We start from the raw sequence: 57230 nt of genomic DNA, 5'->3' as shown, positions 1-57230 counted from the left end.
TCATGAAAAAACTGCATGAGAAAATTGTAAATTTCTCTTTATGACCTAGATCAAATTCTGTAGAATGCGCGCTATTAGAGTGACGAAAACGTTTGCGTTAGGTCATTATTCAGTTTTTTTGCAACTTTCAGTACCAATCTGAGTCAGGAGATACAGATGCTTAAGCGTGATATGAACATCGCAGATTACGATGCGGAACTGTTCGCAGCTATCCAGGAAGAAACCCTTCGCCAGGAAGAACACATTGAACTTATCGCTTCTGAAAACTACACAAGTCCACGTGTAATGGAAGCGCAAGGTTCACAGCTAACGAATAAATACGCGGAAGGCTACCCAGGCAAGCGTTACTACGGCGGTTGTGAGTACGTAGATAAAGCTGAAGCACTCGCTATCGATCGTGCATGCCAACTGTTTGGTTGTGAGTACGCGAACGTACAGCCTCACTCAGGTTCTCAAGCAAACAGCGCAGTTTACATGGCGCTTTTAAACCCAGGTGATACCGTTCTAGGTATGAGCCTAGCACACGGTGGCCACCTAACTCACGGCTCTCCTGTTAACTTCTCTGGTAAGCACTACAATGTGATTCCTTACGGTATCGACGAAGCTGGTCAAATCAACTACGACGAGATGGAACAGTTAGCACTTGAGCACAAGCCTAAGATGATCATCGGTGGTTTCTCTGCTTACTCGCAAATCGTTGATTGGAAGCGCATGCGTGAAATCGCAGACAAAGTTGATGCTTACTTATTCGTAGACATGGCGCACGTTGCGGGTTTGATCGCTGCAGGCGAATACCCAACACCAGTTCCACACGCTCACGTAGTAACAACGACGACGCATAAAACGCTAGCAGGTCCTCGTGGTGGACTGATCCTGTCTAATGCGGGCGAAGACATGTACAAAAAGCTGAACTCAGCAGTATTCCCTGGTGGTCAAGGTGGCCCTCTAATGCACGTTATCGCTGGTAAAGCAGTAGCGTTTAAAGAAGCAATGGAGCCTGAGTTCAAAGCTTACCAAGCTCGCGTAGTGAAAAACGCAAAAGCAATGGTTGGCCAATTCCAAGAGCGTGGCTACAAGATCGTATCTAACGGCACAGAAAACCACCTATTCCTAGTTGACCTAATCGACAAGGATATTACAGGTAAAGATGCAGATGCAGCACTAGGTGCAGCAAACATCACAGTAAATAAGAACTCTGTACCAAACGATCCACGTAGCCCATTCGTAACGTCTGGTATCCGCGTAGGTACACCAGCAATCACTCGTCGCGGCTTCACTGAAGATGACGCGAAAGAGCTAGCAAACTGGATGTGTGACGTTCTAGATAACATCGGCAACGAGGAAGTTATCGAAGCGACGAAACAGAAAGTTCTGGAGATTTGTAAGCGTCTACCAGTTTACGCGTAACGTTTTTTGAAAATAACTCAGGCGAACTCGTTCTATTTCTGCGATTCGGTTTGATTATTTGATTGATGAAAGGTCCTCATTTGAGGGCCTTTTTGTTTTTCTAGCGTATGGAAATGTCAGCTTGGAGTGCGCTGAAATCAGATTCCTGATATCGCCTAGACTCTTCGGAATGACGTGTTTTGGTTTCTGAGAAATAGGGGAGGCTTGGTGAAGTGTTTTAGACTGTGTCTACTAGCCATGTACAAAAAAGGTTGGCACAGAGCCAACCTTTGGTATTCGTAAATGAACGTGAGCTTATTTTACTTCAATGCCTTGTGCTTGCATGTCGGCATGGTAAGAAGAGCGAACAAATGGGCCACACGCTGCGTGGGTGAAGCCAAGTTCTAGTGCGATCTCTTTTAGCTCATCAAACTCTGCTGGTGGAACGTAGCGCTCGACCGGCAGGTGGTGACGGCTTGGCGCAAGGTACTGACCCAGAGTCAGCATAGTGACACCGTGTGCGCGAAGGTCTTTTAGTACTTCTACGATCTCTTCTTTTGTTTCACCAAGACCCATCATCAGGCCTGATTTAGTCGGTACATTTGGATGCTGTTCTTTGAATTTTTGCAGCAATTGTAGCGACCACTTGTAGTTCGCCCCTGGGCGAGCTTTACGGTACAGACGAGGTGCCGTTTCTAGGTTGTGGTTGAAGACATCTGGCGGGTTGTCTTTCATGAGATCAAGCGCCACGTCCATGCGACCACGGAAGTCAGGAACCAGAGTTTCAATCTTGATGTGTGGGTTGAGTTCGCGGATTTCACGGTTACAGTTTGCAAAGTGCTCTGCACCACCATCACGCAAGTCATCACGGTCTACTGAAGTAATAACGACGTACTTCAGCTTCATATCTGCGATGGTTTTTGCTAGCTTTTTCGGTTCTTCAGCTTCAACAGGAAGCGGACGACCATGGGCAACGTCACAGAATGGACAGCGGCGAGTACAGATCGCACCTAGGATCATGAAAGTGGCCGTACCGTGGTTAAAACATTCAGCTAGGTTAGGGCAAGAGGCTTCTTCACACACAGAGTGAAGTTTGTTCTTACGCATTGCTGATTTGATGTCTTGAATACGTTGGCTGTCGGCTGGTAGCTTGATTCTCATCCAATCAGGCTTACGTAGCACTTCTTTCTGCTCTGTCGGCATGTTCTTTACGGGAATCAATGCCATCTTGTCGGCGTCGCGGTATTTAACGCCCTTTTCCATCTGGATTGGTTTGCTCATGCTTTATTACCTTGAGAAGGTGCTTCTGTGCTGAATTTTACTTGCTCATAATCAAGCAAAGTAACGAGTTCTTCTATTAATTGTTTTTCTACGGTTTCGATGTTTTCTGGTCCGCCAATTTGACTGACCTGAACCATCTCCATTCCCTCATAGCCACATGGATTAATACGTAGAAATGGCGTCAAATCCATATTTACGTTCAATGCCAGACCGTGGAATGAGCACCCTTTTCGAATACGAAGACCGAGAGAACATATTTTTTTATTGTCGACGTAGACGCCTGGAGCGTCTGGTCGTGCGGCAGACTCAATATTGTATGCCTTTAGGGTGTTGATCACGAGGTTCTCAATGTGAGTAACGAGATCTCGCACGCTTAATTTTTTACGACGAAGGTTGATCAAGAAGTAAGCAACCAATTGACCCGGTCCATGATAGGTTACTTGACCGCCTCTATCGCTTTGTACAACAGGAATATCCCCAGTGTTAAGCAGGTGTTCGGCTTTACCAGCTTGTCCTTGAGTAAATACTGGGTTGTGCTCTACCAACCAAACTTCATCTGGCGTGTCGTCTGCGCGTTGATCGGTAAATTCATGCATCGCCTTCCATACAGGCTCATAATCTTGGCGTCCAAGTCGTTTCACAACAAGTTGGTGTTGCATGGGAATTCCTGTCGCTAATATATAAAGTTTTTGGATTATAAACCGGATGCCTCTGATGCTCTACACTTGAGTAACAGATTTTTAACTGAAAGGTGAGGTGCTTTTAATTATCTGTATGATAAATAAAAAGAAAGCAGCCAAAGCTGCTTTCAAAAAAATTTAATTTATCAAAAAATTATAGAACCATACGTACGATGTCAATCTCACCCAGTTCTTTGTAAAGGGTTTCAACCTGCTCGATAGATGTCGCAGTGATATTGATCGACACCGAGTGGTAGTTGCCCTTAGCACTTGGTTTTACTGCTGGGCTGTAATCACCTGGAGCATGGCGCTGGATCACTTCAAGAACAAGTTCTGGAAGCTCAGGCTTTGCATGACCCATTACCTTGTAAGTAAATGAACAAGGGAACTCAAGCAGGTCTTTCAATTTTGCATCAGAGTTGATGGTTAGCATATCGGTAACTCCAGTTGGTATTCGTTGCGGTGCGAAATAGTACAGTCAAATTAGGGGGAACTCAAGATCATACCCAAGCATCTATACGTCGCTTGAGTACAGATAACAAAGCCGCCCTCGTTGGCGGCTTTGCTGACTTGTTTGTTGCTCAGAAGCGACGCTTAGAAGAAGCTCTTAAACAACAATACGATGTAGTCCCACATGCGGCTAAATAGGCTGCCTTGGTCGACTGTTTCTAGTGCCATTAGTGGGTACTCAGCAATATCTTCACCATCAATTTGGTAGTATAGCTTACCAACTACATCACCCTTGTTAATTGGGGCTTCTAGCTCTTTTTCAAGTACGAAACTTGCTTTTAGATTCTTTGCTTGGCCACGAGGTAGCGTTACGTAAGTATCTTCATCAAGACCTAGTGCAACAGTATCTTTGTTGCCCATCCATACTTTTTCTTCTACGAACGTTTCACCCGCTTTATGTGGTGCAACCGTTTCAAAGAAGCGGAAACCGTAGCTCAACAGTTTTTTACTTTCTGCTTTGCGAGCATTCGCATCTTTTGTGCCCATCACAACCGCAACTAGACGCATTTGGCCCTCAGTTGCTGAACTTACTAGGCTGTATCCTGCATTGCTTGTATGACCGGTTTTGATGCCGTCAACGTTCATGCTTTTATCCCACAGTAGGCCATTACGGTTGTACTGTGTGATGCCGTTGTATGTGAACTTTTTATCAGAGTAAATACGGTACTCATCTGGAACATCACGGATCAGAGCTTTGCCTAATAGCGCCATGTCGTATGGTGTTGAGTACAGATTCGGATTATCGAGGCCATGAACGTTAGCAAAATGCGTGTTCTTCATGCCGATGGTGTTTGCCCAAGCGTTCATCAGATCAACGAATGCATCTTCAGAACCAGCAATGTGCTCGGCCATTGCAACGCATGCATCATTACCAGATTGAATGATGATACCGCGGTTAAGGTCATGAACTTTAACGGTTGTACCCACTTCGATGAACATTTTTGAAGAGTCAGGGAAGTTTTTCGCCCATGCATTTTGGCTGATAGTAACATCGTCGTCTTCTGAAATGTTGCCACGAGCCAGTTCTTGTCCAATGACGTAGCTGGTCATCATTTTGGTTAAACTAGCTGGAGACAATTTTGTGTTCATCTCTTTCTCAGCAAGTACTTTACCTGAATGGTAATCCATCAGTACGTAGCCTTTTGCTGCGATTTGAGGCGCGTCTGGTACCACAATTGGTGATGCAAATGCAGATTGCGCGATGGTTGCAGATAGGGCAACCGAAGATACGAGAATAGTTCTCACAAGCTTATTTTTATTCATGGTAATTCAAATTTTTGGGTTAACTGCCGACATCTTAACAGAAACCGCTCTTATGTAAGAGAGGCTCTATATAGAAATTCATGACACCATTATTTGGCGTGGTATTTTTTGATAAACGCGGACGCATAACCGAGCAACTTTACTTTATCTAGCGTGGCTTGCGTCAGAGAGTAGTCAGTATATGGACCTAACAGTAGGCGATGGGTCTCTTGAGTGCTCTCTAAGAACGTATCAGTATCGAGCTTTTGACCAAGCTCTGACCCTAAAGTTCGTGCGCGATCTTCATATTTTGATGAAGCGACTTGAATGACGTATTTAGGATGAGCGGCCAGAGATTTTTCATCGGTCGGTTTATCAACCGTGATGACTTCAATTTCAACGTTTGCTGTCCCGGTTTTGACTATGTCAAGTTTATGCGCTGCTGCGTAGCTTAAATCAATAATACGACCTTCATGGAAAGGGCCGCGATCATTAACGCGTACGATTGTTGACTTGCCGTTGTCGGTGTTGGTGACTTTGACAAAGCTCGGTAAAGGCAAAGTTTTGTGCGCTGCCGTCATCGAATACATATCGTAGATTTCGCCGTTTGACGTGAGATGGCCTTGGAATTTTTTGCCATACCAGGATGCACGGCCTTTTTCCTTGAAACCTTTTGCGTCACGGACGATTTTGTAATCCTGACCTCTTAGATTGTAATCGCTGTTACCCCCTAAGCTGTAAGGTTCGTATTTTGGGTGTGCATCCTCAATGTGCTCGACCGATAGTGGCTTATCTGGAGCAACATCGGATTCAAGTTCATAACGGCCATCCTGTGTTTTTTGGTCGGTGGAAGAGCACCCTGCCAAAATCACAGCAGAAAAAACCAAGGAATATAGAGCGCGTTTTTGCATGGTCTAGGTCGCCTTAGAGAATGCTTTTCGGTGAGTGTGAATAGACATTAGAATGCCAAAGCCAGCCATTAGCGTCACCATTGAGGTGCCGCCGTAGCTGATGAGTGGTAAAGGTACGCCTACAACCGGTAGGATGCCACTTACCATGCCGATATTCACAAAAATATACACGAAGAAGCTAAGTACAATACTGCCTGCCATCATTCGACCAAACGCGGTTTGCGCTTGGCTTGCGAGATAAAGACCTCGTCCAATGATAAATAGATAGATGGCTAACAGGCAAAGGAAGCCAATCATACCCCATTCTTCAGCAATTACAGCAAAGATAAAGTCAGTATGACGCTCTGGAAGAAACTCTAGTTGGGATTGAGTGCCATGTAACCAGCCTTTGCCGGAAATACCACCAGAACCGATCGCGATTTTACTTTGGATGATGTGGTAACCCGCGCCTAGAGGGTCCGATTCAGGGTTGAACAGCGTGCGAACGCGAACTTTTTGATATTCACGCATCAGGAAGAACCAAAGAATTGGAATAAAACCACCTAGCCCTATTGCGGCTGCGGCGATAATTTTCCAACTGATCCCGGCAAGAAATATAACAAAGATGCCCGATGCGGCAATAAGAATCGACGTGCCTAAATCGGGTTGTTTTGCGATAAGGATAGTGGGTAAGCAGACCATGATCAGTGCAACGATCAAGGTTTTGAATGTTGGGGGAAGCGGTTGGCGACCAATGTAACGTGCCACCATCAAAGGGACTGCAAGTTTGAGTAATTCGGAGGGTTGGAATCGCACAAAACCGAGATTGAGCCAACGCTGAGCGCCTTTGGATGCTTCTCCAAAGAAGAGCACACCAAATAGTAAAACGACACCGCCAATGAACATGAGAGGCGCAAGGTTCTCGTAGGTTCTGGGGGACAGTTGGGCTAAAACCAACATAACGACTAAAGAAAGGACCATACGCATAGCTTGGCGATCCATCATCGCCAAGCTTTGGCCACTTGCGCTGTACATGATGACTAAGCCAAATGCCATCAGCGCAAGTATGCCGAGTAGGAGGGGCAAATCGATATGGAAGCGTTCAAACAGGGCGCGATTCTTGCCTGTAGAGGGATCCATTTTCATTATTGCATTGCCTCCTGTTTTGTATTTGCTTGCTCTTTATCTGGCTTGATCTCTTCTGGTCCAAGAATGACACGGTCAAATATTTTTCTTACTACTGGCGCACCGTTACTTGAACCACCACCGGCATTTTCAAGGACAACCGAAACCACGACTTGAGGATCATCAAAGGGAGCAAAACCGATAAAGAGCGCGTGATCTCGCAGATGTTCAGCGACCTCATCTGCGTTGTACTCTTCGTCTTCGCCCAAGCCAAAGACTTGCGCGGTACCGGACTTACCACCAGTTTGGTAGTTCATGTTGTAGAACGAGCGTCGTGCGGTACCTTTTGGACCATGGTTAACCAAACGCATCCCTTCTTTCGCCATGTCCCAGTATTTTTCAGGAACATTTTGAATCGGAGGGTAAGTCACGTATTCCGAGTTTTTTTGATGCTCAAAGTCACTGCCGTTATCAATGGTCGCTTTTAATAAGTGCGGTGCAGTAACGGCACCGTCATTGACGAGTACAGAAGTCGCTTTAGCCAACTGCATTGGTGTTGCAGTCCAATAGCCTTGCCCGATACCGACTGGAATGGTGTCACCTTTATACCAAGGTGTTTTATGACGTGCCATTTTCCAATCACGGGTCGGCATATTGGCTTTACTTTCTTCGTAAATATCAATACCTGTGTAGTCGCCAAAGCCGAACATCATCATCCAGTTCGATATGCGATCGATGCCCATATCATAAGCGATTTGATAGAAGAACGTATCGACGGACTCTTCAATGGACTTGATGATATCAACGCGGCCGTGTCCCCAGCGAAGCCAGTCTCGGAATGGACGCGTGTCGGAGTTAGGAATGCGCCAGTAGCCAGGGTCGTTTCGTGTTGTTTTAGGCGTGACTACCCCCTCTTCCAAAGCAGCGACCGCCATAAACGGTTTAATCGTCGAAGCTGGCGGGTAAATACCCAGCGTAGTTCGGTTTACCAGTGGACGATTCTTATCGTTCAATAGGGCACGGTAGGCTTTACCTGAAATGCCATGCACGAATGCATTTGGATCGTAAGATGGGCTTGAAACCATCGCGAGAACGCCATTGTCTCTCGGATCGAGAACTACCGCACTGCCTCGTCGCCCATCAAGTAGCTGATGCACGTAAAGTTGCAAGTTAATATCAAGGTTCAAGACAATGTCTTTTCCCGGGACCGGCGGAACGTATTTTAAGGTACGAATGACGCGACCACGGCTGTTAACTTCTACTTCTTGGTAACCCGCAGTACCATGTAACAAGTCTTCATAATACTTTTCGATACCTAATTTACCAATGTCACGTGTGGCTTGGTAGTTTGCGTCTTTATCTTCTCGAATAAGACGCTGCATATCGCGATCATTGATCCGAGACACATAGCCAATCACGTGAGTGAGTACTTCACTAAATGGATAGTAGCGTTTTAGTGTGGCGCTGATTTCTACCCCGGGAAAACGGTATTGATTAACAGAGAAGATAGCGACTTGCTTTTCATCTAGCTGAGTAAGTAGAGGTACCGATTTGAAGCGACGAGTGCGTTTACGCTCACGTTGGAATCGTTCAATCTGGTCTGGTGTAATATCAAGGATAGTTTGAAGCTCCTTGATCGTCCCATCAATATCTTTGATTTTTTCTGGGGTTAATTCCAAATTGAAGACGGGGCGGTTTTCAGCCAGCAGAACCCCGTTACGGTCATAGATAAGACCACGGTTTGGGGCAATAGGCACCACTTTAATGCGATTGTCATTTGAACGGGTTTTGTAATCTTGGAATTGGTTGACCTGGATGTTGTACATGTTGGCAACCAGCAGTCCCATTAAAACCACGATACCAAGAAATGCAACAATAGCGCGGCTGGCAAACAGGCGCGCTTCGGCTTGATAATCTCGGATCTGACTGCGGCGTTTACGGATCATTAACGCAAGTCTCTAAAGCTAGGCAACGATTATTCTCGGTGGTAAGGGTGGTTGGCAGTGATGCTCCACGCTCGGTATAAACTTTCCGCCATGACGATACGAACAAGCGGATGTGGTAGCGTCAATGCAGACAAAGACCAGCTTTGATCGGCTGCGGCTTTACATGCAGGGGCCAGTCCCTCAGGGCCGCCAATCAAGATGGAAACATCGCGACCATCTAGCTTCCAAGCCTCTAGCTGTTCAGCAAGTTGTGGGGTATCCCATTTTTTGCCTGGAATATCGAGGGTTACGATGCGGTTTCCTTTAGGCACAGCAGCAAGCATCGCCTCGCCTTCTTTTTGTAAGATACGAGCAATGTCTGCATTTTTGCCACGCTTACCTGCTGAAATTTCAATCAGCTCAAGTGGCATATCATGTGGGAAGCGACGACGGTATTCCTGGAAACCTTCCTCGACCCACTTTGGCATTTTTGTGCCAACAGCAATGAGTTGGATTTTCAAAAGATTAACCCCAAAGCTTTTCTAGTTGGTAGAGTGAGCGTTGTTCTTCTTGTAGGACGTGTAGCATTGCGTCACCCATATCTAGGACAACCCATTCACCGTCACTTTCGCCTTCCGTGCCAAGAGGTTCAAGGCCTGCCTTTTTTACTTCAGATGCGACATGGCCAGCAATTGATGAAACGTGGCGTTTAGACGTACCAGTGCAGATCACCATGAAATCAGTCACACTTGATTTGTCTTTCACGTCTAGAATGACAATATCTTCAGCTTTCATGTCGTCAGCTTTATCAGCTAAAAAGTCTTTAAGTTCTTCGCGAAGCACTCAATTTTCCTCGGGTTATTCTCTTAAATCTGTCATCGTTTTAATCATTCAAGTTAAAACGGGTGCGCACTATACCATGCTTTGAAATCTAAATTGCCAGCTTAATATCAGGAGAGCAGGTTTCTAAACTCAATTGATGGATCGTTGGCCACACTGAAATCTCATACTGCGTCTTCGCTTTGATTTCAGCATTGGTCAGTAGCGACAGTAACGCGTAAATTCGGTTTGCAGAAAGGCGGGTCAGTGCGGCATTGTAAAATGGGCGCTTATTTTGCCAAACGCGATGTTTTTCGAACACTTGAATCATGCTCATTTGAGTCAGATCTTGGTGCATTGTCAGCAGTTGGTTAAACTCTTTTTGTACGCTTCGGATCAAAATAATCGTTTCGACACCCTCAGCTTCCAACTGACGCAAGATTCTCTGTGCACGATTTGCTTTACCCGCAAGCAGGGCATCGATCCAATGGAAAGTCGTAAAATGGTTGTGTCGACTTAACGCTTCTTCTAAACGAACAACCGTTAATTCGCCATCTGGGTAGAGTAGAGCCAGTTTTTCTAAACTTTGGGCAAGCGCAAACAGGTTCCCCTCGTGCCATTGCGCCAACATTTGCAGTGATTGTTGGTCTGCTCTTAGCCCCAAAGTGCGGCAACGAGCTTGAATGAACATCGGTAGACGTTGAAGATCGGGCGTTAAACAACTGATCCAATCCCCTTTCGCACTCAGTGCTTTAAACCATTTTGCATTCTCTTGTGCTTTTGTTAGCTTGCTGCCGATGAGCACCAACATGATGTCATCGTGTAACATCTCACATAGGGCTTGAAGTTCTTTGCTTACGGTTGTGGTAACGCCACTTTCAGGTAACTCAAGCTCAATGATTTGGCGACTAGAAAATAGGCTCAACGCTTGGAAGCAGTCATACACTTGGTTCCAATCTAGGCTCGCATCTACCGCAAAACGGTGCTTTTCCTCGAACCCTTGCTGCTTCGCCATCTCTTGGATTGCTTGGCGACTCTCTTGAATAAGCAGAGGCTCGCTGCCGAAAATGAGGTAAACCGGTTTTAGGTGTTTCGCTAGTTGTTCAGCCAGCTTGTCGGCAAAAATTCGCATGTTATCTTACAAAGTTGTCTTTTTTGAGGCATTAACAGCCGTGTCTGCTTCGTATTCTGCGCGTACTCGACCAAGCTGACGCATAATTTGTGCCGCAGCTTGTTGACGCATTTCGTCTTCAATAACGTCACGCTCTACGGATTTAGCCAAGGCGGTTAGCGGGTTATCAAGGTAATTACGGGTGACCACAGTCATAAAATCCTTTGCACCAAGCTCTGGGATGGTGACTCGATATTTAACGACGTAGGTCAGCTCTTTCTCGGCAGCGCGGCTGTTTTGGTAAAGTGAAAGTGTACGCTCTTCTAATTCCGCGCTGACCAAATAAAGGTTTGGAATATTTTTGGATGGTGCGACTAAGTCTACTTTATTTAACTCTAACTGCGCATGTACCGAGCGGGTGAGTGGGCTGTACTCATCGTAGCTGTTGAATGACATGGTGTGCAGCTCTTCCGGAACGGAATACTCGCCACGAAGGTGAAAACCACAGGCAGAAAGAAGCCCCGATAATACCAATACTACTGGTAGTTTAATCAAAGAGAAAAAGCGCATTGATTGTATTCATCCTAAATTGAAGGGGTTATATACCAAAGCAACCTCTGGTTCTTAGCGCAGAGCTCAATATTGTTGAAGTCACTTGGGTATATTCACCTAAACCATTCACTATGAATGGATTGAGGCAAATAAACAGGGTGATGACTCACCCTGTTAATAGACTCATACCGAACGAGTTAGTTCGTTCTTGAGTAATTGCAAGCTACATTTCGCTTATCGCGATTGGCTAGTTTGCAACGATGTTTAGAAGTTTGCCAGGAACGTAAATGACTTTGCGGATCGTTAGGCCATCTAGGAACTTCTTCGCATTTTCATCGTTTAGACCAAGCTCGCGAACTTGCTCTTCTGTTGCGTCAGCAGCAACCGTTAGTTTCGCACGTAGCTTACCGTTGATCATAACAACGATAGTTTTCTCGTCTTCAACCAGTGCTTTTTCGTCAAATGTTGGCCAAGTTGTTGAATCAACATCAGACTCACCCAGTGCTACCCACATTTCGTAAGAGATGTGTGGAGTGATTGGGTAAAGCATACGAACAACGGCTTTCAGTGCTTCATCAAGGATTGCACGGTCTTGCACAGATTCTTGAGGTGCTTTCGCAAGCTTGTTCATCAGTTCCATGATCGCAGCGATTGCCGTGTTGAACGTTTGACGACGAGCGATATCGTCCGTTACTTTCGCGATAGTTTTATGAACATCACGACGAAGTGCTTTTTGGTCGCCAGAAAGTGCGCTTGCATCTACTGCTTCTGCTGCACCTTTTGAAGAGTGCGCATGAACCAGTTTCCAAACACGTTTCAGGAAGCGGTTCGCACCTTCTACGCCAGATTCTTGCCATTCAAGCGTCATGTCTGCTGGAGATGCGAACATCATGAATAGACGCACGGTGTCAGCGCCGTACTTGTCTACCATTTCTTGAGGGTCGATACCGTTGTTTTTCGACTTAGACATTTTGATCATGCCAGAGTGTGTTACATCACGGCCTTCTGTGTCTTTAGCAGAAGTGATGCGACCTTTACCGTCACGCTCAACAGCAACATCTGTTGGTGCAACCCATTCTTTACCGCCTTTCTCGTTCTCGAAGTAGAACGCGTCTGCTAGTACCATGCCTTGACACAGTAGTTGCTTGAACGGTTCGTCAGAGGTCACGTAGCCTGCATCACGTAGCAGTTTGTGGAAGAAGCGAGAGTACAGTAGGTGCATACAAGCGTGCTCGATACCACCGATGTACTGGTCTACTGGTAGCCAGTAGTTTGCTTTTTCTGGGTCTAGGATGTCGTCAGCCTGTGGTGAACAGTAACGTGCGTAGTACCAAGAAGATTCCATGAACGTATCGAACGTGTCAGTCTCACGTAGAGCTGGTTCACCGTTAAATGTTGTCTTCGCCCACTCTTTGTCAGCTTTGATTGGGCTAGTTACACCATCCATTACCACGTCTTCTGGAAGAATCACTGGCAGTTGGTCAGCAGGTACTGGGTGAACTTCACCATCTTCAGTCGTTACCATTGGGATTGGAGCACCCCAGTAACGTTGACGAGATACACCCCAGTCACGTAGACGGAAGTTAACGGTCTTAGTGCCTTTACCCTCAGCTTCTAGTTTCGCTGCGATTGCGTCGAACGCCGCTTGGAAGTCTAGGCTGTCGAATTCGCCAGAATCAAACAGTACACCCTTTTCAGTGTATGCCGCTTCAGATACGTCTAGCTCGCTACCATCAACAGGTTTGATGACAGGCACGATGTCTAGGCCGTACTTGGTTGCGAATTCGTAATCGCGTTGGTCGTGTGCAGGTACTGCCATTACCGCGCCTGTACCGTAATCCATCAGTACGAAGTTTGCGACGTAAACAGGGACTTCACGGCCGTTTAATGGGTGAATAGCAGTAAGGCCAGTCGCCATACCTTTCTTCTCCATTGTCGCAAGTTCCGCTTCCGCTACTTTGGTGTTTTTACACTCGTCGATGAATTTAGCTAGCTCTGGGTTGTTCGCTGCTGCAATAGTTGCAAGAGGGTGGCCTGCTGCAATACCCACGTACGTTACACCCATTAGGGTGTCAGGACGCGTTGTGTAGACTTCTAGGTCTTGCTGACCATTTACTGCAAATTTCAGTTCTACACCTTCAGAGCGACCAATCCAGTTGCGCTGCATGGTTTTAACCATTTCTGGCCACCCATCAAGCTTATCTAGATCATCAAGAAGCTCTTGTGCGTATTCAGTGATTTTAATGAACCACTGTGGGATTTCTTTTTGCTCTACAGGCGTGTCACAACGCCAGCAACAGCCGTCTTCAACCTGTTCGTTTGCAAGAACGGTTTGGTCGTTTGGACACCAGTTAACAGAAGACGTTTTCTTGTAAACCAGACCTTTTTCGTACAGTTTAGTGAAAAATTCTTGTTCCCAACGGTAGTACTCTGGAGTACACGTTGCGAATTCACGATTCCAGTCGTAACCAAAGCCAAGTAGCTTAAGCTGGTTCTTCATGTATTCGATATTTTCATAAGTCCAAGGAGCAGGCGCAGTGTTGTTTTTTACTGCTGCGTTTTCTGCAGGTAGACCAAACGCATCCCAACCGATAGGTTGCATCACGTTTTTGCCTTGTAGGCGTTGGAAACGAGATACTACGTCACCGATGGTGTAGTTGCGCACGTGACCCATGTGCAGTCGACCACTTGGGTATGGGAACATGGATAGACAGTAGAATTTTTCTTTATTTGGGTCTTCACTTACAACAAAGGTCTTGTTGTCATCCCAGTGCTTTTGAACTTTTTGCTCAAGGTCTTGTGGATTATATTGTTCTTGCATCGATGGTATCCGGTTATCTTGGAATTTGTGAGTTCGGTTAGAACAGACTTTAATAGATCATCATAGAATACCTAAAGCTAGGGATCACAACAATAGCCAATCTATACCCATGTACCTTGAATTGGTGCTGGCAGTAGAAAGATGGAGGTCAGTTATGCCTAAACGTAAAGCAGGTTATGAGGAAATGTTTGAGGATGTGATTGAAACCTTGAAACATAGTCCGGATGAAGTTAACAAAGTATTCGAAACGTCGGGTAAAGTCGTTGATGCTGCCAATGATATGACCAAAGATGAGCTCTCACTCATATCCGCTTATGTAAAAGCCGATTTGAAAGAGTTTTCGGACAGTTATGAAGAGGGGAAAAGTGGGCCTTTCTATCTCACGATCGCCGATTCAATCTGGCAGGGGCTGCTTGATATTACTGATCGAACCAAAGTTGAATGGGTCGAGTTATTTGATGATTTAGAACATCAAGGATTATATGAAGCGGGAGAGGTGATTGGCCTCGGTACTTTGGTCTGCGATGAGTGTGGCCATAAAACCACATACAATCACCCGACGGTAATAATTCCATGTATTAAGTGCAATCATACGGGCTTTAGTCGTCAATCATTAAAGCCGTAACGTACGTTAACCATCAATGAACAAAAAATGCACATAAAAAAAGAGGCGTTTGTCGCCTCTTTTTTCATTTTATTTATGATCTTTTTTTCTAGGTAACCACCAAGCCAGCAATAAACTCAGGGCTGTCCAAGCATACAGTGGCCAAGTACCAACGATACGGTAAGGGGTTTGCCCATCTGTTGGTGTTAACTCTGCACGCAGTACGGCGGTTTCAAATTGAGGGATTTGCTCAATGATTTTACCTTTATGATCGGTGACTGCCGTAAGTCCATTGTTAGTTGAACGGATCAACGGCTTACCCAACTCAAGTGCACGCATACGTGCGATTTCCATATGCTGAAGTGGACCAATAGAATGACCAAACCATGCATCGTTAGATAAGGTAAGAATAAAGTCAGTGTCTGCAGTGACGTTTTGACGTACCTGATCGCTAAAGATTATCTCATAGCATAGCGCCGGGTCCATGTGCTTACCATTCGCAACAATATTTGGCTGAATGAAATCGCCACGACTGAATGATGACATAGGCAAATTAAAGAACGGAGCCAATGGTCGTAAAATTGCTTCAAATGGGACAAACTCACCAAATGGCAGTAAGTGATGCTTGTGGTAGCGCTGGCTCATATCAAAGCTGTAGTCACCATATGGCGTGACACCTAGCGACAGAATGCTGTTATAGAACTGGCCGTCTTTGCCTTGATTGACGATACCAGTGATGATCGCGCTGTTATTCATCTTAGCGGCAGCATCAATATTTCTTAAGAAAGATGGCACTTCGATTTCAAATGCAGGAATAGCAGCCTCTGGCCAGACGATGATGTCGGCATCCCAGTTTTCACGCGTGAGATCCGCATATTTCATGATGGTTGGCCAACGTTGGCTCGGTAGCCATTTTAAATTCTGGTCCACATTACCTTGGATCAGCGCAACTTTGGTGATGTCTTCTGTGCGAGGGGTAACCCAATCGTATTGGCGAATACCAAAACCAGTACTTAATAACACGGCAGGGATGATGATCATTAACCACTGCTTGTGAATCCACGCGTAAGCCAATGCACCAGCACTGATCATGATGAACAGGGTTAATAGCTCAACCCCACCAATAGGCGCGAAACTGGCAAATGGCGCGTCAATTTGACTGTAACCAAGCCATAACCAAGGAAAGCCAGTCATTACCCAACCACGTAGCCAGTCTGTCACTAGCCACAATGCAGGTACGGCAAGTAACGCTTTACTTAGGGTAAATTCAGGGAAGAATTTGTTGCTGAGCCAAGCAAACAAACCGGTGTATACCGATAGGTAAGCGATAAGTAGGCCCATGAGGAATAGGTTGGCGATCAGCGGCATTCCGCCAAAGCCGGCTATGCTGACGTAAACCCAACTTACACCTGTTGAGAATTGGCCAAGGCCCCAAGCGTAACCAATCCATAACGCACGCTTAGGCGATTGGTTTGCAAGAAGGATAAGAAGGATGGCTGGGCTCAATATGGCAATAGGCCACAATTGATATGGAGCAAAAGCTAGGGTAGTTAAAGCGCCAACAAAAGCGGCCACTAAGGGCCGCTTGAGGCGATGAAAGAGTACATTCATCATTATTGTTTTTTCTGATATTCCCGAAAGGGTATCGCGTTACTCTTGAGTGGCTTCAACCAGAGTTTCTTCGTCTGGAATCGTCACTTGAAGTTGAATGACACGACGGTTATCGGCTGCGGTGACTTTGAAGTTGTAACCTTCAATTTCAACCAATTCGCCACGAGTTGGTAAGTGGCCAAAGGCCGTCATAACCATGCCGCCTACGGTATCCACTTCTTCATCACTGAAGTCGGTACCAAATGTCTCATTAAACTCTTCAATGGTTGTCAGAGCTCGGACAGCAAACGTATGTTTGCTTAGCTTGCGAATATCGGATTCTTCTTCGTCATCGAATTCATCTTCAATATCCCCAACGATTTCTTCAAGGATATCTTCAATGGTGACAAGACCAGATACGCCTCCGAATTCGTCGACAACAATCGCCATGTGATAGCGTTCTTCACGGAATTCTTTGAGCAGGCGGTCGACACGTTTACTTTCCGGTACGACAACTGCAGGTCGAATTACTTCTTCGATATCAAATGGGTTACTGCCTGAGCCCAAGTATTTGAGTAAGTCCTTCGCTAATAGAATGCCCTCCACATGGTCTTTATCTTCGCTAATAACTGGGTAGCGAGAGTGCTGAGCATCCGTAATCAGAGCAATCAAAGTATCAAGATCGTCTGTGCGCTCAACCGTAACCATTTGCGAACGCGGGATCATAATGTCACGCACACGCATTTCGGAGATTTCCATCACACCCTCAAGCATGTCGCGGGTGTCATGGTCAATTAGGTCATTGATTTCTGAGTCACGGATAACATCCACAAGCTCTTGGCGATCTTTAGGTTCGCCTTGAAATAGTTGACCTAGACGTTCAAAGAAGGACTTTCTACTCGGACCTTCTGCCTTTTCTTTCTTACCTTCTTTAGAAGAGGGAGAATTATCTTCGTTCATTGTTTCTCAATTAAGTAACGCTACCAAAAGTGTGATAGCTCACATAGAAAGATGAACACGAGGTTTTCACCTGGGTGAGCATCTTTCACAGCAGAGCAACGTAAAGTTACTCTTTTTCAGCAATGTATGGATCTTCGTATCCCATACCTTGCATGATTTCTGTTTCGAGGGACTCCATCTCTTCAGCTTCGTCATCCTCGATATGGTCATAACCTAGCAGATGCAGGCTGCCGTGTACAACCATATGAGCCCAATGTGCTAGTAGAGGCTTATTTTGCTCAACTGCCTCTTTTTCAACAACTTGGCGGCAGATGATTAAATCGCCTAATAAGTCCATTTCCATACCTGGTGGCACTTCGAATGGGAATGAAAGCACATTGGTTGGTTTATCTTTACCACGATATTCGTAGTTTAGCTCGTGACTTTCTTTTTCATCAACAATTCGGATCGTTAATTCTGCTTGTGGTTGAAAAAGTGGAATGGTTTTATCTAGCCACAATTGGAAGTCTTGCTCAGAAGGTAACCCCTCTTCATTTTCGACTGCCAGTTGCAGATCAAGTTCAACTGCCATGGTTATTCCTTAGTTGCCGTTATTTGAGCGCTCAGTTCTGCTTTAGCGGCTTCGAGCAGTTGTGCATCACGTTCTTCACGACGGCGTTTTTCGAACTCTTTACGTTCTTTCTGGTCTTGTGCTTCCCATTTCTCGTACGCGTTAACGATACGGGCAACGACTGGGTGGCGAACCACATCGTCGGCGAGGAAGAAGTTAAAGCTGATGTCATCGACTTCGCTTAGTACTTCAATCGCGTGACGAAGACCTGATTTTGCGCCTCGAGGTAAGTCAATCTGCGTCACGTCACCTGTGATAACGGCACGAGAGTTGAAGCCGATACGTGTCAGGAACATCTTCATCTGCTCAACGGTCGTGTTTTGGCTCTCATCAAGAATGATGAATGCATCGTTCAATGTGCGACCGCGCATGTAAGCAAGAGGGGCTACCTCAATGACGTTACGTTCAATCAGTTTTTCTACGCGCTCAAAGCCCAGCATTTCAAATAGGGCGTCGTAGAGAGGGCGCAGGAATGGATCGACCTTCTGGCTCAAATCACCAGGTAGGAAACCCAATTTCTCACCAGCTTCAACTGCTGGACGAGTTAATAGAATTCGACGGATCTCTTGGCGCTCTAGTGCGTCGACTGCTGCCGCAACCGCGAGGTAAGTTTTACCAGTACCGGCGGGACCAATACCAAAAGTGATGTCGTGCGTCACCATATTGACCAGGTATTGAGCCTGGTTTGGAGTTCGTGGCTTGATCACGCCTTTTTTGGTTTTGACGAAGACTTCTTTACCGTGCTCGATATTTGATTCGGTATTTTGTTCAAGAACGCCAGACTCTTTGATTGCCAGATGGATTTGCTCTGGTTCAATGTCAGGAGTGTTACCGCGAACAGGGGCAGTGTCTACGTAAAGGCTTTTAAGGATATCTAATGCTGCGGTGGCGGTATGAGGTTTACCGACGATAGTGAAAAGGTCGCTACGATGGTTAATTTCGACGCCTAAACGACGTTCTAATTGCTTGATATTGTCGTCGAATGGACCGCACAGACTTGCTAAACGGCGGTTATCAGAAGGTTCTAGGTTAATTTCTAGAGTTACGATTTTATTGCTCAATGTTGCCTCTCATTTTTTGCCATTTTACGAGAGCCTGATAACGACCAGGCTCTCAATGGCTTTGATACCAATACCATCAATCATATTGGTATATTACGAGCTTATGGCGTAAAAGTCGCTACACCTAGCTCATCTTCGCGACGTGTTTTCGCCATCATTTGCATTGGTGAAATCACACTACGAAGGTCCATGTCTTTTTCTGTACGTACGAGCTCACCACGTAGTGAGTTAGCAAATACATCGGTAATTTTCACGTCAACGAACTGACCAATTAGGTCTGCGTTACCTTCAAAGTTTACTACACGGTTGTTTTCTGTACGAGCACGAAGCTCCATTAGATTCTTCTTAGAAGGACCTTCAACCAAAACGCGTTGCTCAGTACCTAGCATTAGGCGAGAGTAGCGCATTGCTTGTGTATTGATGGTTTGTTGCAGTTCGTATAAACGCTCTTTTTTCACTTCTTCAGCAAGGTCACAAGGGTAATCTGCCGCTGGTGTACCTGGACGAGGAGAGAAAATAAAGCTAAAGCTCATGTCAAAGTCTACATCTTTGATTAGCTTCATTGTGTCTTGGAAATCTTTGTCTGTCTCACCAGGGAAACCAACGATAAAGTCAGAACTGATTTGAATATCAGGACGAGCTTTACGTAGTTTACGGATGATTGACTTGTACTCAATCGCAGTGTGAGGGCGTTTCATCATGGTAAGAACGCGATCACTACCACTTTGTACAGGAAGGTGCAGGAAGCTTACTAGCTCTGGCGTGTCTTCGTATACTGCGATGATATCATCTGTAAACTCAAGTGGGTGGCTTGTTGTGAAGCGAATACGGTCAATACCATCGATAGACGCAACCAGACGAAGCAGTTCTGCAAATGAACAAATTTCACCGTCGTGCATTGGGCCACGGTAGGCGTTTACGTTTTGGCCTAGTAGGTTTACTTCACGAACGCCTTGCTCTGCAAGCTGCGCGATTTCGTAAAGAACGTCATCCATTGGGCGGCTAACTTCTTCACCACGAGTGTATGGTACTACACAGTAAGTGCAGTATTTAGAACAGCCTTCCATGATAGATACGAATGCAGTTGCACCTTCAGCACGAGGCTCTGGTAGGCTATCGAACTTTTCGATCTCAGGGAATGAAATATCCATAACAGGGGCTTCATCCGACAGAGATTGTTTGATCATCTCAGGTAGACGGTGAAGCGTTTGTGGGCCAAAGATCACATCAACGTATGGTGCACGTTCACGGATATGGTCACCCTCTTGAGTTGCTACACAACCACCTACACCGATAACAACGCCAGGTTTTTTATCTTTAAGTGTTTTCCAGCGGCCTAGCTGGTGGAAAACTTTCTCTTGCGCCTTTTCACGGATCGAACAGGTGTTGAGTAGAAGTACGTCTGCTTCCTCTGGCTCTTCAGTCAGCTCATAGCCGTTTGCAGCATTAAGCAGGTCGGCCATTTTTGATGAATCGTATTCGTTCATCTGGCAGCCCCAGGTTTTAATTAGCAGTTTCTTACTCATCTCACTTTCGCTCGTTCAGTTGTACTTAAATCGGAGAGCTTTTGCTCAAATAATAGCCGCCATCTCGGCGGTAAGCGGCGTATTGTACTGCTTTAAAAAGCACCTGACTAGTGATCTAACAAATTCTCTGCAAGCCCTGATGAAATCTAGGCTTTTGCCTTATACAAAGCAGGGTTTTTGGGTGAATTAGCATAGATATACGGGTGAGTTTTACATTGAATGCGGCTAACTAACTGATTCTTTGTAAGCTGGGCAATTCAGTTCACGCAGGGATAAAGAATTTTGTAAAAACTGCACTGGAACGTACAATTAAAAAACGCCAGTTAATCAATACGATGAAGAGCAAGAAAATGAACAAGTATGACATCGCCGTAATCGGTGGCGGTATGGTAGGGGCAGCCGTTGCCCTTGGATTTGCCAAGCAAGGCAGAAGCGTTGTGGTGGTGGAAAGCATGGCGCCACAAGCATTTAATGTTTCCCAACCGTTAGATATTCGAGTGTCGGCGATCTCTCATCAATCTGTGAAGCTACTTGATTCATTGGGCGTATGGTCTGCGATAGAAAGCATGCGCGTATGTCCTTATCGTCGTTTAGAAACATGGGAACATCCAGAGTGTCGTACGCGTTTTCATTCTGATGAGCTTTCATTAGAACAGTTGGGTTACATTGTTGAAAATCGCTTAATCCAACTCGGTCTTTGGCAAGCGTTCGCACAATACGATAACTTAACGGTAATGTGTCCAGAAAGATTGCAAGGTATTGAATTTAATGACGTAAACCTCGTGACGTTAGAAGGCGGTCAGCAGTTCGAAGCGCATTGGGTGATCGGTGCCGATGGTGCGAACTCGAAAGTTCGTCAATTGGCAGGTATTGGTGTAACAGCATGGGATTACCGTCAGCACTGTATGTTGATCAATGTGAAAACTGAATCCCCACAACAAGACATCACTTGGCAACAATTTACCCCTTCTGGCCCTCGTTCTTTCTTGCCTTTGTGCTCTCTGCATGTCGATGGAAAAGAAGCGGGGCAGGGGTCGCTTGTTTGGTATGACTCTCCAAAGCGTATTAGGCAATTGTGTTCAATGACGAAACCTCAACTTAGAGAAGAGCTCCTCCGTCATTTCCCATCAGAACTTGGTGATGTCGAGGTTTTACAGTTTGGCTCATTCCCACTGACTCGTCGTCATGCTCAAAGCTATTCAAGTAAGAATTGCGTACTTGTAGGTGATTCTGCTCATACGATTAATCCACTAGCCGGGCAGGGCGTCAACCTTGGCTTTAAAGATGTTGATGTATTGCTTGCGGTTACGGATCAGCAAGAGCAACTCAACGATGTGTTGTTAGCCCAGTATGAACGTGCTCGCCGTCCAGATAACTTATTAATGCAAACGGGTATGGACGTTTTTTACAAAGGCTTTAGCAACGATCTCGGGCCATTGAAGTTTGTTCGTAATGCAGCCCTAAAGCTGGCTGAAAACTCTGGGCCGATCAAAGCACAGGTATTGAAGTACGCGTTGGGTATGTAAGCGCCAGATAGATAAAAGTAACAGATAGAAAAAAAGCGAGCCATGAGCTCGCTTTTTTAATTCGATAAATCAGAGATCTACCGAGTCCAGAATCGGAAAAAAGAAAAAACCCAGCAAATTAATGCTGGGTTTCTTAATCATGGTGCGGTCGGAGAGACTTGAACTCTCACACCTTGCGGCGCCAGAACCTAAATCTGGTGCGTCTACCAATTCCGCCACGACCGCATCGTGTTTTTTAGTTACTAAGGCAATTGGTATAACCTTAACAACGTTTTGTAATGGCAGGGCTACCTGGATTCGAACCAGGGAATGGCGGCATCAAAAGCCGCTGCCTTACCGCTTGGCGATAGCCCTACAGGTCTTAGTCTTTCAACTAAGTGCTCTCCAATTAAGGAAAGTAATGGTGCGGTCGGAGAGACTTGAACTCTCACACCTTACGGCGCCAGAACCTAAATCTGGTGCGTCTACCAATTCCGCCACGACCGCGCTTTGAATTTACGGAATCAATAGTTAATAGTATAAACTATTTCTTCAAATAAATGGTGGCTACGACGGGATTCGAACCTGTGACCCCATCATTATGAGTGATGTGCTCTAACCAGCTGAGCTACGTAGCCAAATTTTGTCCTGTTCATTAAGATGGTGCGGTCGGAGAGACTTGAACTCTCACACCTTGCAGCGCCAGAACCTAAATCTGGTGCGTCTACCAATTCCGCCACGACCGCATCTTAATGTTTATTGTTGAGAGAATTGGTAAAACCTCAACAACGTCCTTTTTCAAGGAGAATAATGGCAGGTCTACCTGGATTCGAACCAGGGAATGGCGGCATCAAAAGCCGCTGCCTTACCGCTTGGCGATAGACCTACAGCGCTCTAATAAAAGAGACTTTAATAATGGTGCGGTCGGAGAGACTTGAACTCTCACACCTTGCGGCGCCAGAACCTAAATCTGGTGCGTCTACCAATTCCGCCACGACCGCATAATTACTGAGTAGACTCAATAATCAAAATAGTGGCAGGTCTACCTGGATTCGAACCAGGGAATGGCGGCATCAAAAGCCGCTGCCTTACCGCTTGGCGATAGACCTACAGGCGATAGTCAAAAGACATATCAATTTCAGAAAAGTATGGTGCGGTCGGAGAGACTTGAACTCTCACACCTTGCGGCGCCAGAACCTAAATCTGGTGCGTCTACCAATTCCGCCACGACCGCGACTTTTCTTTCAATGTTTAGATCAATTGGTGAGATCTAAATATTGTTGTAAATGGTGGCTACGACGGGATTCGAACCTGTGACCCCATCATTATGAGTGATGTGCTCTAACCAGCTGAGCTACGTAGCCAAATTTTGTACTGTTCATTAAGATGGTGCGGTCGGAGAGACTTGAACTCTCACACCTTGCGGCGCCAGAACCTAAATCTGGTGCGTCTACCAATTCCGCCACGACCGCATCTTAATGTTTATTGTTGAGAGAATTGGTAAAACCTCAACAACGTCCTTTTTCAAGGAGAATAATGGCAGGTCTACCTGGATTCGAACCAGGGAATGGCGGCATCAAAAGCCGCTGCCTTACCGCTTGGCTTGATAGACCTACAGCGCTCTAATAAAAGAGACTTTAATAATGGTGCGGTCGGAGAGACTTGAACTCTCACACCTTGCGGCGCCAGAACCTAAATCTGGTGCGTCTACCAATTCCGCCACGACCGCATAATTACTGAGTAGACTCAATAATCAAAATAGTGGCAGGTCTACCTGGATTCGAACCAGGGAATGGCGGCATCAAAAGCCGCTGCCTTACCGCTTGGCGATAGACCTGCAGGCAATAAATATATGGTGCGGTCGGAGAGACTTGAACTCTCACACCTTGCGGCGCCAGAACCTAAATCTGGTGCGTCTACCAATTCCGCCACGACCGCATATATTTATTTAAATTGTTTCAAGATGGTGCGGTCGGAGAGACTTGAACTCTCACACCTTACGGCGCCAGAACCTAAATCTGGTGCGTCTACCAATTCCGCCACGACCGCATCTTGAATTTTATAATCATTAGTTAATTGGTAAAAACTAATGATTTTGTATTCTTATAAAAAGAATGGTGGCTACGACGGGATTCGAACCTGTGACCCCATCATTATGAGTGATGTGCTCTAACCAGCTGAGCTACGTAGCCATCTTTTTGAGCGAGACAATATAAACCTTCGCGCTCTAAGTGACAACCCTTTATTTAAGGAATCTCACTTTGAAATAGTGGCAGGTCTACCTGGATTCGAACCAGGGAATGGCGGCATCAAAAGCCGCTGCCTTACCGCTTGGCGATAGACCTGCAGATAGTAGTATTGCTACTACTTAAAACATGGTGCGGTCGGAGAGACTTGAACTCTCACACCTTGCGGCGCCAGAACCTAAATCTGGTGCGTCTACCAATTCCGCCACGACCGCATCTATTCCTAACCATTCTTATAAAAAGAATCTTTAGGAATGGTGGCTACGACGGGATTCGAACCTGTGACCCCATCATTATGAGTGATGTGCTCTAACCAGCTGAGCTACGTAGCCATAACCATGTTTTTCGTTCTCGTCGCCTTGTTGCCTTGTCGTCGGGAACGGCGCGCATTATGCGAATTTGAGTGAGAACCGTCAACAGTTTTTTTTAATAAATCTCTTAAAATTCATCGTTCGCTTCCTTTTTAAACAAAGAGGCGCGTTTATGATCTAAAACTGGAAATAAAATGGCTTGTAGCCGGAGACTTAATATATCGTCATTTCATGAGACAATAAAAAAGCCAGCACTGAGGCTGACTTTTTGGATTAATAAAGCGGTTGAATTATATCCACTTAATTATACGTTGAAGCGGAAGTGAACAACATCGCCATCTTTAACGATGTATTCTTTACCTTCTAGACGCCATTTACCTGCGTCTTTCGCACCACTTTCACCGTTGTATTGGATGAAATCGTCGTAACCAACAACTTCTGCACGGATAAAGCCTTTTTCGAAGTCAGTATGGATCTTACCTGCTGCTTTTGGTGCTGTTGCACCTACAGGAATCGTCCAAGCGCGAACTTCTTTAACACCAGCTGTAAAGTAAGTGTGTAGGCATAGTAGTTCATAACCTGCACGGATAACGCGGTTCAGACCTGGCTCTTCAATGCCTAGATCGGCTAGGAACTCTTCACGCTCGTCGTCTTCAAGTTCAGCCATTTCTGACTCAATTGCAGCACAAACAGGAACAACAACGTTGTTTTCTTTTTCTGCGAACTCTCGAACAGCGTCAAGGTATGGATTGTTTTCAAAGCCATCTTCGTTCACGTTAGCGATGTACATGGTAGGCTTAAGTGTCAGGAAGTTTAGGTAGCCAACAGCTGCTAGTTCTTCTTTTGATAGCTCAACAGTACGTGCCATACCACCTTCTGTTAATACAGGCAGTAGTTTTTCTAGTGTTGCTAGCTCAAATTTTGCGTCTTTGTCGCCGCCTTTTGCTTTCTTTGCGTTACGCTGAATTGCGCGTTCACAAGAATCAAGGTCAGCCATTGCTAGTTCTAGGTTGATAACTTCAATATCTTCGATTGGAGATACTTTACCTGCAACGTGAACAATGTTGTCGTTTTCAAAACAGCGTACAACGTGACCGATCGCATCAGTTTCACGGATGTTAGCTAGGAATTTGTTACCTAGACCTTCACCACGAGATGCACCAGCTACTAGACCAGCAATGTCAACGAATTCCATTGTGGTAGGTAGTACTCTTTGTGGGTTAACGATCTTCGACAGTGCATCTAGACGTAGATCTGGCACAGGTACCACGCCTGTGTTTGGTTCGATGGTACAGAACGGGAAGTTTGCTGCTTCAATGCCCGCTTTAGTTAGTGCGTTAAACAGAGTTGATTTACCAACGTTAGGTAGACCAACGATGCCACATTTAAAACCCATGATAGTAACCTTATTCAGCTTTGAACGTGTGTAGGCGATTTTGTGCTTTAGATAGGCCATCCTTAATTAGGATATCCAGACAGCGCACTGATTCATCAGCTGCGGCATCTAGTAGCTCTTGCTCTTTTGCTGGAGCTTTGCCTAGTACAAAACCTGCCACTTTATCTTTGTGTCCCGGATGGCCAATGCCGATACGAAGACGATAAAAATCTTTGTTATTGCCCAATTTACTAATCGTATCACGCAGACCATTGTGGCCCCCGTGACCGCCGCCTTTCTTAAACTTAGCCACACCTGGTGGTAAGTCTAGCTCGTCATGCGCGACCATGATCTCTTCTGGGTTAATTTGATAAAACTTCGCTAATGCAGCGATCGCTTTGCCCGAAAGGTTCATAAAAGTCGTAGGGATCAGCAAACGGAGATCCTCGCCATTGACCATAATGCGCCCAGTTAGGCCAAAGAATTTTGGTTCGTTCTTCAGGGTAACATTGTGGACGCGTGCTAATTCTTCTACCACCCATGCGCCCGCATTATGGCGAGTTTTGGCGTATTCAGGCCCTGGGTTAGCAAGACCGACGAGAAGTTTAATTTGTTGAGTCAAGGTTAGGATCTCTCTGGAATCTCAAAAAAGCGCAGTATGATAGCACAGAAAAGTCGCAGGGTGCGACCAAGTGATTTTATGTTTGTAAATATACCAAAGTCATCTCTAGGGGGAGGTTAACCTATCTCTAGAAGTGACTTAGGTATACATAGAAATAAAAAACACCCCAAAGAGGGGTGTTTTTTAAATCAGGTCATCTGAAACGTTCGAATTAGTTGAACATTGCAGAGATTGACTCTTCGTTGCTGATACGACGAATCGCTTCAGCTAGCATGCGAGATAGGCTTAGTGTTGTCACTTTGCCTGTTGCAGCCATCTCTTTAGATAGAGAGATAGAGTCCGTTACGATAACTTGGTCAAGAACAGAGTTCTTGATGTTGTCCGCAGCGTTACCAGAGAATACAGCGTGAGTTGCGTAAGCGAATACACGCTTAGCACCGCGCTCTTTTAGTGCTTCAGCTGCTTTACATAGAGTGCCACCTGTATCGATCATGTCATCAACGATCACACAGTCACGACCTTCAACGTCACCTATTAGGTTCATTACTTCTGACACGTTTGCGCGTGGACGGCGCTTATCAACGATAGCAATGTCGATGTCGCCTAGTGCTTTTGCTGTTGCACGAGCACGGACAACGCCACCTAGGTCAGGAGAAACCACAACAGGGTTTTCTAGACCACGAGATTGCATATCTTCTAGAAGTACTGGCGTACCGAAGATGTTATCAACAGGTACATCGAAGAAGCCTTGGATTTGCTCTGCGTGTAGGTCGATAGTTAGAACGCGGTCAACACCAACGTTAGATAGGAAATCAGCAACAACTTTTGCAGTGATTGGCACACGAGCAGAACGTACACGACGATCTTGGCGAGCGTAACCGAAGTAAGGAATTACTGCAGTGATACGGCCTGCTGAAGCACGGCGCATTGCATCAATCATAACAACCAGTTCCATTAGGTTGTCGTTAGTCGGTGCACAAGTGGATTGAATGATGAAAACATCGCTACCACGAACATTTTCATTGATTTGAACTGCTACTTCGCCATCAGAAAAGCGAGAAACAGATGCATCACCAAGAGAAATGTAAAGACGATCAGCAATACGTTGGGCTAGTTCAGGTGTTGCGTTACCAGCAAATAGCTTCATATCAGGCACGGTGGAAACCTCAGGTTTGCGTCCAGTTTTAATTAGGTCGGTTTTGGGCTGATTGGTATTCAGCCAAAGTCTCTTTTAGTGGCGAAACATTGCGCCCTTGGGCGACGAATGCCGAGACATTATCAGAGAGTTGTGCAAGGATGGTTTCTGCTTCGGATTTGCTCGAAAATTCTGCAAAAACGCAAGACCCGGTCCCCGTCAATCTTGACGGCGCGTATTGTAGCAGCCATGAAAGTTGCTTATCAACCTCTGGGTAGAGCATTCGTACAATTTTTTCGCAATCGTTTACGCTTGGAGCGTTCAAAAGCGTCTTTAAATCACGTTTTGGTGTGTTTCTAATCAAGTCTGGGTGACGAAATATGTCGGCAGTTGCAATGGAAACGTTAGGTCGCACGACTAAATACCATTTTTCTTTGGGTTCCGCCGGTGAGAGTTTCTCTCCAACGCCCTCCGCGAAAGCAGAAAAACCTCGTACAAACACGGGGACGTCTGCGCCTAATGCCAAACCAATCTCTGCAAGTTCATCATCGCTAAGGTTCAGTTGCCATAAATAATTGAGGGCAACTAAAGCCGTAGCGGCATTCGAGGATCCTCCGCCAATCCCACCCCCCATCGGCAATATTTTATGCAGATCAATATGGGCTCCGTATGAACAGTGTGCGTAGTGTTGCAATGCGGTGGCAGCTTTCCAAATTAAGTTGTCTTGCAGAGGAACACCCTCGATCGCAGGGGAAATGGTGATCTCCCCAGAGTCGTTAGCTTGTATTGTCAGTTCATCGCCGTGATCGAGGAATTGGAATAGAGTTTGTAATTCGTGGTAGCCGTTTTCAGTGCGGCCATTGATATAAAGAAAGAGATTCAATTTCGCCGGTGATGGCCAGCGGGTTGAAAGATCGATCATTGGGTGATGTTCCATTTTGTGATCACTAGATTAATTTTTACGTCTGAGGTGGTCAGTTTTAGCCTATTTGGCAGGGGAAGTGTTTGTTGATGCCATTCGACATCAGCATAACGTTGGTAATTGATGTTCCAATCATTCAAACCAATTTGTTTATCTAGCGCTTGTAGAGTGTTGGTTGAAGACAATTGGAACGAGTCTGCGTCTGTTGGCAAGCCGAGTAACCAATTCGGCATATGATCGACAGGAATCATTAATCCTGTTAAACGATAAATCAGTTGGTTTGCGTCACGGGCCGTGAGCACTTGGTCGTCATAAGTTTCAACGGTTGCACCTTGCGGGGTAATCGTGAGTTTTAATGCCGTTTGGCCAAGTAGGGTGGTTAAGCGTAATTGACTTAACGTAGAAGAATGCTGCCAAAAAAAGTTTAAACTTTGTCTTTGGTCTGGCCCAATGTAGCCCAGTTTGCCGGTAGCTTGAAAGTGATTGATGGCTTCCAGGCGTTGTTCGTGTGCTTGCCACTCTACACTGGTGACACTTTCAGGAACGGAACTACAGCCCGCGAGTACGATGCTCGACAAGAGCATGATGAGAAAGGAGCGTAAGGTCATGTTTGATGGCTTATTAGTCAGTTTCATCGGTAATCGCTCACAACTATAGCATTGAAAAGCGGAGCGAAGGAAAACAAATCCGGGTTACCCTTTCAATAAATGCGTGCTTACAGTAAAATTCTGAACCTATTTTATAACCGATCTCAGAGATACCACGTTAGATGTCCTTGCTTGCTATTGGAATCAATCACAATACAGCGTCTGTTGACTTGCGAGAGAAAGTGGCGTTCGGACCCGATAAATTGGGACCAGCACTTGAGCAACTCAGAGACCACGAAGCCGTAAACGGCAGTGTGATTGTTTCAACCTGTAACCGTACCGAAGTGTACTGCGACGTTAAGCAAGGAGCGCGAACTAAGCTTATCGACTGGCTTGTCCAGTTTCATCAAGTTAATCAAGAGGACTTGATGCCGAGCCTTTATGTCCATGAAGAGCAAGCGGCGATTAAGCACTTGATGCGTGTTTCTTGCGGCCTTGATTCGCTGGTACTGGGTGAACCTCAGATTTTGGGCCAGGTAAAACAGGCGTTTTCAGATGCACGTAACCACCAAGCGGTGGATGCATCGATCGATAAGTTGTTCCAAAAAACATTCTCAGTCGCCAAACGTGTTCGAACCGAAACGGATATTGGCGGTAATGCGGTCTCTGTCGCTTATGCAGCCTGTACTTTGGCTAAGCACATTTTTGAGTCTTTGGCTGATTCAACCGTTTTGCTCGTTGGCGCGGGCGAAACCATCGAGTTGGTGGCGAAACATTTAGCGTCGAACGGCTGTACCAAAATGATCGTCGCAAACCGAACCAGAGAACGCGCGTTAGGTTTGGCAGAACAGTTTGGCGCTGAAGTCATTAGTTTGACTGAAATTCCAGACCATTTACCAAGAGCAGACATTGTTATCAGCTCTACAGCGAGCCCATTGCCTATTATTGGCAAGGGAATGGTTGAAACGGCCTTGAAAAAGCGTCGTCATCAGCCAATCTTGTTAGTGGATATCGCCGTGCCACGAGATGTAGAGGCACAAGTTGGCGAATTGAGCGATGCTTACTTATATTCGGTGGATGATTTGCAATCAATCATTGATAGCAATATCGAACAGCGTAAAGTTGAAGCGATTCAAGCTGAAGCGATCGTAAGTGAAGAAAGTGCCGCATTTATGACTTGGGTGCGTTCACTGCAAGCGGTCGATAGTATTCGAGACTATCGCAAGTCAGCCAACGAAATTAGAGAAGAATTGCTAAGTAAGAGTTTGCAATCATTAGCAATCGGCACCGATCCAGAAAAAGTGCTGCGCGAACTTAGCAATAAACTCACAAATAAACTGATTCATGCCCCAACTCGCGCATTACAAAGTGCGGCAGAGCAGGGTGAGCCAGCAAAATTAACGGTTATCCGCCAAACTCTTGGCTTAGATGATCTATAACTCACGCTTTTTATTAAGAAAACGACACTATGAAAGCCTCTATTCTAACTAAGCTAGAATCGCTAGTAGAACGCTACGAAGAAGTTCAACACCTTCTTGGTGATCCTGATGTAATTGGTGATCAGAACAAATTCCGAGCTCTGTCAAAAGAGTACTCTCAACTTGAGGAAGTCACCAAATGCTTCCAAGCTTACCAACAAGCTCAAGATGACCTTCTAGCCGCTGAAGAGATGGCAAAAGAAGACGACGAAGAAATGCGTGAAATGGCGCAAGAAGAGATCAAAGACGCGAAAGCGGCGATTGAACGCTTGACCGATGAATTGCAAATTCTACTTCTTCCTAAAGATCCAAACGATGATCGCAACTGTTTCTTAGAAATTCGCGCTGGTGCGGGTGGCGATGAAGCGGGTATTTTTGCAGGCAACCTATTCCGTATGTACTCCAAATTTGCGGAGAAAAAAGGCTGGCGCGTTGAAGTAATGAGCTGCAACGAGTCTGAGCAAGGCGGCTACAAAGAGATGATCGCGAAAGTGAGTGGTGACGGCGCATACGGCGTGCTGAAGTTTGAGTCGGGCGGTCATCGTGTACAACGTGTACCTGAAACGGAATCTCAAGGCCGTGTGCATACCTCTGCTTGTACCGTTGCAGTGATGGCTGAAATTCCAGAAGCTGAATTGCCAGAAATTAAAGCGGCTGATCTGAAAATAGATACGTTCCGTGCTTCAGGCGCGGGTGGTCAGCACGTTAACACCACAGATTCTGCAATCCGTATTACCCACTTACCAACGGGCACCGTTGTAGAGTGTCAAGACGAACGTTCACAGCATAAAAACAAAGCGAAAGCGATGCAGGTGCTCGCCGCTCGTATCGTACAGGCTGAAGAGGCTCGTCGCGCAGCTGAAGTATCGGATACTCGACGTAATCTACTTGGTTCTGGTGACCGCAGTGACCGTATCCGTACATACAACTACCCACAAGGTCGAGTCTCTGATCACCGCATCAACTTAACGGTATATCGTTTGAATGAAGTGATGGAAGGGGATCTTGCTAGCTTGATTGAACCTGTGATTCAAGAGCACCAAGCAGATCAGTTAGCGGCGCTAGCAGAGCACGGTTAATCGATGAGCCCAGTTCAATCTATTGAGCAAGCACTGAAAAGTGCGACGGCAACGTTGACAGAAGGCGGCAAAGAGTCGCCTTCTCTTGATGCTGCTGTACTTCTTTGTCATGTTCTGGCTAAGCCACGATCGTATCTCATGACTTGGCCAGAAAAATTATTGGAATCAGAGCAACAAGCTCAATTTGAAGCTCTGTTAGAAAGACGCATTGCTGGTGAGCCAGTGGCTTACATCATCGGCGAGCGTGAATTCTGGTCTCTCCCGTTAAAAGTGTCACCATCGACGTTAATCCCAAGGCCAGATACCGAACGTTTAGTTGAGCTGGCACTGGACAAAACGTACCAACAATCTGGGCCTATCTTAGATCTAGGCACGGGTACAGGGGCGATTGCTTTAGCGTTAGCTTCAGAGTTACCGGATCGTCAAGTTATGGGGGTAGACCTAAAGCAAGAAGCGAAAGAGCTTGCCCAGTTAAATGCAGCGCAACTGAATATTAAAAATGTGACGTTTGCTCAAGGTAGTTGGTTTGAACCTATTGCCTCTGGAACAAAGTTTGCTTTAATTGTCTCCAACCCACCGTACATCGATGAACAAGATCCGCATTTGTCTCAAGGTGATGTTCGTTTTGAGCCAAAATCGGCATTAGTTGCGGATGAAAATGGCTTAGCGGATATTCGTCATATCTCTGATCTTGCTCGTCAATATTTGGAAGAGGGTGGGTGGCTCGCCTTTGAACATGGTTATGATCAAGGTGAAGCCGTTCGTGAGATTATGGTTGATTTCGGCTTTGACCAAGTCGTGACAGAAAAAGACTATGGCGACAATGATCGAGTGACACTTGGTTGCTATCAGCCAAAATCATAACGAGCAAGTCAGCAGTCACTTATAAAAGAGAAATGAAATGTACGTAGCTCTAAAACACATTCACCTAGTCACGATCGCATTGAGTGCGACGTTGCTATCGATCCGATTCGCGTTGTTGATGATGGACTCTCCAAAACGCAATAATCGCTTCCTGAAAGTTTTTCCACACATCGTGGATACGGCATTATTGCTGTCTGGTATTGGCTTGATCATGGTGACAGGGTTTATTCCGTTTACGGATGCCGCGCCTTGGCTAACCAATAAAATCACGTGTGTGCTTGCGTACATTGCTCTTGGGTTCTTTGCACTTAAGATGGCTAAAAACAAATTATTAAGAATTTTTGCCTTTTTCGGTGCGCTAGGTTGGCTAGTGATGGCTGCTAATATTGCAGTATCTAAAAATCCAAACTTATTTGGGTAATCTTCATGCTTGAGTTTTTTGACGAAGATTTTGACAACATGGCGTTGGTCGAGGGAGCGCTGGAGCTAAACCGTTCCATTAACCCAGATACCAATGTGCACTGGGCGAAACTAGAATTGGAACGCCTTTACCAAGAAGCAGAAGCTATCCTCGTTCATGAAAGTGATGAAGAACAACGTTTTGATTCATTCTTACGCCTGTTCTTCTATGAGTGGGGCTTTAAAGGGGATGAACAGGAATACTTCATCTCTGATAATAGCTTTATTGATAAAGTGCTGGAGCGTAAAAAAGGCATTCCGGTTAGTTTAGGGGCTATCTTACTATACTTGGGTAATCGCTTGGGCTTTCCAGTAAAGGGGGTGACTTTTCCTACCCAGTTCTTATTGAAAGTTGATTGGATGCACAAATCTCCGGACTATATTAACCCGTTTAACGGTGAGTATGTCGGAGAACGAATTCTTCAAGCTTGGTTGATTGGTCAAGAGGGACCTCTTGCAATTTTAAAACCGGAGCACTTTGAAGAAGCGGATAACCCGACGGTTATTGGTCGCTGGTTGGCGTTGATTAAAAGTGCTTTACTCAGAGAAGAGCGATATACGCTGGCTCTGCGCTGTACGAATTTGGCATTGACGTTTGTACCTGATGACCCGTACGAAATTCGAGACCGTGGCTTTATTTTTCAGCAACTCGAGTGCCACCAAATTGCGGTTTCTGATTTTCAGTACTTTATTGACCAATGCCCAGATGATCCGTCTTCAGAGCTACTAAAATCACAAGTTAATGTGATGAGCGAAAAGGCAGTCACACTTCACTAATTTTATCGATGTGCTAAATAATCAGCGTGTCGAGGACAGAACAAAGAGAATCAAAATGGAACAGAAAATCGTTAATATTGGTGACATTCAAGTTGCTAACGATAAGCCGTTTACCCTATTTGCAGGTATGAACGTGCTTGAATCACGCGATCTTGCTATGCAGATCTGTGAACACTACGTGAAAGTGACAGATAAGCTAGGTATCCCATACGTATTTAAAGCGTCGTTTGATAAAGCTAACCGCAGTTCTGTTCATTCATACCGTGGTCCTGGCCTAGAAGAAGGTATGAAAATCTTCCAAGAGTTGAAAGACACGTTCGGTGTGAAGATCATCACAGACGTTCATACTGAAGCACAAGCTCAACCAGTCGCTGATGTGGTTGACGTAATCCAGCTTCCAGCATTCCTTGCTCGCCAAACTGACCTTGTTGAAGCAATGGCGAAAACAGGCGCAGTGATCAACGTGAAGAAACCTCAATTTATGAGCCCTGGTCAAGTGGGTAACATTGTTGAGAAGTTCGCAGAGTGTGGAAATGAAAACATCATTCTTTGTGAGCGCGGTTCTTGTCACGGCTACGACAACCTAGTGGTTGATATGCTTGGTTTTGGTGTGATGAAAAACGCATCGAAAGGCAGCCCAATCATCTTTGACGTAACGCACTCACTACAAATGCGTGACCCATCGGGCGCTGCATCTGGCGGTCGTCGTGAGCAAACAGTTGAACTTGCGAAAGCAGGTCTAGCAACTGGTATTGCAGGTCTATTTATTGAAGCGCACCCGAACCCAGATCAAGCGCGTTGTGATGGTCCATCAGCACTGCCTCTAGACAAACTAGAACCGTTCCTGGCGCAAATGAAATCGCTAGACGATCTCATCAAGAGCTTTGCAGACATCGATATCAAATAATCGATTGTTGTGAATGTTTGATTGAAATGGTCAGCCTGTGTGCTGACATTTTTGTATTGTAACGGATAAAACAGAGCTCTGTTCGTTAGTTGACTACGTAACGCAGTAAACCCCAGACAATAAAAAGGTAAAACAATGAAGCAACGCCTGATTGTAAAAACCGCTTTAAGTGCCGCTATCTTAGCGAGCCTTGCAGGATGTGCCACACAACCCGCACATGAATGGAATGAAGACACAACTTACAAACTGACCGTACTGCACACTAATGACCACCATGGCCGTTTTTGGCAAAACAAGTACGGTGAGTACGGCATGGCGGCACGTAAGACGCTGATTGATGAACTGCGAGCAGAGATTCAAGCCGAAGGCGGCAGCGTACTTCTATTATCAGGCGGCGACATAAACACAGGCGTTCCAGAATCTGACTTGCAAGATGCAGAACCAGACTTTAAAGGTATGAGCAAAATTGGCTACGATGCGATGGCGCTTGGTAACCACGAATTCGATAACCCACTGGAAGTACTGTTCAAACAGCAAGAGTGGGCAAACTTCCCAATGCTGTCTGCCAACATTTACGACAAAGAAACTGGCGAGCGATTGTTCCAACCTTATGCCATGTTCAACAAGCAAGGCATCAAGATTGCGGTGATTGGCCTTACGACAGAAGACACGGCAAAACTGGGTAACCCTGAGTACATCGGCGAGGTTGATTTCCGTGATCCTAAAGAAGAAGCGAAAAAGCTGATTGTTGAACTGAAGAAAACTGAAAAGCCAGATCTTATCTTTGCAGTGACACACATGGGTCACTACGAAAATGGCAACCGTGGTGTGAACGCGCCAGGTGATGTTGCATTGGCGCGTTACCTGAATGAAGGCGATTTGGACATGATTGTGGGTGGTCACTCACAAGAGCCTGTATGCATGGAGGGGCCAAACGTCATCAAGAAGAATTTCCAACCAGGCGACGAGTGTAAGCCGGACGAGCAAAATGGCACTTACATTGTGCAAGCGTACGAGTGGGGCAAGTATGTTGGCCGTGCGGATTACGAATTCCGTAACGGCGAGTTGTCGATGGTGAGCTACGACCTGATTCCCGTGAACTTGAAGAAGAAAATCAAAGTGAACGGCGAATCTCAACGCGTGTTGGTTCAAGGTGAGATCGTACAAGATTCAGCAATGCTGGATTTTCTTCGTCCTTACCAAGAAAAAGGTCAAGGCCAACTAAACGTAAAAATTGCCGAATCTAACGGCAAGCTGGAAGGTGACCGCAATGTCGTTCGTTTCCAACAAACCAATCTTGGTCGTTTGATTGCAACAGCTCATATGGAGCGCGCTAAAGCAGACTTTGCCGTGATGAACTCAGGCGGTGTCCGTGATTCGATTGAAGCGGGGGATATCACTTACAAAGACGTGCTGACGGTTCAACCATTTGGCAATATGGTTTCTTATGTCGACATGACGGGTAAAGAAGTGCGTGATTATCTGAATGTTGTCGCAACGAAACCGGCTGACTCTGGCGCGTATGTTCAGTTTGCGGGTATTTCAATGACAGTAGAGAACGGCAAAGTATCGAACGTATTGATCGGTGGTAAGCCACTTCGTCTCGATGGTGAGTACCGTTTTACGGTACCAAGTTATAACGCTTCTGGCGGTGATGGTTATCCGAAAATTAATACTCATCCAGGTTACGTAAACACGGGCTTTACCGATGCAGAGGTATTGAAAGAGTACTTAGAGTCACACAGCCCAATTGACGTGAACAAATACGCACCGTCCGGTGAGATGGTATATAAGTAATCGAGAGAGTTGATGTAAAAAGCGATTGACTCAAACTTGTTGATCCCATTAACTTAAAGCGCTGTTTCCAACGAGGAGCAGCGTTTTTTGTTTTATGAGGAGAATCTTGATGACTCCGGCCATTAATCTTGCGAAAAAGAAAAAAGTGTCACACACCATTCACCAATATGAGCACGATCCAAGAGCAGACAGCTATGGATTAGAAGCGGCAGAGGTATTGGGACAAGATCCGAAGAAAGTTTTTAAAACCTTATTGTTCTGTTTGAACGGTGAGCCAAAGAACCTTGCGGTTGCGATTATCCCGGTTGATCAAAAGCTAAACCTAAAATTGGCAGCGAAAGCGGCGAAGGGCAAAAAGGCTGATATGGCCGATCCGGAAATCGCGCAAAAGACCACAGGATATGTGGTTGGTGGGATCAGTCCATTGGGACAAAAGAAAGCCCTGCCAACATTTTTACATGAAAGCGCAATAGAGCAAGATACGATTTGTGTGAGTGCGGGTAAACGCGGGTTAGAAATTGAATTAGCGCCTAAAGATTTGTTGCTTTTAACTCGAGGTCAATTTGCCCCTTTGTGTTTGTAATTGACGGCAAGATAAAGAAAAAGGACGCGATTTAGCGTCCTTGTTGATTTTTGAGTATCTGAGTTATTTTTTCAAACTCAATGTTCCGCCTGAGCGTTTTGTAGGCTTACTTGGCTTAGTGGAATTTGGGTTCATGTAATGCTGCTTAGGCTTACTCGGTGTGTGTGGTTTGCCGTGATCGTCTTTCGCTTTGCGATGTTCGCCTTGAGGTTTCGCTTTGTAATGCTCTCTTGCTGGGCGTCCATTTTCATTATCATGCTGACGACGCTGCTGGCCTTTTTTCGAGCTAGGTGCGTGACGGAACTCATCAGCATTGTTGCCACGGAATGTACGTGTTTTTTGGTTACGACGTGCTGTAGAGCTTTGGTTTTCTTCACGGCTATCAAACAGCTTTGCATCTGTTGCTTTGCGTATGTGACGACCTTTAGCGTCATTTTTTGAGGCTTCTTCTGTACCGACCGAACCCTCGCACATTGCAAGTATCTCAGAGACTTCGTCATCGGTTAGGTAACGCCATTTACCATTTGGAATGCCATCAATTGAGATATTCATGATGCGCACGCGGCGTAGCTTGAATACTTCATAACCCAGTGCTTCACACATTCGGCGAATCTGACGGTTCAATCCTTGCGTTAAGACAATACGGAAAGAGAATTTTGTCTCTTTTGTGACCTTACATGGCAAAGTGATGGTATCAAGAATATTAACGCCACTGGACATCTGCTTGAGGAATTCGCCAGTAATCGGTTTATCGACACGAACCACATATTCTTTTTCGTGGTTATTCCCTGCGCGAAGGATTTTATTGACGATATCGCCATCGTTGGTCAGAAAAATCAAACCGTCTGATGGTTTATCTAAGCGACCAATAGGGAAAATGCGTTTTTTGTGGCCGATAAAGTCCACGATGTTTCCGGGAATATCACGCTCAGTGGTACAAGTTATGCCCGTTGGTTTGTTCAATGCAATGTAAATAGGCTTCTCTTTTGTCGCCACTGGTTTGCCATCGACACAAACATCATCACCTGGCAGAACTTTTGTTCCCATTTCAGGTTGCTGACCATTAATAGTCACTCGGCCTTGCTCGATCAAACGGTCCGCTTCGCGACGTGAGCAGAACCCGGTTTCACTGATGTATTTATTTAAGCGTTTTGCGTTGTCTTGGGACATGTTGTACTCCTAACGTTTCACAACGGCGGTTAATTGAAGTTGCTTGCTCTGTTATGCAGGTCAAGCAGAATAAGGTCGGGCATTCTAGCATTGAGCATCTTGTTAACCTAACCGTTTTTGATGGCGCTCTCGGGTTTCCATCTTCTTCTCAGCACTTTTTCTTAAAAGCACGTAAACGGCCCCACTACCACCATGAAACTTTTGTGCAGTATGCACACATTGTACTTCTCGTATCTGTTGCAACCAACTACTTACAAAGCTTTTCATTAATGCTGGTGGATTAGAGCGCTCACCGCGGCCATGTACTATTGTTACGGTGCGAATATCCATTTCAATGCATTGCTTGAGGAATTTTACAACTTCATCGCGTGCTTCTTTTAATGTCTTACGGTGCAGATCAAGGCGAGCTTGAATTGGGTACTTACCAAGGCGTAGTTTGCGGTACACACCATCTTGTACACCATCACGCTTGAACTCGATGAAGTCATCGGGTTTGAGCATTTCAGCATGATCGATAGACAGGTATTCGGGGTCGTCTTCTGTCAACCAAATTGCAGCTTCACGCTTTGCAAGGTGAGCATCGGTGACTTGGTGCACTTTTTTATGTTCAGCGGTATCGTGGCTGATTGGCTTCACGTCGCCCATCATCTGTTGAAACAGATCAAAATCGTCGTCTTGAGACATAACGGCAATCTCATAAAGATTAGGATAAGTAGAGGTAATTATATCAAGGACGAGTGTGATTGGATCAATAAAAAACCGGAGTAGGCAAGTGACCCACTCCGGTGCAAAGCGTATCTAGAGCTAAGCGAGATCTAGTGAGGAGATTTGTCGTTCATAACCTTGTATATGAAGAAACCGCCGTAAAACAACATCAGACTAAATGCCCCAAAGATGACTACCATTGATGACAGTCCAACCGCATTACCAAATAGGAGATCGAGCCAAAAGTCCATGTGTTTCCTCCAAGATTGTTCCGACAAGACTCAAGGTAATTGCTGGTGATTTTTTATACACTGATCTGGATCAATAATGTTGCCAAGGTTAATAAACTGTGTTTTATTGTGAGTTCTTAGTCACATTTTACGTGCTAGTGTTTAGTAATTAATCAAACGCACCAGTGGGTTAATTTTTTTTGTAAAAAGCACTTGCGTCTCTCCGGATAATCCGTAATATACGCATCCGTTGACGGGGGTAAGTCCTCAGTTAAACATCTCGGTGAATAGCGCAGCTTGGTAGCGCATCTGGTTTGGGACCAGAGGGTCGGGGGTTCGAATCCCTCTTCACCGACCACTTTTAGAAAGCCTGCTCAATGAGCAGGCTTTCGTCGTTTCAGCGGTAGCAAATGACTTTGATAGTATCGAACCAAATGGGGTTCACCTGAAGTTAGAATATGGCTCTTTACCGACACATATTGAGAAAAAGGCTCTACAGAAATGTAGAGCCTTTTTCATATTTGGTGATATTTGTTTGGGACCAGAGAGTCGGGGTCTGGTGTGCCAGTCCGATGAAAGCTTAGTCCTCTGAAAGCCAAAGCGCGCCGAACCTCTAGTTCACGACCATACTATGACTCAATGACTATTATATATCACAATGAACTTTGTGAGTTTTTCCTAACGGCTCGATGTTAAAACCTTGCTTTTCGAGCAGTTCGATCAAATTGTCTTTCCCTAGTAAGTGTAAACTCCCGACTACAATCGTATAGCGTCCCATTTTTTGAGGCAGTACAGATCCTGTGGTTAACTTTTCTGCCCAATCGCGGTTACGTGCATACAGAAATTCTTCGTTAAACGTGTCACTCGACTCCTCATTCATAGCAACTTGTTTAAGGGACTGACCATCTCCGCTTTTCCAACTATCTATTAAACATTGGACAAGTTTTTCACCACCGTCGAATTCATCAATCGACGCCAGTAGTAACTCTTTCCCACCATCTGGTTGGCCGGTTAAGAGGTCGATTTGAAATTGCAATGATTCTAAAGGAATAACGTCGATATGTTTGGTTTCCGCAAGGCCTATGAGGTGCATATCGACCCCTTGATCTGGCTTATAGCCAAGCTGATTCATCAGTGACATTTGAATGGTGAGGGCGGAAGCCCAGGGTGGTGCATCAAGCAATTGTTTTTCTTGAAAACCGAGCTCGGTTGCAATTGCCGCTAAATGTATTCGTTCTTTTTTACTTAGCACATCTTTCGCATAAATGGTCGGTGCTGGATAAATGACATTTTTTGCATCATGGATATTCGCTTCGATAATCAAGCCATCACTGTTATCAAGAAACTGCGTTACGGCTTTTGGCAGTGGGTACATGCTGCTATCGCCCACATGAACCGACCCAATGATCATGTATTCAATCCCCCCTTTTTTTGCTAACCAATGCTGAGGTTCTGCATGAGCGCCATGAGATGACAAAAATACAAAGAGAGATGAGATAACTGACAAGAGTCGAAACATATTTTGCTCCTCGAATTCAATATGCATCTTATCTATATCATGCTTCGGCAAAAACGTCATTTCTAAAAATATTGACGAGTTTTGACGATAAGGAAATGAGAGTTAATTCACAAAAGTTCGCTAATTGAGTTTATTGTAAATGAAACGCTAAGTGGCAGTTCGTGATCAAAATCTTATAAAACCCATGCTATAACAAAGGAATTTGTGATGTATCTCGCAACAAACTCGTCAAAAAAATATATTCGTTTTTGACGTTTTTATTAAGCTGTTGAATTTATTTGTTTTATGTTTTTGTGTCATTAGCCAAGTTTGATCTGGATCACTTCTTAATTTTATTAATTTTACGCTTAGAAATAACTGCTTGTATGTTGAATGCAACTGTTAAGCACCTCGTATTTAGGTGCACATAATTTTTGATAAATGTCGTTTTGAACCACTGACTTTTTGGGGAAAGTAAGATGTTGAAACATAGTCTGATTGCTGCTTCTGTTATTGCTACATTGGCAGGCTGTTCTTCACTACAGAGCTCTGAGCAACAAGTTGTAAACTCTCTGGCTGACAACCTTGATATTCAATATGAAGTACTAACCAACCACGGCGCTAACGAAGGTCTTGCATGTCAAGACATGGGTGCAGAGTGGGCGTCTTGCAATAAAGTAAACATGACGCTAGTGAACCAAGGTGAAGCGGTTGACTCTAAAGATTGGGCGATCTACTTCCACAGCATTCGTCTGATTCTGGATGTTGATAACGATCAATTTAAAATCTCTCGTGTAACTGGCGATCTACATAAGCTAGAACCAACAGACAAGTTTGATGGCTTTGCGGCAGGTGAAGAAGTGGTTCTTCCTCTTGTTGCTGAATACTGGCAGTTATTTGAAACTGACTTCATGCCGGGTGCATTTGTTGCAGCACCAAACGCTGAACCTAAGATGATTGCGTCACTGAACACAGAAGATGTGGCATCTTTCGTGACTGGTCTTGACGGTAACAACCTAAAACGTACTCCGGATGACAACAACATCATGGCAAATGCTGTCTCTCGTTTTGAGAAGAACGAAGATCTAGCAAAACAAGATGTATCTACGACGTTACTACCAACGCCAATGCATGTGAAAGCGGGCCAAGGTACAGTAGACATCGCAGGTGGTATTGCGCTGCCTAAAGACGCATTCGATGCGGCTCAATATGCAGCAATTCAAGATCGTGCAGAAGTGGTAGGTGTGGATGTTCGTGGTGATGTTCCTGTTAGCATCACGCTAGTTCCTGCAGACTTCACCGGTGAATTAGCAAAATCTGGTGCTTACGATATGAGCATCAACGGCAATGGTATTGTGATTAAGGCGTTTGACCAAGCTGGTGCGTTTTACGCAGTACAATCTATCTTTGGCCTGATAGATAGCCAAAATGCTGATTCTCTACCACTACTGTCGATTCAAGATGCACCTCGCTTTGATTACCGTGGTGTGATGGTGGATGTCGCTCGTAACTTCCACTCTAAAGACGCAATTCTTGCAACGCTCGACCAAATGGCGGCGTATAAGATGAACAAACTGCACCTTCACCTAACGGATGATGAAGGTTGGCGTTTGGAAATCCCGGGTCTGCCTGAGCTGACTGAAGTGGGTGCTAACCGTTGTTTCGATTTGGAAGAGAAAAGCTGTTTACTGCCTCAGCTAGGCTCTGGTTCAACGACAGATAACTTTGGCTCTGGCTACTTCAGCAAAGCAGACTACGTGGACATCCTAAAATATGCGAAAGCACGTAACATCGAAGTGATTCCAGAAATCGATATGCCAGCGCACGCTCGTGCAGCAGTAGTATCAATGGAAGCACGTTACGACCGTCTCATGGAAGAGGGTAAAGAAGCAGAAGCGAACGAATACCGCCTGATGGATCCTCAAGATACATCGAATGTAACGACGGTTCAGTTCTACAACAAGCAAAGCTTTATTAACCCATGTATGGAATCTTCAACTCGCTTTGTTGATAAAGTGATTTCAGAAGTAGCAGCAATGCACCAAGAAGCGGGTGCGCCGTTAACGACGTGGCACTTTGGTGGTGATGAAGCGAAGAACATCAAGCTAGGTGCGGGCTTCCAAGATGCTAACGCAGAAGATAAAGTAAGCTGGAAAGGTACGATTGACCTGTCTAAACAAGACAAGCCATTTGCACAGTCTCCACAATGTCAGACGCTAATTACAGACGGTACAGTAAGTGACTTTGGTCACCTACCAAGCCACTTTGCTGAACAAGTGTCTAAGATTGTTGCTGAAAAAGGTATCCCTAACTTCCAAGCTTGGCAAGATGGTCTTAAGTACAGTGAAGGAGAGAAAGCGTTTGCGACAGAAAACACGCGCGTAAACTTTTGGGACGTTCTTTACTGGGGCGGTACTTCATCAGTGTACGAGTGGTCTAAGAAAGGTTACGACGTGATCGTTTCTAACCCAGACTACGTGTACATGGACATGCCATACGAAGTGGACCCGAAAGAACGTGGTTACTACTGGGCAACACGTGCAACTGATACTCGTAAGATGTTTGGTTTTGCACCAGAGAACATGCCACAGAACGCAGAAACGTCTTTAGACCGTGATGGCAACGGCTTTACGGGCAAAGGTGAAATCGAAGCGAAACCTTTCTACGGTCTATCAGCACAGCTTTGGTCTGAGACAGTACGTAATGACGAGCAATACGAGTACATGGTATTCCCTCGCGTACTAGCAGCCGCTGAGCGTGCATGGCACCGTGCTGATTGGGAAAACGACTACAAAGTAGGTGTTGAGTACTCGCAAAATTCTAACCTAGTGGACAAAGCTGCGCTAAAGCAAGACTACAACCGCTTTGCGAACGTACTTGGCCAACGTGAACTGGCTAAGCTGGAGAAATCTGGTATCGATTACCGCCTACCTGTACCAGGTGCGAAAATTGAAAATGGCAAGCTTGCAATGAACGTTCAGTTCCCAGGTGTGAAGCTTCAATACTCCCTAGACGGCAAGAACTGGCTAACTTACGCAGACAATGCTCGTCCAAATGTGAAAGGTGAAGTGTTTATCCGCTCTGTATCTGCTACGGGTGAGAAAGCAAGTCGCGTGACTAGCGTGAAGTAATTCTGCTCATCACTCACTAAAATCATTGTTTCTTACGCAAAGCCCTCAACTTATGTTGAGGGCTTTATTTATTTTTAATCAGAAAATAAGTGTGACCAATGTCTTGTTATTTTTCATCAATAAATAAGTTAGCCATTTAGAACCTGAAATTTATTGTGAACTTGGTTCTGATTTGACGTAAAAACAAACAACCTATCTCGATCTTTATCACGTTTTTATTTTTGATGTATTTTTAGATAAATTCGCAAGTGTCTGTATGTAAAGGGTTTATTTTGAATAGAAAAATATGAATTTGAAATGGATCACTGTTCCAAATGATTTATTTTCCAATGCGAATTAATTCTAGCAGTATTGCCGGCGTCAGGGAGGCACATCCCAAAGTTTGCGGTGGTAGGGAAGTGATACCCCATTATACAACCGCATAACGTGAACAAATAAAGGCAGTAATTATGAAAAACGTTTTCGCACTAAGTGCACTTTCTCTTGTTTTCGCTTCTAGCGCTTTCGCTGGTTCTTCTTACGTAACAGGTAACGTTCAGTTCCACTCTGATCTACAACCTAATGCGACATCTACTTTGGAAGCTGGCCACACTTTCGATACAGGCACCACGATTCTAACTGAGTTTGACGGTATTTCTCTTGGTAAGTACGACAATAAAGCAATTCAAGACTCAGGCCTTGGCAATTCACCATACATCACATTAGGTATCGAGCAGAGCTACTCTTTTAATGACAACCTATGGGTTGCTGTTGGTTACCACCACTTACTAAACAATGGCGAGACTGTGCAATACCGTCCGCTGGTTAAAATTGGCTACAACTTCGATAACGGTATTGCTATCAGCAACCGAACTCGTTACCACGACGTAAAAGATGGTAATGATCAATTACGTTTTGATAACCGTATTGGTTACGCAGTGAATGAAGAGCTAGCATTAAGCTACAACAACGTTTACGTACGTACAGACAACGCTGACAACTCGATGGACCACGAGCTACGTGCAACGTGGACACGCAGCGGTGTTCAACCTTACTTCGAGTACCGCAACCAAGGTAATGGCACTGACTTCACTAACAACGCGTTCGTATTTGGTGCGTCTTACGGCTTCTAATGAGTCCTAGTTGTTCATAGTTAATGAACACATTATAAGCTGAGCAAATGCTATTAGCTTTACGAGCGACCTTGATACGATAGAGGTCGCTTTTTTCATTTTGTGAAATGAAGAAAGGAGCGCCCGAGCGCTTGGTTGTTCAGTGGCTTGGGGTTTTAGTGGATAGGCACGGATTTAATTAGAATAACCACGTTAGGGAAAATGGCCCGCTAAGGGGAGTTGCGAGCCATAATCTAAAAGAGGCGCGTTAACGCATTGGTGTTTCAAGCAACTGAATGGCTCTGTCTACCGCGTTATTGATCACTTCGTTGCTGTCTAGCTTTCCAGAACCCGCAGGACCAAGAGCACAAGCAAATAACGCCAACTGTTTGTCAAAAGGCAAATTCAGTTGATCATATAAATTTTGTCGAATCTTGGCATGTTGTTCTGGTTCCTGATTAGCAAGGCTAACAAGCGTGTCATAAATAAGTGCTTTCATAAATTTTCCTTTTTATTGCACGGGGTGCATATCCATTTTATGGTGTTATGCGCAATAAATCAGGAGAGTCAGTCACACAACCACACCTTGCTGTAAGAAACTTTCACAATAATCGTGATCTTACTATACCCAAACAACTTGAGGTTACTTGGGGATGTGAATTACTGGTCGTTCCCTTTGTGGTAGCGATATTCGTATACTTGACCTTTTTCGTTGTAGGCGTATACAGCGTAACTGTCTTTTTTATCACCATATTCCATGCCAGGAGATCCCATTGGCATACCTGGTACAGCTAGACCTTTTGCATTTTTAGGTGGGTTTTCCAAAAACGCTTTAATATCGTCGGCAGGAATATGACCTTCAAATACATAGCCATCGATCTCTGCGGTGTGGCAAGAATAAAGCTGTTCGTTCTTGATGCCTAAATCGCGTTTGATCGTATTCATATCATCATGCAGCTTTTCCTCTACACTAAAGCCGTTCTCTTCCATGTGTTTTGTCCATTCGCCACAACAGCCACAGTATGGCGATTTGTGGTTGATGACATCAGCGGCTAAGACGTTCGCTGATGTGGCAGCAAGCATTGTAAAGGTTAATAGTTTCAACTTCATAGTATCCTCGAGAAGAAGTGTCGCTTACTTAATGGTAAACAGTCGTAGTCGGTTTGCATTACTGACGACTGTGATTGAAGACAGTGCCATTGCTGCGCCAGCAACGACAGGACTGAGCAAAAATCCAAACGTTGGGTAAAGCACGCCTGCGGCGATAGGAATACCCAACGAGTTATAAACAAAGGCGCCAAACAAGTTTTGTTTCATGTTCTTAAGTGTAGCGCGAGAGAGCTCAATCGCATGAACTACAGCCATAGGTGACGTATTGAGAATGGTCATTTGTGAACTTTCAATAGCGACATCACTGCCGCTTCCCATTGCGACACCAAGATCAGCCAGCGCAAGGGCTGGAGCATCATTGATCCCATCACCGATCATTGCAACCGTCCGGCCTTGAGACTGCAGTAATTTGATGTGTTGCGCTTTTTCATCGGGCATCACTTGAGCGATGACGTCATCAATACCGAGCTCTTTGCCGATCGCATTGGCAACGTGTTGGTTGTCACCTGTGAGCATGACGGTTTTTATGCCCTGCGATTTTAATGCAGACACCGCTTGTTTGGCATCAGATTTAATTGGATCAGCGATGGCAATTAAACCAATCAGTTCATTGTTAAGCGCTACAGCTACTGGTGTCCAGGCGTTATTAGCACAATCTTCAATTGCTTGCGCCATTGGGCTGGTATCCACCTGTTGTGCCTGCATAAATTGCAACGAACCAATGAATAGCGGCTGTGCTTGATAATGAGCAGTGATGCCACGGCCACGAATGTTCTCGAATGTGCTTAACTCAACATTTTCAGTATTGTTCTTTTTCGCGTAATCACACACGGCTTTTGCTAATGGATGCTCCGATTGACGTTCTGCTGCGTATGCCAGAGCTAGTAAGTGCTCTTGGCTGGTGGCGTGAGTAAACAATTGCTGCACACTCGGTTTACCTTGAGTCAGCGTCCCCGTTTTATCGAATACGACGGTGTCGATTTTGCTCGCCAGTTGCAGTGCATCGGCGTCTTTAATCAAAATGCCTAGTTCTGCTGCTTTACCGACACCAACGGTGACTGACAGCGGTGTTGCCAAGCCTAGCGCACAAGGGCAGGCTATAATCAGCACGGTGGTAGTGACCACAAGCATGTAGCTGGCTTTAGGCTCTGGACCTACAGCGAACCAAACCAAAGCGGCAAGAATCGCAATGCCGACTACGACAGGAACAAACACCGCTGAAATCTGGTCTGCTAGTTTGGCAATGGCTGGCTTACTGCTTTGTGCTGTACGAACCATGCGAATGATGCGAGCTAGCATGGTGTTCGCGCCGATGCCCGTTGCTTCAATGACTAATCCACCATCGGTATTTAATGTACCAGCAGACACTTGCGCATCTTGTGCTTTTAATACTGGTACTGGTTCACCGGTGAGCATCGACTCATCAATGTACGATTCACCCTGAATCACTACACCATCAACGGGCACTTTTTCCCCCGGTTTTATGCGAAGTTTCATGCCTAGCGTGATTTGCTCAACCGCGATTTGTTGATCGCCTTGTTGTGTAATTACAGTCGCTTGCTGAGGTTGCAGGTTTATCAGTGCTTGCAATGATCGTGTTGTGTTTGCTTTGGCTTTGGCTTCTATATAGTGACCAAGAGAAATTAAGCCGATGATCATTGCACTGGCTTCAAAATACACATGGCGTGATGCAACCGGAAACCATTCAGGAAAAACGACGACTAGCATAGAGTAAAACCATGCCGCACCCGTACCTAAAGCCACGAGCGTGTCCATAGTGGCGCGTTTGTGAGTGGCTGCTAACCATGCGTTAGTAAAAAAGTGTTTACCTGCTGTCGCGAGTAGCAATAGACATAGCACCCCAATGACGCCCCATGTAAGTTGATCATTGGTATTACGAATCATCATATTACCGCCGAATAGCCCCCATAACATCAGTGGTGCACCTACCACCAAGCCTGCAATGGCATCAAGCTTAAAGCGTTTTTGTTGTGCAAGTTGCTGAGCCGCTTGCTTCTCCTGCTGAGTTGCAGCGTCTTGTAGGATCTCTGCTTGGTAACCTGCTTGTTTTACAGCATCCATAATCGCTTGTTGAAGCGCATCTGAATCTTCAACGGCAAAGACGAGTGCGCTTTGCTCTGCAAGATTCACTTGCGCTTTTTCAATGCCTTCTACGTTAGTAAGTGCTTTTTCTACCGAAGAGACGCAACTCGCACACGTCATGCCTTGAATCAGCATTTGCAGTTGAACACTGGAAGGTGCTTGATGGGAAGGCTCTGTGTGGTTTTCTTTGATTTCTGTTGCAGGTTCTAATAAGGCTTCTGTTTTTTCTTCTATCGGAACAAGGCTAGCGGTGTAACCCAGTGTTGCGACAAGAGCGATAACTTGTTGTTCTGATAATAGCGTCGAGATGTTGAGCTGTGTGGTGGATGCCTCAAAGCTAATGACATTTTGATTTTCTTCTAATAGAGAAGACAGCTTTTTCACACAGCCACTGCAACTCAATCCACAGAGGTGCATTTGGTATTGATGTCCTGCGTGATAACCTAACGATTCAATGGATTCAACAATGGCAGAAAGCGATGCGTCGGTTTTTAGCTCAACCATTGTTGGGGACAAATTGATGATCTCCACATTGTGATTGGCATGTAAAGCGCTCTCCACTTTTCTCGCACAACCCATGCAGTTGAGCCCCGACATAGGTACAACGAACTGATACATAATTTGTCCTCATTAATACGAATGAGAAGAGCATAAACCTTACCTCAAGGGGAAGGTCAAGTGCCATGTTGGGAGTGCAATGCTGTTTGGTTAAGGTTCATCCATCGCTGCAAACCTATGATTGTTATCTGGGAGAGAAACAAAGGCTCAGACTTATTGGTATTTCTACCGCCAATCGGCACTGAATGATTGTAGAATTGACTTACGGTGGTAAAATGTCACCACTTTTATCCTTGACATAACAATGAGCGCAGGCTTGTTGATCATAATCCTAAGGAACTCAAATGACGGTTAAAACTCGTTTTGCTCCTAGCCCAACTGGCTACCTTCACGTTGGTGGTGCTCGCACAGCACTATACTCTTGGCTATTCGCTAAAAACAATGGCGGTGAATTCGTACTACGTATTGAAGACACGGATTTAGAGCGTAACTCTCAAGAAGCGGTTGACGCGATCATTGAGGGTATGGAATGGCTAGGTCTTGAGTGGAACGAAGGTCCTTACTTCCAAACTCAACGTTTTGACCGTTACAACGAGATGGTTGATAAGCTACTTGCTGAAGACAAAGCCTACAAATGTTACGCATCTAAAGAATTACTAGATGAAGTACGTGCTGAGCAAGAAGCAAACAAAGAGATGGCTCGTTACGATGCTAACCATCCAAAGATCAAAGCGGCAAATGATTCAGCGAAAGATGGTGATCCATGCGTAATTCGTTTCCGCAATCCAAAAGACGGCAGTGTTATATTTGATGATCAAATCCGTGGTCGTATTGAAATCAGCAATACTCAAATGGACGATCTGATTATCCGTCGTACTGATGGCTCACCAACGTACAACTTCTGTGTAGTAGTTGATGACTGGGATATGGGTATTACTCACGTTATTCGTGGTGAAGACCATATTAACAATACACCTCGTCAGATCAACATCTATGAAGCGCTTGGTGCACCAGTACCAACATTTGCTCACTGTGCAATGATCCTAGGTGATGATGGTGCAAAATTGTCTAAGCGTCATGGTGCGGTATCAGTTATGCAATACCGTGATATGGGTTACCTACCAGCGGCATTGAATAACTACCTAGTGCGTCTTGGTTGGTCTCATGGTGACCAAGAGATCTTCTCTCAAGAAGAGATGATTGAATTCTTCAGCCTAAATGCAATCTCTAAATCTGCGTCTGCATTTAACACTGATAAACTACTATGGTTGAACAACCACTACATTAAAAACTCTGACCCAGCGTACGTTGCAGAACATCTGCAATGGCACCTAGATGAGCAAAAACTGGATGTGGCTAATGGTCCTGCTATCACAGAAGTGATCAAGCTTGTGGGTGAGCGTTGTAACACACTAGTAGAACTTGCTGAGCAAATCCGTTACTTCTACGAAGATTTCTCTGAGTTTGAAGCGGGTGCAGCGAAGAAACACCTACGTGGTGTTGCAAAAGAGCCTCTAGAAGCAGCACTAGCGAAAGTTGAAGCTATCACTGAGTGGACAACAGAAAACCTACACCAAATGATTGCAGACGTATGCGCTGAGCTTGAAATTGGTATGGGTAAAATCGGTATGCCACTACGTGTAGCGGTAACAGGTGGTGGTCAATCTCCATCGGTTGATGCAGTAATGCAGCTTGTTGGTCAAGAGCGTTGTATCGCTCGTATTAAGATGGCACTTGCATTCATTGCTGAGCGTGAAGCAAACGCATAATTACCCATCTATTATGAAAAACCGCGGCAACTTCCGCGGTTTTTTTATGCCTGTTTAACTAACATTAAACAAAATTGAATTAGTTTTTCTAATTAATACATAATCCAACCAAATATCTCCACGTTATTTATATTCATGCTATCTCTCTGAAATAAAAAATAATTCTAAAAGTTCCATTATTATCGTCTCATTAATGAGAAATAAATTTGCTTTACGTAATCTATTTCGATCTTTTAGGCAAACGTTTGCTTGCTTGTAATTGCTAGGGTTAGCGTGTTCCAGATCACATAAAAGTAAGCTTTTCGATGACATTAAATTGACAGAAATGGGATTTGTCTTGGGATTTCCTGGAGTTATAGTGCTCGCCGTCAGTGAGACATACCCAAGTGACTTTTATGAATATCAACAGAAGTTACTTCGGTATCAAACTCAAAGGAACTGAATAAAAATAGAAATACAACGTCAGTTAGGCGACGCATTTCGTTAACGAACAAAAAGAACTTCTTTTAGAGGAATCAATAATGAAAAAACTAGCAGCGGTAATTTCAGCGACACTACTTATGGCATCTGCAGCACACGCAGAAGTGTACGTAGGTGGTAAAATGGGTAAATCATGGATGGACGACGCTTGTGTTGCTGGTCATGCATGTGACAAAGATGGCTCTACGCTAGGCGCTTTTGTTGGTTACGAAATGAATGACTACTTCTCTGTAGAAACTGGTTTCGAAAACTTAGGTGATTTCGACCAAACTGGTTTTGGTGGCCATGTTGAAGCGATTACACTTGCACCAAAATTCAGCCTACCAATTACTGAAGATATCGCACTGTATGGTAAAGTTGGTGGTGCCTACCTAATGACTGAGGGTAAAAATGATTACTCTTACTTAGGCGCAGCAGGTGTAGAATTTAACGTTAGCCATAACGTAACAGCTCGTGCGGAATACCAAACAATCACAGACATCAACAACGATGTGGTTAAAGCAGCGGGCAACACAGCAACACTAGGCGTATCATTCAAGTTCGGCGGTAACGATGAAGTTGTCGTTGAAGAAGAGCCAGTAGTAGCAGAAGTCGTTGAAGAAGTGGTTGTTGCACCAGTTGTTGTAACTAAAACTTTCGAAACTCAAACTGTTGGCACTGATAGCTTTGCTTTAAACAGTACAGAGCTTAGCGCAAACAGCGCTGATAAGTTGAACGATCTTGTTGCATTCCTAAATGAATACCCACAAGCAAATGTTGATGTGATTGGTTACACAGATACGTCTGGTTCAGCGGCTTACAACCAAAAAGTATCTGAGAAGCGTGCTGAGTCAGTGGCACATGCTCTAGTAGCGAAAGGCATTGATGCTTCACGTATCCACGCTCGTGGTGAGGGTGAAAACAACCCAATCGCTTCTAACGATACTCGTGAAGGTCGTGAGCAAAACCGTCGTGTTGAAATCGTAGTACCTGAGTTTGATTACCAAGTTCAACAGTAAGAATATGGTTATCGCAATAAACGTATTTATTAGCGAATAATAAACAAACATACTCTCGCCCCAAAGTGTTCGCACTTTGGGGCTTTTTATTGCAGATAGCCTTACCAACTCACCTACCTATCAGTTTAAGAGAGGTAGGTGGTTGTAGGTAGGTAAGATTATGGAATTACTTTAGGTCTATGCTGCTCAGGCGTCCCATAAAGGTTAATATTTCTAAGTTGTCTTTATGTGCATCAAGCAGCGCTTTCTTCGTCTGCATGTATGCCGCTAATTTTCCGTATTTGTTGATGGAACGAACAACCGTTTTGTATTTGTATTCACCAGCTTCATTAAACTCACGCCATTTCGCGATATAACACGTGTCACGGTTGTTTGGGTTTTCGAGCGTAGGATTGGGCTTATGGACGATCTTTGGTTCAACGCTGTGCGGTAGGCGAGTCATTAAGTATGGATCTTTTAATAGCCGACGCCAAAATTTCCCCCACATTTCGCTGCCTAATTCATTGCGCAGTTTAATGGCTTTCTTGAGTCCTTTTTTTTCACCAATACGCACAAAACCGACGGAACGATGCAAGACGGTATCTTCAGGTGTGTGAATATGAATCTTATAGGCAGTCTTGCCTTTAGATATAAAACGGTGACCTGTATTTGTAATTAAATTGCTTTTAGACATAGTGCTAACTAATACTTCTATTAATAGCTGAAAGGGTAAGCAAAACTCATAGATAATTAAAGTAATAAAACATAAAACTGTAAACAGTGTGGGCGCGAATTCTTTTTGAGGTGTGAAAGTGAAAAAGCTCACTTGCAGAGAAAACCGTACTTCTAAAGAAAACCGCACTTACAAAGCCCTTTCACTTACAAAGAAAAGGGGTCTTCAAGTTATATACCCAAGTGGCGTCAAGGTACAGGGTTCAGTGGTACGCCCGTGAGACTATTTAGAGATAGAAAAATATTAATTTTGCTAATATGTGAGTGGCGCCCCCAGCAGGATTCGAACCTACGACCTGTCCCTTAGGAGGGGACTGCGCTATCCAGCTGTGCCATGGGGGCGAGAAGTTTAATGCCTATGATATTAAAAATCTATCTTATTAAAAAGCAATGTTATTAAAAACATCGCAGTAAGCAACATCGCAGTAAACAACATCATCGCAGTAAAAAAAACAGAGCTGCTAAAAACCGAGGTTAATAAAACTTAAGTCACTAGACCATTAACCGATAAGAAACAGGCCCAAAACAACGAGCGATGAGTTTTACTCAATAATCTTATTCAACACATCGCCAATTTGAACACTTGATGCGAGGTTTGATTGATCAATAGTAAGCTCCGCTTCGTGTTCATAGACGCGTGAAACCGTCATTGTAATCTCACTTTGAGAGACTTTATTGCGTGGTAGTCCATTTTGGTCGATAAACGATGCAGTGTGCCAAAGTTGTAGCTTATCACCGTCTTTTACGCCATGCATGCGGCCAAGATCGATAGTCACCGTGTTGCCAAATACTGCAATCACCTCAGGAAGTGTGATTTTGCAAGAAAGTTCAGATTCTAAGTCCAACATAATGTTACGGCTCACTCGAAGCATCATTTCACCATAGGTGGACGCCCAAAAGCGAGCACTGCTAGTATCAACTTGACTGGTTTTTGCAAATGGCCAGCGTGCAACTTCGCGGTAATTTTTGTGGTAAACCTCGTGTCCGGTCTTACCATCGTAGACTTTCATTTCCAAAGCAAATTGGCGATTGATCACATCGTCTTTCAGTAATTTTGCATCAATGGTTGCCGTTAGGTCGGTGATTTCACCGCCAATAATGTACTGGGCACCATTATCTTTTGCGATCATAGTAGTGCGTTCTGGATGGCGACTATTGATCGAGTAATCGGTGGTACCGACGGATACAAAGCTTCGCGATGTTTGGTCTAACTGACGATTGATGACTTTACTGAAATCATCTCCTACACGATAGATTTGTCCCATCACGGCCTGCTGAGGCGAAATGACATCGATGTTTCCAACGAGAACCGTTTTCTTGTACTGATTTACGTGGCAACCCGTTGCCGATGGGTAAATGTCCACACGAATCCTTAACTCCATTTTGCCGCTGCGTTTTCGCTCTGACTCGACAAGAATGTAGCGGACTTCATGGTTGGTAAATAAGTATTCTTTGCGGTTCTCTTCAAGTAAGGGCATTAAGTTACTGATACTGCCAATATCCGCACCTGAAAAGTTAACCGCTTTAAATAGTGCATCTTCTAAAGCGTGTAATCTTGCCGCCTCATCTGAGGATACAATGGTGGCAACGCCAGTCACTTCATACCAAGAAGCAGCCGCACGAAAGGGCATAAGAAGTATCAAAGCAATTGAAATGGTGCTTAAAAATAATTTTTTCATGGTTTATGACCGTTTGGGTATAGATATTGCTTTACCAATTTCAATGAAGTTTGGTGGCTTGTTGTCTGTTTGATTACAAGAAGAAAAGCAAAGACTGTTCCAAGATTACGTTTCTTCAGTAGAGATGCAATGAAATAACAGTCACACCTAAGATTATCTGGAGAATCAAACCATGAAAAGATGGCTTGTTGCCGCATCGATGATGACGCTATTAACATCGTGTGCGTACTCACCGATTTATAATGGTAAAGAACCGTATTCCGGCAGCCAATTTATGCTGATGGACAGTCCACGCCATACGATGGACTTCTTTATTGAAAGCATGACCGAAGAGTTGATGGTATCGAATGTTGCTGTTTCATCGCGCACGCCGATTGCGATCACTTCTTTTGTTGATCTGCAAAATATGGATGCCACCAACTGGTTAGGTAATTCGGTTTCTGAAGGTTTTATTCATCAGTTTCAACGCCGTGGTTTTAAGGTGGTTGATTTTAAAACGACGGGTTCAATCCAAGTAACCCAACAAGGCGACTTTGCCTTAAGTCGAGATTGGCAAGATCTTGCTCACGAACAGCAAATTCAATACGTTCTGACAGGTACTATGCTGCGCCAAGAGGGCGGGGTATTGGTGAATGCTCGCGTCGTCGGTATGCAAAGTCGTATCGTCGTTGCTACGGCGCAAGGTTTTCTGCCTGCCGATCGTATTGGCCGTGATTTAGATACGCTCAACAGTATTCGTACTCAAGATGGCGTACTTATCCGCTCTGATCCAACGATCCGTCAACCGTATACCGTGATTCTCCGCCCGTAGGAAAACAACATGAAAAAGTTATTATTTATAGTAGCGACATTGGTGCTAGTGGGTTGTCAGCCACTTCAACAGATGCGACAAGATGAAATTTTAGTGGCGGTGGGCTACGCAAGCGTCAGCGAACAAACGGGTCGTACTGTTGAAGAAAAACGTGTTCGCGCAATGCGTGCATCAAAGATCGATGCTTACCGAGAACTTGCTGAGCAGGTGTATGGTATGCGAGTCAGTGGTCGTGCGGAACTCGCCGATCAACGTTTGGGTGAAGAAAGTACGACTGGTGCCGTGGATGGTGTGATTCGTGGTGCGGAAGTGGTGCGCAGTTACTTAGTCGAAGACAGTTATGTTACAGAACTGCGTTTAGATATTCGTAAAATGGATAAACTTCGAGACTATGGAGAAGTGCAACAAGTGCCTGAGAAGCGTCAGCAGACTTTGTTCTAGTACTCTTTTGTTCTACTACTTCACAAACAGATAATCTATTTGAGCGGCGGGTTGGCAACAATCTGTCGCTTTTTTATGCGCGGTACTTTTTGTTTGTGCTCGGTGCATTTTGTGTATGTTCGATGCTTTTGGCTTTTTGGTTATAGGTTATTGGCTAGAGATTAGCGTTTACTGGCTGAAAGGTAGTTTCGATAGGTTTTGATAGACTGATAGTTAAATCGTGGGATTAACGGAAAGCATTACGCTTTGATGTTGGTGCCTAACGTAGAGATGGTGTGTGTTTTTCCACCGGCGTTGTACGTCATGCCGATTTTACCATGCGTGTGTTGAAGCATGTTGTTGAGTTTATTGAAGCTCAATTGCGCGCGATTAAGCGATTCACCATTTGATTGATTGACTTTTTGGCAATCCAAAACGATCGATTGAATCTTTGCGACAACCTGACTTAGGTTTTCATCTTCGGTAAGTTGATTGACATGCGGGTGAGAGGCGATTCGCTGATCAGTGGTTCGCAGTTGATCAATGAGCGTCATTTTTTCTTTAGCCAGCTTTTCGATCTCAGTAGAGACACGTGCGGTGATCGCTTGTGTTTCTTTGCGCAAAACATCAGAAAGTGCCTTAGCATTTTCTAATTGAAAGTTCACCAGATCGACTAATGCTGCCATAAATACTTACCTTGAGCCTAAGTCAGTTAGTTGTTGTTGTGCAGTTCGTTTTCAAACTTGATGATGTTGTCAGCCAGTTTCTCTGGATCAACTTTGTAAGAACCGTTCGCAATGGCTTCTTTTATTGCTGCCACCTTAGCGGTGTCATACGCTGGTGACGCTGCCATATCCTGTTGGAGTTTACTGACGGCTTTACCTTGTTGGCTTAGTGATACTGCATCTTGTTGAGCTGGCGCTCTTTTTGATTCTGTCGCGCTAGATGCCGAAGAATCGTTACGCGCAGGCGCACGACTGGTCGTCGTCATCATTTGTCCTGAGCGTATGTTGTCTATACCTGCCATATTTCAACCTTATACTTGAATCGTACTAGTGGTATCCAGATTATCGACGGTGAGCAAAAGAACTTTAGTGTTTTTTTGCATTTTTATCGGTTTTTACACTTTGATGAGAGAAGCTGAGCCATTCGAATTAAAGCATTTAGAATGTCACGGTAATTTCCGCAATACCAGTCACAATCCCCTCTATTATACGTTGAGACTTATCATTTTTCACTCTTACTTGATCACCGGATGATCCATCTTGAAGGGCTGTGCCTTGTGTTGTGATCGTCATGCCTGATTTTATGGCTTTTATCGTCACTTTTTCATTGCGGCACACGACACAGACGTCATTACGTTCGACCACATCACCCAAGCGTACGTTGCGCTTAAGTTTTGAGCCCACGACTTGTTCGTAGTTGG

At 44.9% G+C, this 57230-nt stretch carries 51 protein-coding genes and 22 tRNA genes (1 of these 73 cut by a window edge); 18 read left to right on the top strand and 55 right to left on the bottom strand.

Annotated elements, in window-relative coordinates; genetic code table 11:
• Positions 1-156 precede the first annotated feature (156 nt).
• Entirely contained in the window at positions 157-1407 is a 1251-nt protein-coding gene (gene glyA / locus KHN78_RS03885; protein ID WP_038886041.1) for a serine hydroxymethyltransferase, read from the top strand.
• Positions 1408-1701: 294 nt separating this feature from the next.
• On the opposite strand, the gene lipA is transcribed toward glyA, so the two are convergent.
• The 12 genes from lipA to leuS all read right to left on the bottom strand — a co-directional run bounded on the left by lipA (position 1702) and on the right by leuS (position 14342).
• On the bottom strand, positions 1702-2667 hold the full coding sequence (gene lipA / locus KHN78_RS03880) for a lipoyl synthase (RefSeq protein ID WP_128811444.1): 966 nt from the start codon (positions 2665-2667) through the stop codon (positions 1702-1704).
• Positions 2664-3326 carry a lipoyl(octanoyl) transferase LipB gene (lipB, locus tag KHN78_RS03875; protein WP_211919863.1) on the bottom strand — a complete coding sequence of 221 codons (663 nt, stop codon included), beginning with the start codon at positions 3324-3326 and terminating at the stop codon, positions 2664-2666. The genes lipA and lipB overlap by 4 nt, the downstream gene beginning before the upstream one ends.
• 175 nt (positions 3327-3501) lie before the next feature.
• Positions 3502-3780 (bottom strand): DUF493 family protein YbeD, encoded by a 279-nt coding sequence (gene ybeD, locus KHN78_RS03870; protein WP_038865384.1) that lies wholly within the window; start codon positions 3778-3780, stop codon positions 3502-3504.
• A 161-nt stretch (positions 3781-3941) separates the two neighbouring features.
• Complete coding sequence (locus KHN78_RS03865; RefSeq protein ID WP_128811442.1) at positions 3942-5120, bottom strand: serine hydrolase; 1179 nt, start codon at positions 5118-5120, stop codon at positions 3942-3944.
• A gap of 89 nt (positions 5121-5209) precedes the next feature.
• Positions 5210-6010, bottom strand: coding sequence for a septal ring lytic transglycosylase RlpA family protein (locus tag KHN78_RS03860; protein WP_211919862.1), 801 nt, complete (start codon positions 6008-6010; stop codon positions 5210-5212).
• A 3-nt stretch (positions 6011-6013) separates the two neighbouring features.
• On the bottom strand, positions 6014-7135 hold the full coding sequence (gene rodA / locus KHN78_RS03855) for a rod shape-determining protein RodA (protein ID WP_128811440.1): 1122 nt from the start codon (positions 7133-7135) through the stop codon (positions 6014-6016).
• The gene (gene mrdA, locus KHN78_RS03850) at positions 7135-9060 is read right to left on the bottom strand and encodes a penicillin-binding protein 2 (RefSeq protein WP_211919861.1); all 1926 of its coding nucleotides are present in this window, start codon (positions 9058-9060) and stop codon (positions 7135-7137) included. The genes rodA and mrdA overlap by 1 nt, the downstream gene beginning before the upstream one ends.
• A gap of 29 nt (positions 9061-9089) precedes the next feature.
• Entirely contained in the window at positions 9090-9560 is a 471-nt protein-coding gene (gene rlmH, locus KHN78_RS03845) for a 23S rRNA (pseudouridine(1915)-N(3))-methyltransferase RlmH (protein WP_017821762.1), read from the bottom strand.
• A 4-nt stretch (positions 9561-9564) separates the two neighbouring features.
• On the bottom strand, positions 9565-9882 hold the full coding sequence (rsfS, locus tag KHN78_RS03840; RefSeq protein ID WP_211919860.1) for a ribosome silencing factor: 318 nt from the start codon (positions 9880-9882) through the stop codon (positions 9565-9567).
• A gap of 88 nt (positions 9883-9970) precedes the next feature.
• Positions 9971-10990, bottom strand: coding sequence for a DNA polymerase III subunit delta (holA, locus tag KHN78_RS03835; RefSeq protein WP_211919859.1), 1020 nt, complete (start codon positions 10988-10990; stop codon positions 9971-9973).
• A gap of 6 nt (positions 10991-10996) precedes the next feature.
• Entirely contained in the window at positions 10997-11539 is a 543-nt protein-coding gene (gene lptE / locus KHN78_RS03830; protein ID WP_211919858.1) for an LPS assembly lipoprotein LptE, read from the bottom strand.
• Positions 11540-11768: 229 nt separating this feature from the next.
• A complete protein-coding gene (gene leuS / locus KHN78_RS03825) occupies positions 11769-14342 on the bottom strand; it encodes a leucine--tRNA ligase (RefSeq protein WP_211919857.1) in 2574 nt (857 codons plus the stop codon).
• 154 nt (positions 14343-14496) lie between these two features.
• Here leuS and KHN78_RS03820 point away from each other — a divergent pair, with 154 nt between their 5' ends.
• Entirely contained in the window at positions 14497-14967 is a 471-nt protein-coding gene (locus tag KHN78_RS03820; protein WP_211919856.1) for a zinc ribbon-containing protein, read from the top strand.
• Between the two features lie 69 nt (positions 14968-15036).
• Here the strand turns inward: KHN78_RS03820 and lnt are convergent, their stop codons facing one another.
• From lnt to miaB, 5 genes are all read right to left on the bottom strand, one after another.
• On the bottom strand, positions 15037-16560 hold the full coding sequence (gene lnt / locus KHN78_RS03815; RefSeq protein ID WP_211919855.1) for an apolipoprotein N-acyltransferase: 1524 nt from the start codon (positions 16558-16560) through the stop codon (positions 15037-15039).
• A gap of 36 nt (positions 16561-16596) precedes the next feature.
• Positions 16597-17496, bottom strand: coding sequence for a CNNM family magnesium/cobalt transport protein CorC (corC, locus tag KHN78_RS03810; RefSeq protein ID WP_128811433.1), 900 nt, complete (start codon positions 17494-17496; stop codon positions 16597-16599).
• 106 nt (positions 17497-17602) lie between these two features.
• Entirely contained in the window at positions 17603-18067 is a 465-nt protein-coding gene (gene ybeY / locus KHN78_RS03805) for an rRNA maturation RNase YbeY (protein WP_211919854.1), read from the bottom strand.
• A 2-nt stretch (positions 18068-18069) separates the two neighbouring features.
• Positions 18070-19167 (bottom strand): PhoH family protein, encoded by a 1098-nt coding sequence (locus KHN78_RS03800; RefSeq protein WP_211919853.1) that lies wholly within the window; start codon positions 19165-19167, stop codon positions 18070-18072.
• A gap of 101 nt (positions 19168-19268) precedes the next feature.
• On the bottom strand, positions 19269-20693 hold the full coding sequence (gene miaB / locus KHN78_RS03795; RefSeq protein WP_128811431.1) for a tRNA (N6-isopentenyl adenosine(37)-C2)-methylthiotransferase MiaB: 1425 nt from the start codon (positions 20691-20693) through the stop codon (positions 19269-19271).
• A 350-nt stretch (positions 20694-21043) separates the two neighbouring features.
• Here miaB and KHN78_RS03790 point away from each other — a divergent pair, with 350 nt between their 5' ends.
• Complete coding sequence (locus tag KHN78_RS03790) at positions 21044-22219, top strand: 2-octaprenyl-3-methyl-6-methoxy-1,4-benzoquinol hydroxylase (RefSeq protein WP_211919852.1); 1176 nt, start codon at positions 21044-21046, stop codon at positions 22217-22219.
• A 140-nt stretch (positions 22220-22359) separates the two neighbouring features.
• On the opposite strand, the gene KHN78_RS03785 is transcribed toward KHN78_RS03790, so the two are convergent.
• The 25 genes from KHN78_RS03785 to lolB form a co-directional block, all read right to left on the bottom strand.
• A tRNA-Leu gene (locus KHN78_RS03785) sits at positions 22360-22444 on the bottom strand.
• Positions 22445-22498: 54 nt separating this feature from the next.
• Positions 22499-22573, bottom strand: a tRNA-Gln gene (locus KHN78_RS03780).
• 47 nt (positions 22574-22620) lie between these two features.
• A tRNA-Leu gene (locus tag KHN78_RS03775) sits at positions 22621-22705 on the bottom strand.
• A 54-nt stretch (positions 22706-22759) separates the two neighbouring features.
• Positions 22760-22836 (bottom strand) — tRNA-Met (locus tag KHN78_RS03770).
• 23 nt (positions 22837-22859) lie between these two features.
• A tRNA-Leu gene (locus tag KHN78_RS03765) sits at positions 22860-22944 on the bottom strand.
• A 65-nt stretch (positions 22945-23009) separates the two neighbouring features.
• A tRNA-Gln gene (locus tag KHN78_RS03760) sits at positions 23010-23084 on the bottom strand.
• Positions 23085-23114: 30 nt separating this feature from the next.
• A tRNA-Leu gene (locus tag KHN78_RS03755) sits at positions 23115-23199 on the bottom strand.
• A 33-nt stretch (positions 23200-23232) separates the two neighbouring features.
• Positions 23233-23307, bottom strand: a tRNA-Gln gene (locus tag KHN78_RS03750).
• 40 nt (positions 23308-23347) lie between these two features.
• Positions 23348-23432 (bottom strand) — tRNA-Leu (locus KHN78_RS03745).
• Between the two features lie 53 nt (positions 23433-23485).
• Positions 23486-23562: transfer RNA gene (locus KHN78_RS03740), tRNA-Met, on the bottom strand.
• Positions 23563-23585: 23 nt separating this feature from the next.
• A tRNA-Leu gene (locus tag KHN78_RS03735) sits at positions 23586-23670 on the bottom strand.
• Positions 23671-23735: 65 nt separating this feature from the next.
• Positions 23736-23812, bottom strand: a tRNA-Gln gene (locus tag KHN78_RS03730).
• A 30-nt stretch (positions 23813-23842) separates the two neighbouring features.
• A tRNA-Leu gene (locus tag KHN78_RS03725) sits at positions 23843-23927 on the bottom strand.
• 33 nt (positions 23928-23960) lie between these two features.
• Positions 23961-24035, bottom strand: a tRNA-Gln gene (locus tag KHN78_RS03720).
• Between the two features lie 16 nt (positions 24036-24051).
• A tRNA-Leu gene (locus tag KHN78_RS03715) sits at positions 24052-24136 on the bottom strand.
• A 26-nt stretch (positions 24137-24162) separates the two neighbouring features.
• A tRNA-Leu gene (locus tag KHN78_RS03710) sits at positions 24163-24247 on the bottom strand.
• A gap of 66 nt (positions 24248-24313) precedes the next feature.
• Positions 24314-24390 (bottom strand) — tRNA-Met (locus KHN78_RS03705).
• 78 nt (positions 24391-24468) lie between these two features.
• Positions 24469-24543, bottom strand: a tRNA-Gln gene (locus tag KHN78_RS03700).
• Between the two features lie 31 nt (positions 24544-24574).
• Positions 24575-24659, bottom strand: a tRNA-Leu gene (locus KHN78_RS03695).
• 40 nt (positions 24660-24699) lie between these two features.
• Positions 24700-24776: transfer RNA gene (locus KHN78_RS03690), tRNA-Met, on the bottom strand.
• 283 nt (positions 24777-25059) lie between these two features.
• Positions 25060-26151, bottom strand: a complete 1092-nt coding sequence (ychF, locus tag KHN78_RS03685; RefSeq protein ID WP_128811429.1) for a redox-regulated ATPase YchF — start codon at positions 26149-26151, stop codon at positions 25060-25062.
• 10 nt (positions 26152-26161) lie between these two features.
• Positions 26162-26752: an aminoacyl-tRNA hydrolase gene (gene pth / locus KHN78_RS03680; RefSeq protein WP_128811428.1), complete on the bottom strand. Its 591-nt coding sequence runs from the start codon at positions 26750-26752 to the stop codon at positions 26162-26164.
• 211 nt (positions 26753-26963) lie between these two features.
• A complete protein-coding gene (locus KHN78_RS03675; protein WP_005449254.1) occupies positions 26964-27908 on the bottom strand; it encodes a ribose-phosphate pyrophosphokinase in 945 nt (314 codons plus the stop codon).
• 28 nt (positions 27909-27936) lie between these two features.
• Positions 27937-28809: a 4-(cytidine 5'-diphospho)-2-C-methyl-D-erythritol kinase gene (gene ispE / locus KHN78_RS03670; RefSeq protein ID WP_411912342.1), complete on the bottom strand. Its 873-nt coding sequence runs from the start codon at positions 28807-28809 to the stop codon at positions 27937-27939.
• A complete protein-coding gene (lolB, locus tag KHN78_RS03665; protein WP_211919850.1) occupies positions 28806-29444 on the bottom strand; it encodes a lipoprotein insertase outer membrane protein LolB in 639 nt (212 codons plus the stop codon). Before lolB ends, ispE begins: the two co-directional genes overlap by 4 nt.
• Before the next feature lie 134 nt (positions 29445-29578).
• Between lolB and hemA the strand changes: the two genes are divergently transcribed.
• The 8 genes from hemA (at position 29579) to ybaK (ending at position 37340) form a co-directional block, all read left to right on the top strand.
• The gene (gene hemA, locus KHN78_RS03660) at positions 29579-30835 is read left to right on the top strand and encodes a glutamyl-tRNA reductase (protein ID WP_211919849.1); all 1257 of its coding nucleotides are present in this window, start codon (positions 29579-29581) and stop codon (positions 30833-30835) included.
• A 29-nt stretch (positions 30836-30864) separates the two neighbouring features.
• Positions 30865-31953: a peptide chain release factor 1 gene (prfA, locus tag KHN78_RS03655; protein WP_211919848.1), complete on the top strand. Its 1089-nt coding sequence runs from the start codon at positions 30865-30867 to the stop codon at positions 31951-31953.
• Between the two features lie 3 nt (positions 31954-31956).
• Positions 31957-32817 carry a peptide chain release factor N(5)-glutamine methyltransferase gene (gene prmC, locus KHN78_RS03650; RefSeq protein WP_211919847.1) on the top strand — a complete coding sequence of 287 codons (861 nt, stop codon included), beginning with the start codon at positions 31957-31959 and terminating at the stop codon, positions 32815-32817.
• 37 nt (positions 32818-32854) lie between these two features.
• Positions 32855-33238: a SirB2 family protein gene (locus KHN78_RS03645; protein ID WP_010650919.1), complete on the top strand. Its 384-nt coding sequence runs from the start codon at positions 32855-32857 to the stop codon at positions 33236-33238.
• A 5-nt stretch (positions 33239-33243) separates the two neighbouring features.
• Entirely contained in the window at positions 33244-34053 is an 810-nt protein-coding gene (locus tag KHN78_RS03640; RefSeq protein ID WP_128811422.1) for a SirB1 family protein, read from the top strand.
• Positions 34054-34108: 55 nt separating this feature from the next.
• Entirely contained in the window at positions 34109-34960 is an 852-nt protein-coding gene (kdsA, locus tag KHN78_RS03635; protein ID WP_005438608.1) for a 3-deoxy-8-phosphooctulonate synthase, read from the top strand.
• A gap of 135 nt (positions 34961-35095) precedes the next feature.
• Complete coding sequence (ushA, locus tag KHN78_RS03630) at positions 35096-36757, top strand: bifunctional UDP-sugar hydrolase/5'-nucleotidase UshA (RefSeq protein WP_211919846.1); 1662 nt, start codon at positions 35096-35098, stop codon at positions 36755-36757.
• 109 nt (positions 36758-36866) lie between these two features.
• A complete protein-coding gene (gene ybaK / locus KHN78_RS03625; RefSeq protein WP_211919845.1) occupies positions 36867-37340 on the top strand; it encodes a Cys-tRNA(Pro) deacylase in 474 nt (157 codons plus the stop codon).
• A gap of 63 nt (positions 37341-37403) precedes the next feature.
• Here ybaK and rluF read toward each other — a convergent pair whose 3' ends face one another.
• The 3 genes from rluF to KHN78_RS03610 all read right to left on the bottom strand — a co-directional run bounded on the left by rluF (position 37404) and on the right by KHN78_RS03610 (position 39466).
• Entirely contained in the window at positions 37404-38510 is a 1107-nt protein-coding gene (gene rluF, locus KHN78_RS03620) for a 23S rRNA pseudouridine(2604) synthase RluF (RefSeq protein WP_211919844.1), read from the bottom strand.
• A gap of 102 nt (positions 38511-38612) precedes the next feature.
• Positions 38613-39194 (bottom strand): DNA endonuclease SmrA, encoded by a 582-nt coding sequence (gene smrA / locus KHN78_RS03615; protein ID WP_128811418.1) that lies wholly within the window; start codon positions 39192-39194, stop codon positions 38613-38615.
• A gap of 131 nt (positions 39195-39325) precedes the next feature.
• The gene (locus KHN78_RS03610; RefSeq protein WP_128811417.1) at positions 39326-39466 is read right to left on the bottom strand and encodes a DUF3149 domain-containing protein; all 141 of its coding nucleotides are present in this window, start codon (positions 39464-39466) and stop codon (positions 39326-39328) included.
• Between the two features lie 260 nt (positions 39467-39726).
• Here KHN78_RS03610 and KHN78_RS03605 point away from each other — a divergent pair.
• Positions 39727-39803 (top strand) — tRNA-Pro (locus tag KHN78_RS03605).
• Positions 39804-40091: 288 nt separating this feature from the next.
• Here KHN78_RS03605 and KHN78_RS03600 read toward each other — a convergent pair.
• Positions 40092-40964, bottom strand: coding sequence for a TraB/GumN family protein (locus tag KHN78_RS03600; RefSeq protein ID WP_211919843.1), 873 nt, complete (start codon positions 40962-40964; stop codon positions 40092-40094).
• A 458-nt stretch (positions 40965-41422) separates the two neighbouring features.
• Here KHN78_RS03600 and KHN78_RS03595 point away from each other — a divergent pair, with 458 nt between their 5' ends.
• The gene (locus KHN78_RS03595) at positions 41423-44074 is read left to right on the top strand and encodes a beta-N-acetylhexosaminidase (RefSeq protein WP_211919842.1); all 2652 of its coding nucleotides are present in this window, start codon (positions 41423-41425) and stop codon (positions 44072-44074) included.
• Positions 44075-44523: 449 nt separating this feature from the next.
• A complete protein-coding gene (locus KHN78_RS03590) occupies positions 44524-45186 on the top strand; it encodes an oligogalacturonate-specific porin KdgM family protein (protein WP_211919841.1) in 663 nt (220 codons plus the stop codon).
• A gap of 247 nt (positions 45187-45433) precedes the next feature.
• Here KHN78_RS03590 and KHN78_RS03585 read toward each other — a convergent pair whose 3' ends face one another.
• The 3 genes from KHN78_RS03585 to KHN78_RS03575 all read right to left on the bottom strand — a co-directional run bounded on the left by KHN78_RS03585 (position 45434) and on the right by KHN78_RS03575 (position 48996).
• Positions 45434-45664, bottom strand: a complete 231-nt coding sequence (locus KHN78_RS03585; RefSeq protein ID WP_128811414.1) for a PAS factor family protein — start codon at positions 45662-45664, stop codon at positions 45434-45436.
• A gap of 161 nt (positions 45665-45825) precedes the next feature.
• Positions 45826-46275, bottom strand: coding sequence for a DUF411 domain-containing protein (locus tag KHN78_RS03580; RefSeq protein ID WP_211919840.1), 450 nt, complete (start codon positions 46273-46275; stop codon positions 45826-45828).
• Positions 46276-46299: 24 nt separating this feature from the next.
• On the bottom strand, positions 46300-48996 hold the full coding sequence (locus KHN78_RS03575) for a heavy metal translocating P-type ATPase (protein ID WP_211919839.1): 2697 nt from the start codon (positions 48994-48996) through the stop codon (positions 46300-46302).
• A 284-nt stretch (positions 48997-49280) separates the two neighbouring features.
• Between KHN78_RS03575 and gltX the strand changes: the two genes are divergently transcribed.
• Positions 49281-50705: a glutamate--tRNA ligase gene (gene gltX, locus KHN78_RS03570; protein WP_211919838.1), complete on the top strand. Its 1425-nt coding sequence runs from the start codon at positions 49281-49283 to the stop codon at positions 50703-50705.
• Between the two features lie 521 nt (positions 50706-51226).
• Positions 51227-52183 carry an OmpA family protein gene (locus KHN78_RS03565; protein ID WP_211919837.1) on the top strand — a complete coding sequence of 319 codons (957 nt, stop codon included), beginning with the start codon at positions 51227-51229 and terminating at the stop codon, positions 52181-52183.
• Positions 52184-52349: 166 nt separating this feature from the next.
• Here KHN78_RS03565 and KHN78_RS03560 read toward each other — a convergent pair whose 3' ends face one another.
• From KHN78_RS03560 to KHN78_RS03550, 3 genes are all read right to left on the bottom strand, one after another.
• Positions 52350-52856: a Fe3+-citrate ABC transporter substrate-binding protein gene (locus KHN78_RS03560; protein WP_211919836.1), complete on the bottom strand. Its 507-nt coding sequence runs from the start codon at positions 52854-52856 to the stop codon at positions 52350-52352.
• Positions 52857-53159: 303 nt separating this feature from the next.
• Positions 53160-53236, bottom strand: a tRNA-Arg gene (locus KHN78_RS03555).
• A gap of 200 nt (positions 53237-53436) precedes the next feature.
• Positions 53437-54573 (bottom strand): flagellar assembly protein FlgT, encoded by a 1137-nt coding sequence (locus KHN78_RS03550; RefSeq protein ID WP_211919835.1) that lies wholly within the window; start codon positions 54571-54573, stop codon positions 53437-53439.
• Positions 54574-54745: 172 nt separating this feature from the next.
• Between KHN78_RS03550 and KHN78_RS03545 the strand changes: the two genes are divergently transcribed.
• A complete protein-coding gene (locus KHN78_RS03545) occupies positions 54746-55384 on the top strand; it encodes a FlgO family outer membrane protein (RefSeq protein WP_211919834.1) in 639 nt (212 codons plus the stop codon).
• A 9-nt stretch (positions 55385-55393) separates the two neighbouring features.
• Complete coding sequence (flgP, locus tag KHN78_RS03540; RefSeq protein ID WP_128811408.1) at positions 55394-55825, top strand: flagellar assembly lipoprotein FlgP; 432 nt, start codon at positions 55394-55396, stop codon at positions 55823-55825.
• 239 nt (positions 55826-56064) lie between these two features.
• On the opposite strand, the gene KHN78_RS03535 is transcribed toward flgP, so the two are convergent.
• From KHN78_RS03535 to flgA, 3 genes are all read right to left on the bottom strand, one after another.
• Positions 56065-56490, bottom strand: coding sequence for a flagella synthesis protein FlgN (locus KHN78_RS03535; protein ID WP_211919833.1), 426 nt, complete (start codon positions 56488-56490; stop codon positions 56065-56067).
• A 26-nt stretch (positions 56491-56516) separates the two neighbouring features.
• The gene (flgM, locus tag KHN78_RS03530; protein ID WP_211919832.1) at positions 56517-56831 is read right to left on the bottom strand and encodes a flagellar biosynthesis anti-sigma factor FlgM; all 315 of its coding nucleotides are present in this window, start codon (positions 56829-56831) and stop codon (positions 56517-56519) included.
• 136 nt (positions 56832-56967) lie between these two features.
• Positions 56968-57230: the end of a flagellar basal body P-ring formation chaperone FlgA gene (gene flgA, locus KHN78_RS03525; protein ID WP_128811405.1), read on the bottom strand. 484 nt of this gene lie beyond the right edge of the window; only the last 263 of its 747 coding nucleotides appear in the window; its start codon lies off the right edge, out of view — the gene reads right to left on this strand; the stop codon is at positions 56968-56970.

Origin of the sequence: Vibrio sp. B1REV9, from assembly GCF_905175395.2 — a bacterium.
GTDB lineage: Bacteria > Pseudomonadota > Gammaproteobacteria > Enterobacterales > Vibrionaceae > Vibrio > Vibrio alfacsensis.
The sequence above is the reverse complement of the archived record's forward strand: the minus strand, read 5'-3'. Positions and strand labels throughout refer to the sequence as shown.

What these genes read in the sequence shown, in the direction of transcription:
- KHN78_RS03595 (WP_211919842.1), top strand. Translation starts at nt 41,423, where the DNA reads ATGTTGAAACATAGTCTGATTGCTGCTTCTGTTATTGCTACATTGGCA.
- prmC (WP_211919847.1), top strand. Translation starts at nt 31,957, where the DNA reads ATGAGCCCAGTTCAATCTATTGAGCAAGCACTGAAAAGTGCGACGGCA.
- flgP (WP_128811408.1), top strand. Translation starts at nt 55,394, where the DNA reads ATGAAAAAGTTATTATTTATAGTAGCGACATTGGTGCTAGTGGGTTGT.
- lipA (WP_128811444.1), bottom strand. Translation starts at nt 2,667, where the DNA reads ATGAGCAAACCAATCCAGATGGAAAAGGGCGTTAAATACCGCGACGCC.
- KHN78_RS03535 (WP_211919833.1), bottom strand. Translation starts at nt 56,490, where the DNA reads ATGGCAGCATTAGTCGATCTGGTGAACTTTCAATTAGAAAATGCTAAG.
- ychF (WP_128811429.1), bottom strand. Translation starts at nt 26,151, where the DNA reads ATGGGTTTTAAATGTGGCATCGTTGGTCTACCTAACGTTGGTAAATCA.
- KHN78_RS03575 (WP_211919839.1), bottom strand. Translation starts at nt 48,996, where the DNA reads ATGTATCAGTTCGTTGTACCTATGTCGGGGCTCAACTGCATGGGTTGT.
- ybeD (WP_038865384.1), bottom strand. Translation starts at nt 3,780, where the DNA reads ATGCTAACCATCAACTCTGATGCAAAATTGAAAGACCTGCTTGAGTTC.
- ybeY (WP_211919854.1), bottom strand. Translation starts at nt 18,067, where the DNA reads ATGGCAGTTGAACTTGATCTGCAACTGGCAGTCGAAAATGAAGAGGGG.
- KHN78_RS03550 (WP_211919835.1), bottom strand. Translation starts at nt 54,573, where the DNA reads ATGAAAAAATTATTTTTAAGCACCATTTCAATTGCTTTGATACTTCTT.
- lolB (WP_211919850.1), bottom strand. Translation starts at nt 29,444, where the DNA reads ATGAAACTGACTAATAAGCCATCAAACATGACCTTACGCTCCTTTCTC.
- leuS (WP_211919857.1), bottom strand. Translation starts at nt 14,342, where the DNA reads ATGCAAGAACAATATAATCCACAAGACCTTGAGCAAAAAGTTCAAAAG.
- KHN78_RS03580 (WP_211919840.1), bottom strand. Translation starts at nt 46,275, where the DNA reads ATGAAGTTGAAACTATTAACCTTTACAATGCTTGCTGCCACATCAGCG.
- lnt (WP_211919855.1), bottom strand. Translation starts at nt 16,560, where the DNA reads ATGATGAATGTACTCTTTCATCGCCTCAAGCGGCCCTTAGTGGCCGCT.
- ybaK (WP_211919845.1), top strand. Translation starts at nt 36,867, where the DNA reads ATGACTCCGGCCATTAATCTTGCGAAAAAGAAAAAAGTGTCACACACC.
- kdsA (WP_005438608.1), top strand. Translation starts at nt 34,109, where the DNA reads ATGGAACAGAAAATCGTTAATATTGGTGACATTCAAGTTGCTAACGAT.
- corC (WP_128811433.1), bottom strand. Translation starts at nt 17,496, where the DNA reads ATGAACGAAGATAATTCTCCCTCTTCTAAAGAAGGTAAGAAAGAAAAG.
- miaB (WP_128811431.1), bottom strand. Translation starts at nt 20,693, where the DNA reads ATGAGTAAGAAACTGCTAATTAAAACCTGGGGCTGCCAGATGAACGAA.
- ushA (WP_211919846.1), top strand. Translation starts at nt 35,096, where the DNA reads ATGAAGCAACGCCTGATTGTAAAAACCGCTTTAAGTGCCGCTATCTTA.
- KHN78_RS03640 (WP_128811422.1), top strand. Translation starts at nt 33,244, where the DNA reads ATGCTTGAGTTTTTTGACGAAGATTTTGACAACATGGCGTTGGTCGAG.
- glyA (WP_038886041.1), top strand. Translation starts at nt 157, where the DNA reads ATGCTTAAGCGTGATATGAACATCGCAGATTACGATGCGGAACTGTTC.
- KHN78_RS03600 (WP_211919843.1), bottom strand. Translation starts at nt 40,964, where the DNA reads ATGTTTCGACTCTTGTCAGTTATCTCATCTCTCTTTGTATTTTTGTCA.
- lptE (WP_211919858.1), bottom strand. Translation starts at nt 11,539, where the DNA reads ATGCGCTTTTTCTCTTTGATTAAACTACCAGTAGTATTGGTATTATCG.
- KHN78_RS03585 (WP_128811414.1), bottom strand. Translation starts at nt 45,664, where the DNA reads ATGAAAGCACTTATTTATGACACGCTTGTTAGCCTTGCTAATCAGGAA.
- KHN78_RS03865 (WP_128811442.1), bottom strand. Translation starts at nt 5,120, where the DNA reads ATGAATAAAAATAAGCTTGTGAGAACTATTCTCGTATCTTCGGTTGCC.
- flgM (WP_211919832.1), bottom strand. Translation starts at nt 56,831, where the DNA reads ATGGCAGGTATAGACAACATACGCTCAGGACAAATGATGACGACGACC.
- KHN78_RS03860 (WP_211919862.1), bottom strand. Translation starts at nt 6,010, where the DNA reads ATGCAAAAACGCGCTCTATATTCCTTGGTTTTTTCTGCTGTGATTTTG.
- KHN78_RS03545 (WP_211919834.1), top strand. Translation starts at nt 54,746, where the DNA reads ATGAAAAGATGGCTTGTTGCCGCATCGATGATGACGCTATTAACATCG.
- rluF (WP_211919844.1), bottom strand. Translation starts at nt 38,510, where the DNA reads ATGTCCCAAGACAACGCAAAACGCTTAAATAAATACATCAGTGAAACC.
- KHN78_RS03820 (WP_211919856.1), top strand. Translation starts at nt 14,497, where the DNA reads ATGCCTAAACGTAAAGCAGGTTATGAGGAAATGTTTGAGGATGTGATT.
- ispE (WP_411912342.1), bottom strand. Translation starts at nt 28,809, where the DNA reads ATGATCGATCTTTCAACCCGCTGGCCATCACCGGCGAAATTGAATCTC.
- KHN78_RS03560 (WP_211919836.1), bottom strand. Translation starts at nt 52,856, where the DNA reads ATGTCTAAAAGCAATTTAATTACAAATACAGGTCACCGTTTTATATCT.
- gltX (WP_211919838.1), top strand. Translation starts at nt 49,281, where the DNA reads ATGACGGTTAAAACTCGTTTTGCTCCTAGCCCAACTGGCTACCTTCAC.
- hemA (WP_211919849.1), top strand. Translation starts at nt 29,579, where the DNA reads ATGTCCTTGCTTGCTATTGGAATCAATCACAATACAGCGTCTGTTGAC.
- lipB (WP_211919863.1), bottom strand. Translation starts at nt 3,326, where the DNA reads ATGCAACACCAACTTGTTGTGAAACGACTTGGACGCCAAGATTATGAG.
- mrdA (WP_211919861.1), bottom strand. Translation starts at nt 9,060, where the DNA reads ATGATCCGTAAACGCCGCAGTCAGATCCGAGATTATCAAGCCGAAGCG.
- prfA (WP_211919848.1), top strand. Translation starts at nt 30,865, where the DNA reads ATGAAAGCCTCTATTCTAACTAAGCTAGAATCGCTAGTAGAACGCTAC.
- KHN78_RS03790 (WP_211919852.1), top strand. Translation starts at nt 21,044, where the DNA reads ATGAACAAGTATGACATCGCCGTAATCGGTGGCGGTATGGTAGGGGCA.
- holA (WP_211919859.1), bottom strand. Translation starts at nt 10,990, where the DNA reads ATGCGAATTTTTGCCGACAAGCTGGCTGAACAACTAGCGAAACACCTA.
- KHN78_RS03590 (WP_211919841.1), top strand. Translation starts at nt 44,524, where the DNA reads ATGAAAAACGTTTTCGCACTAAGTGCACTTTCTCTTGTTTTCGCTTCT.
- KHN78_RS03610 (WP_128811417.1), bottom strand. Translation starts at nt 39,466, where the DNA reads ATGGACTTTTGGCTCGATCTCCTATTTGGTAATGCGGTTGGACTGTCA.
- KHN78_RS03645 (WP_010650919.1), top strand. Translation starts at nt 32,855, where the DNA reads ATGTACGTAGCTCTAAAACACATTCACCTAGTCACGATCGCATTGAGT.
- smrA (WP_128811418.1), bottom strand. Translation starts at nt 39,194, where the DNA reads ATGTCTCAAGACGACGATTTTGATCTGTTTCAACAGATGATGGGCGAC.
- rodA (WP_128811440.1), bottom strand. Translation starts at nt 7,135, where the DNA reads ATGAAAATGGATCCCTCTACAGGCAAGAATCGCGCCCTGTTTGAACGC.
- KHN78_RS03565 (WP_211919837.1), top strand. Translation starts at nt 51,227, where the DNA reads ATGAAAAAACTAGCAGCGGTAATTTCAGCGACACTACTTATGGCATCT.